Consider the following 55,735-nt stretch of genomic DNA (forward strand, 5'->3'; position numbering starts at 1 on the left):
TGCCAGTCACCGACGGTGCACTCGTTCGCCGGCTCTGCCGCGCTCGTCAAGGCGATCAGGAGGGCGCTCCGGATGCCGCTCGTGGGGGCGGCGGTCGGTTCCCTGCCCCCGTCGCCGTACCGGGCCGGGGACCTGGTCTTCGCGACCCAGCAGGCCGGGCGCCTGCCGACGCTGTACTTCCAGGCCGGCGGGTCGAGCGGTCGCCTCCGCCAGCAGCACCCGAGCGGCCCCTTGGCCCAGGTCCCGAGGCAGGACAAGGTCGACTACTTCGCCCCGGACCCGGGCGTCTTCCACGGTCAGGGCCTGAAGCACACGGTCTTCCTGGGGACGCCTGCCGAGCAGGCACTGAGCCGAGCTCCGGCGATCGGCCTGCACCACCTCGAGCTGACGTACGTGGGCGACGTGGTCTCGGTTCGCCACCTGTCCGCCGGCCGGGTGGTGAGCGTCGGACCCGATCCCGCCCTCTACCCGCAGCAGACGGTCACGCAGGTCTACAAGGCGGCGATCGGCCAGCCCTGACGCGTCCGTGTCGAGGAGCGAGCCGCCCGGGTCGAGTCGTGAGCCGCCGGGGAGGCGCACCACGCGGCGGCTGTTGCCTCCTCCCGAGCCGAGCCGGGACAATCGGCGGCATGTCAGACCGGAGGGCCGACGACGACCCGAGGTACCGGGCGTCCGACGAGAGCGCACCGCTCGGTCCCGACGGAGCGGCGCTCGCCGCGAGCATGCGCAGCGAGTACGAGCTCCTGGTCAAGGTGGTCTCCGACTTCGACACCCGCCTGCTCACGATCAAGGGCTGGTCGGTGACGCTGTCCCTGGCCGCCCTGGTCCTCGGGTTCCAGCACGACCACTACGCACTGTTCGGGCTCGCGGCCGTGAGTGCGCTGGGCTTCTGGACGATCGACGCCCTCACGAAGACCCATCAGGTGCGCTACTACTCGCGCATGCGCGACATCGAGGTCGCGTCCTTCCACCTGAACCGGGTCGCGCTGCCGACGCTGCTCGGGGACTTCTCCTCACCGCGGATCGACGGGTCGTGGTCGTACGCCGGTCGCGCGCCTGACTGGCGTGGGGACCCCCCGTGGCGGCGCGACCCCGCCGCCGTCCGGCGGCTGGTCCGCCGCTCGTGGTCCATGCCGCACGTCGTCCTGCCGCACGTCATCGCCGTCGTCGTCGGCGGTCTCCTGTTCGTCGCGGCGCTGAGCGGCGTCGGCGAGCTCGGCCAGATGCAGCTCTGATCACTCGCCCTGGCGCCCGGACGTGCACCGGGCGACCGCGTCCGACGTGCCCGCTCCGGGTCGGGTGCGGCTCCGACGAGCAGCGGCGGCGACGGTGGTCCACCATCGGAGGCGACGGGAGCAGCCCCGAGACCTGCGACACCGTCGCGACCGACCCCCGGTGAGGAGCGCACGCATGGCACGGACGGACGACGCGGTCGCCGAGGTCTGGGACGACTGGCAGGCCGCGGTCACGATGACGCCCGCGGCTCTCGAGCGGTGGCTCGAGAGCGAGGAGTCGGGGTCGGTCGGTGACGCGGTCGGCGACGGCGAGTCGACGGGCCACCGGTCCGGGCGACGCATCGTCGAGATCCTGCGCACGAACAAGACGGAGCTCACGGCCGACGACGCGGCGCACATGCGCAAGGTCGTCGGGTACGTGCACCGGCACCTCGCGCAGCGGCCCGACGGCGACGTGACGGACACGCCGTGGCGGTGGTCGCTCATGAACTGGGGACACGACCCCCTCGCCTGAGCCGGAGCGCGCGGGCGCACCCCCGGGGGCGTCCGCGCGCCGGACGGCGCGTGCGACCTAGTGCGCGCGGGCCCGGCGTGGAGCAGCGCGCAGGACGGACGACGGCGACGTCCCGCACCGGTTGCACCCGCAGCACCGTCCGACCGGGAGCCACGAGCTCCCGGCCCGCGGTCAGTGCGGGCGGAACTCGCGGTAGCTGATGACGCGCCCCGCGCGTGACAGCGCGCTCATCTGACCCCAGATCCGGCGCATCATGCCCGCGGCACCGGTGCCGAGCGGGCCGGCGATGATGACGTCCGCCTTCGCGATGAGGGTCGCCAGGTGCGCCTCGGAGACCGCGCGGCCGCCGTTCGCGGCCTTGACCGCCCGCAGCAGCTGGCTCTTCTCCGCGGCGGGGGCGACCTTGAACCACTCGACCATGTTGGCGTGCGTCCACGCCTCGCTCGTCTGGATGGCGCCCCCACGGCTGCCCAGCTTCGCCAGGTAGGGCCCTCCCTCGGTCCACTTGCACTCGATCTGCCAGATCTTGAACCTGCCGTCCGGGCCCGTGCCGAAGGCGATGATGTCGATCCCCTGGCCGCTGCGGTGCTGGGCCCGGAAGGCGTACGTGACTCCCTCCATGCCCGCGACCTCGCCCCGCAGCGTGCTGGCGAGGACCGACAGCTCGAACCGGTCGCCCCAGTGGCGCGGCATCGGGCCCGCGTCGATCGCCGCCATCGCCGACTCGGCGGACCGGAGCTGCTGAGGGGTCCGCTGCACGCGCAGCTCGCTCACGGTGACGGGAGGCGTCGCCTCGGCGGGCACGGCGAACGCGATCCCACCGCCGGTGACCTCGAGCGCCGGCTCGACCGGCTCCTCGTCGGCGAGCTCGTGCGCGCCGACCGCCACGCCGGCGCCGGCGACCGCGCCACCGAGGTCGTTGCGGGCGCCCTTCGTCACCGCCATCCGCGCCTGGGCTGCCGCCTCCTGGGCCTCGATCGACCCGTGCAGCTCGGCGCGCGCAGCGCTGCGCGTGGCGCTGCGTGCCTGCTTTATCGCCCCGCCGACCGCCATCGCGTCGAGGAAGACGCCCACGCTCGCCACCACGGCCTCGAGGAGGGCGCCGTCGACGGCCCCCTTCTGCACCAGCTGCAGCTCGTCCTTGATCGCCGCGTTCTCGAGCGGTCGGAGGTTCAGGTACTTGTCCCAGCTCGCTGCGGCCATCCCCGCGCTGATCCCGATGCCCGCCCCGACGAGGACGGCCGCGGAGAGCCCGCCGGTGAAGGGTGCAGCGATGAGCGCGAACGCCGACGCCATCCCCAGCCCGAGGTCCACCCAGAAGTCGCGCGCCTTCTTCTTGTCGAGGTCGTCCCGGGCGAGCGCGGAGTACAGCGGCGTGTCCCAGGCACGCGTGCTCGTCGCGGGCTTCTGCAGCGTGCCGGTGAGCAGCTGCTGCTGGATGGGGACGAGGTCGTACTGCGTGATGCCCGAGCCGAGCGCCTTCTCGGAGTCGCCGATCGCCCGGAGGGTCCCGCGGAGCGTCGCCTCGACCTCCTTGCGGGCCTTGGACGCGTCGGTCGTCGTGCCGAGGTCCTGGAGCCGGCCCTGGGTCATGGCGGCGTGGATCGACGGGTAGGCGCGGGCGTAGGCGGCGATCTGCCCGGCGAGGGCCTGGTGGTGGCCGGCGACCTCGGTGTACGGCGCCATGTCCACCGGGTCCTGACCTGTCGGCGCGTACGACGGCTTCGTCGTCGGGCTGAAGGTGGCGACGGTGCCGTGCTGGACCAGGAGCTCCTTCGGGGGCGCCTGGAGCTCCTTATACGCGCCCGCCTCGTCGCCGGGGTGCCGGTTCCCGACCGCGACCATCAGCGCCTGCGACATGTCGTAGCCGACCGCGACCTCGGCGAGCTCCTTCGACAGCGTCTCGAGCTGCGCGGCGATCTTGGCCGCCTTGAGCATCTCGTCGACGTACGAGTCGACCTCTGCCGCGGGCTTGGCCGCGACCCCGCCACCCAGGTCGAGCCCGACGGAGCCGCCCTCCTCCTGGGTCAGGCGACGGTTCTCCTGGAGGTAGGCGCGGGCCGCGTCCATGATGTCGGTACCGAAGGCGCGGATGTCCTCCGCGAACCGCTCGGTGAGCGGCTCGCACTCGGCCAGGGACAGCTTCCACAGCGCCTTCTGCTCGGCGATCACCGTCCCGAGCCCGCCGCCGAAGCTCAGCCAGAGGTCCGTCACCTGCCGCTCGGCGCCCTTGTCCACGACGGTGTCGAGCATCTCGCGGATCAGCCGGATCCTCATGCCTGCGTCGAGGTCGCCCAGCCTGCCGGCGGCCCGCACGCACAGCGCCTCGGCGACGTCGTCCCGGTCCGACGTCATGAGGGCGTCGAGCACCTGGTGCGCCAACCCGATGTCCTTCCCGGCGAGGAGGCGGTCGGCGAGGTGCCGACCCAGGCCCTCGTCGTCGACCGACAGGTAGGCACGCGGCGACAGGTAGGCGGTGGCGTACCTGCCCATGACGTCAGCGACGCTCGTCAGCTCGGCGGCGTCGCGCTGGAGGAACCCGGTCACCGCAGCGTTGCCCGCCACCGTCTGGAGCGCGAGGACGTGGACCGCGGACGACGGTGCGACGGCCGGCCCCGCCGCTCCCGCCGGCTTCGGGGCCGGGGCCCGCTGCCGCTCCTCCGCTGCGGGGACGGGGCCGGCGTGCGCGGTGTCGTGCGGCGTCATCGCGCGGTCCGTGGGCGCATCGCACGGGGGCCGGCTGGCACGGTCACCCCCTCCGAGGAACGGTGGACGGGTCGACGCTATCCATCGCGAGGAGGCCGTCGCTGCCCTATCGGGACGACCTTCGGGCCGACCGGGCCGACCCGACGACGGCGGTGCGACACCGGCGGCCCAGCGCTGGTGCAGCCGCCGTCACCGGGCGCGCGGCCCTGCCGCGACGAGCACGCCCTCGACCTCCGCGTCCATCAGGACGTCCGCGTCGAGCCCGGTCGGTAACCTGCGCAGCGGGCAGGTCCGCCGGGCCCAGGGCATGCCTCCACGCTCGGCACCCTTGCCGCGACTCCCGAGGCGCTGCCAGCCTGGAGCCCCCGTCCGGCCGGAGGCACTCATGGGCAAGCTCGTCTACGCAGCCAACACCTCGCTCGACGGCTACCTGGAGGACGAGGACGGCTCGTTCGACTGGTCGGAGCCCGACGAGGAGGTGCACGCGTTCTGGAACGACCACGAACGCGGCATCGGCACGTCGCTCTACGGCCGGCGCATGTACGAGACGATGCGCGTCTGGGAGACCGACGACTGGTTGGTGGACGAGCCCGCTGTCGTCCGCGAGTACGCCGGGATCTGGCGCGACGCCGACAAGGTCGTGTACTCCACGACGCTCGACGCCGTCACGACCGCGCGGACGACGATCGAGCGAGGCTTCGACCCGGAGGCCGTGCGGCGACTCAAGGAGGCGTCCGGCTCCGACCTGAGCGTCGGTGGCGCGGCGCTCGCGGCCGAGGCGTTCCGGCACGGGCTCGTCGACGAGTGCGTCCTGCTCGTGTGCCCGGTCCTCGTGGGCGGCGGCAAGCCGGCGCTGCCCCGGAGGGTCCGGCTCGACCTGGAGCTGCTCGACAGCCGGCGGTTCGCGAACGGCGTGGTCTACGTGCGCCACGCCGTCCGACGCGCGCCCTGACGTGGCGCGAGCCCGCGGCGCGGGCGGTCAGGGACGAACCTCCCGCTGACGCTCCCACTCGTCCTTCGTGATCTCGTAGCGGTAGCCACCCAGCTCGGAGCCCTCGACCGCCAGCATGTCGTCGGGCGTCGGCAACGTCCGCGTGACCGTCATCCCGACCTTCTCCATCACGCGCTGCGACGGACGGTTCAGCGCCATCGTGTCTCCCCAGACGGCACGCACGTCGAGCTCCGTGAACGCCTTCGCGAGCAGGGCCGCGGACACCTCGGTGGCGTAACCGCGCCCCCAGGCGGCCCGCCGCAGCCGGTACCCGAGCTCGACCTCGTCCAGCGGGCCGTCCCGCTCGGGTCGGAGGCAGAACCACCCGACGAACGCGCCGCGCGCGTTCTCGTACGCCGCGAAGAGCCCGAAGGCACCGGTCCAGCGGTCGTAGGCGGCGAGGAGGCCGGGCAGGATGCGGTCGCGGACCAGCTCGGGCGCGGTCGGCTCGCCCCCGGACAGGTAGCGCATGACGGCGGGGTCGCTGTCGAGCTCGATCAGCAGGTCGGCGTCGTCGGCGCGGAAGCGGCGCAGCGTCACCCGGTCGGTCCGCAGGTAGGTGTCCACGGCGGCCAGCATGCCCGGCCGGGGGCTCGCGGGAGCACCGAATATCCGCGCGCGAGCCCCCGTGGGCGAGCGGCTCAGGCCGTGCGGAAGCGGTCGTAGAACGCGCGGGGGTCCTCGGCGAGCGAGGCCTTGACCATCGCGCTCCACTCGTCGACGACGACCTCGAGGTCGCCGGCCTCGACCGCGTCGAGCGTCCTGCGCACGACGACAGCCGGGTCGGTCTTGGGTCCCTGGAGGGCCTTGGCCATGTCGGTGTCGGCCAGGCCGAGGTGGACGGAGGTGACCTGCGTGCCCTGCCCGGCCAGCTCGAGGCGCAGCGCGTTGCTCATGTTCCAGTTCGCGGCCTTCGACACCGCGTACGCGCCGGCACCGGGGGCGGCGAACCACGACAGCGCGGAGGCGACGTTGACGATCGCCCCTCCGCCGTTGGCCGCGAGGACGGGGGCGAAGGCGCGGACCATCGCGAGCGATCCCCAGAAGTTGACGTCCAGCTCGGCGCGCACGCCGTCCAGGTCGCCGAGCAGCGGCGCACCGGTGGAGATCCCGGCGTTGTTGATCAGGAGGTCGACGTCGCCGGCGAGGGCGGCTGCCGCGGTGACGGCGTCGGGGTCGGTGATGTCGAGGGCGAGGGGCCGGACGCCGGGCAGGTCGAGGGTGTCCGGGTTGCGGGCGCCGGCGTAGACCGTCGCCCCTCGGGCGAGGAGCTCGAGGGTGAAGTGGCGACCGAGGCCGCGGTTGGCGCCGGTGACGAGTGCTGTTGTCATGGGCGGGACGCTATAACCTGACGTTGACGTCAGAGGCAAGTCCGGGTCGGGAGGTGGGGATCGGGTGCGCATCGGGGAGGTCGCCGCACGAGCGGGCGTCAGCGTGCGGGCGCTGCGGTACTACGAGGAGCAGGGCCTGCTCGTCTCCGAGCGCAGCGCCGGCGGTCAGCGCCACTACGCACCGGAGGCGGTCGACCGGGTCCGGTTCATCCAGCACCTCTACGCCGCCGGGCTCGGCAGCAAGGCCGTCCTGGGGATCCTGCCGTGCATGGAGCGCGGCGTCCTCACCGACGAGATGCACGAGCGGCTGCTCGCCGAGCGCGCACGTGTGCAGGCCCAGCTCGACGAGCTCACCGCGACGCGCGACAAGCTCGACGACGTCATCCGGATCGGGCAGGCCCACCGCGCAGGCCCGAGCCGCGATGCGGGCGGGGCGCCGGCCGCGGACCGGAGCGACTGCGCGAACGCCTCCTGACGTCGGGCGCGCACGGCGATCCTGAGAAGACCATCATCAAATGAATCGATTCATAGCGCGGCTCGCGCGGCGCCCGTCTGGTGGACTTGCCAGTCCGTCGCCGGGCGCACACGCCCCGCACGTCCGCTCACCCGAGAGGCCCCCCGTGTTCTCACTACGCAAGGCGCTCACCGTCGCCGCGGCGGCCGCAGTCGCCGTCGCCGGCTCCGTCGCGGTCACCGCCCCGGCGAGCGCCGCCGCCGGCTGCCGCGTCGACTACGCGGTCACCAACCAGTGGCAGAGCGGCTTCGGCGCGGACGTCCGGGTGACGAACCTCAGCGACCCCGTCACCGGGTGGGAGCTCCGCTTCACGTTCGGTGCGGGCCAGGCCGTCACGCAGCTGTGGAGCGGCTCCGTCACCCAGTCCGGCGCCGCGGTGACCGTGCGCAACGCGGCGTGGAACGGGTCGCTCGCCACGAACGGGACGGCGTCATTCGGCTTCAACGGCACGTTCACCGGCTCGAACCCCGCGCCGAGCGCGTTCACGCTCAACGGCGTCGCGTGCACCGGAGCCCCGGTCACCCCCACCACCTCGCCCACCACGTCGCCGACGAGCACGCCGACCCAGTCACCGAGGCCGACGACCACCCCGTCCCCGACGGTCACGCGGACACCGACCCCCACGGCCACCCCCACCCCCACGCCGTCCGCCGGCACGGTCACGGTCGACGCCGCGCAGCTCGTCGCCGGCATGGGCAAGGGCTGGAACCTGGGCAACCAGCTCGAGGCGAACATCAACGGGACGCCCGACGAGACGGCGTGGGGCAACCCCGTCGTGACGGGCGCCCTCCTCGACCGGGTCAAGGCCGCCGGCTTCAGCACCGTGCGCATCCCGGTCTCCTACCTCAGCAAGATCGGCTCCGCGCCGGGCTACACCGTCGACCCCGCGTGGCTCGACCGGGTCGAGGCGGTCGTGAAGCTCGCGTACGACCGCGGGCTCTACGTCGTCATCAACATGCACGGCGACGGCTACAAGAGCGTCGGCGGCGCCTGGCTCATCTGCGACGCGTCCTCCCAGACGACCATCAAGGAGAAGTACCAGAAGGTCTGGCAGCAGGTCGCGTCGGAGCTCCAGACCTACGGCGGACGCCTCGTGTTCGAGTCCATGAACGAGAACTTCGACGGGCAGTACGGCGCGCCGACCCAGCCGTGCTACTCCAACATCAACGCGTACAACCAGATCTTCGTCGACACGGTGCGCCGCACCGGCGGCAACAACGCGTCCCGGTGGCTGCTCGTCCCGGGCTGGAACACCAACATCGACTACACCGCCGGCAGCTACGGCTTCGTCGTCCCGACGGACCAGTACCGGTCGACCGCCGTCCCCAGCGCCGAGCGGCGGATCATGATCTCCGTCCACTACTACGACCCGTGGGACTTCACCGGGACCGAGAGCGGCGCGACCACGCAGTGGGGCCCGAACGCGACGGACCCGGCGAAGAAGACCACGTGGGGCCAGCAGGACTTCATGGACGCGCAGCTCAAGAAGATGCACGACACGTTCGCCACGAAGGGCTACCCCGTCTTCGTCGGCGAGTACGGGTCGATCGACAAGACCGCGTTCGACCCGTCGAACAACCGGTACCGCGCCGACTACGCCCGCACGCTCGTCGCCACCGCGGCGAAGTACGGCGCCGTCACCGCCTACTGGGACAACGGCCACAACGGCCAGTACGGGTTCGCGCTGTTCGACCGGCGCACCGCGACCGTGACGCAGCAGGGCATCATCGACGCCATCATGGGGCGCTGACGGCGACCTGACGGGGGCGCGGCGCGCGCACCTCACCTCGGCGGGCTGCGGCCGTCGTGGTCCTGACTCCCGGGTCCGGACCACGACGGCCGCGCCGCGTCCGCCCGATCGCGCGGAAGCTGCGCCGCAAGGCCCGGCAGGCTGCGGTCCTGGGCTAGACGTGGTCGCCATGACGACGCTGCGCCACGGGAAGATCTGCCACGTCGAGCTGCCCGCGGTCGACCCGCAGGCGTCCGCGGAGTTCTACGCGCGCGTCTTCGGCTGGAAGGTGCGCTCGGCGCACGGCACCTGGTTCTTCGAGGACCCGACCGACGAGGTCAGCGGGCACTGGGTGCGCCACCGGGAGCCGACACCGCCCGGCGTGCTCGTGTACGTCTGGGTCGACGACCTCGCCGCCGCGGTCGAGCGCGTGACCGCGGAGGGGTGCGAGATCGTCCAGCCCGTCGGCGAGGACCCGGGTGAGCTGACCGCCCGGTTCCGCGACCCCGGCGGCAGCGTCGTGGGGCTGTACCAGGAGCCGCTCGGCTGAGCGGGCCGCCCGCGGACCGGAGAGCACGGGACGCACCGTCGTCGTGGGGGTCGACGAGCCGACGTGCGCCGGCAGCTCGTCGGTGCGAGGGCGTCCCCGATCGCCCGCGCGTCGGCGTCGAGGAGCGACCGTTCGCGCCGGGATGCGTCGGGGACGAGGGGCGTCAGACCGCGGGGGGTGTGCCGACGTCCACCCAGGTCGCCTGCGTGAGCGTCTCGAGCTGCTCGAGCGTGAGCCGGACGGCGCTCGAGCGGCTGCCCGCCGCGGGGTAGACCACGTCGTACGCCCGCAGCGACGCGTCCGCGTACACCGGCAGCTCGCGCGGGTGCCCGAGCGGCCCGACGCCGCCGACCGGCTGACCGGTGAGCTGCTCGGTCTCCTCCGCACCGAGCATCCGCGGCTTGGCGCCGAAGCGGTCGCGGAACTTGCGGTTGTCGAGGCGCGCGTCGCCGCTCATGACCAGCAGGAGGACGCTCTCGCCCGCGCGCACGGCGAGGGTCTTGGCGATCTGGCCCGGGCGCACGCCGAGCGCGGCCGCGGCGGCGGAGACGGTCGAGGTGTCCGCGTCCGGCACGAGGACGCTGACACCGGGTGCGTGCTGGTCGAGGAACTGCTGCGTGCGGGCCACGGCGGGCTGCGGGGTGCGGGACTGGGTGGTCACGGCCCCATCGTGCCGTGCGTGCCGGTCATGCGGGGAGCGTGGCGACCTGGGCGAAGGCGGTCAGCTCCGCGTCCCGGGTGACGAGGGTGACGTTCTCGATGACGGCCTGCGCCGCGAGGAACCGGTCGAACGGGTCGCGGTGGTCCCAGACCAGCGAGCCGGCGAGGACCGCGTGCTGCGCGCTGATCGGCAGCTCGGTCGCGCGCAGGTCACGCACACGCTGCTCCCACGCCTGGACGAGCGCCCCGAACTCGGCGGGGAGCCTGCCGAGCCGCGTCTTCGTCGCGACCTCCATCGCGGACGCCGCCGACACGACCAGGTCGTTCGCCGGGTCGGCGAGCGCTGCGCGGGTCGTCGGGTCGACCGTGTCCGGCTCGGCCAGCAGCCACAGCACGACGTGCGTGTCGAGCAGGTACGTGCGGCTCACTCCCACTCCGCCAGCTCGTTCTCGCTCATCGGCTCGAAGAACGAGTCGGGCACCGGCGGCATGGTCATGATCCCGAACGCACGTGGCACCCGGCCCAGCGGGACGAGCTGGACGGCCGGGGTGCCGGCGCGCGCGATCTTCACGACCTCGCCCGACTCGGCGCGGGCGAGGAGCGCGGACAGGTGCGCCTTGGCGTCCTGGACGTTCACGACGGTGTCCATGACGACAGACTAGACGGACCAGACCACCCGGACCAGGGCTTCCGGCGCCGCTACGCGACGCAGACGACGCCCGTGTTCCCGTCCTGGTCCGCGACCACGGTCAGCGACGGCGCGTCGCTGTCGTCGACGACGGTCCCGCCCGCGGCGACGGCCGCGGCGATGCGCCGCTCGGCCGCCTCGGGCGTCAGGTACACCTCGACGTGGAAGCGCTGACGCGCGGGCTCGTCCGCGTCGGCGTTCGCGAACCACAAGTTCGGCACCCGGCCCGTCGCGTCGCGGACCTCGTCACTCGGGGACCCGCGGCCCTGGGACGCCGCGTCGCCGGTCAGGAGGGCGGCCCACACCGGGGCGATGGTCCCGGGCCGTGCCGTGTCGAGGCCGAGCTCGAGCACGCTGACCGAGGCCGGGTCGGCGGCGAGCCCGTGCTCGGCGGCGACCTCGGTGATCCGCCGCGCGAGGTCGAGGTCCTGCTGGGTGACCCACTCGACGACGTGCTCGGTGCCGGTGCCGTCGCGGTAGACGGCGTCGGCGCTGACCAGCTTGAGGTCGACGTACCCCGGGCCGATCGACACGCCCGGGTGGTGCCCGAGGGCGTCGCCCGCCTCCCCGACCGCCGCCACGAAGCGTGCGGCCGCGCCGAAGTCGTCGACCCGGTAGCGGGCGTGCAGCCCCTGGGCCAGCTTGCGCCAGTCGGTCAGCCCGGCCCCGGCGATCTCCTCGCCCGACAGCATGTCCATCGTCGGGACGTTACGGCTCGACGAGCCGGGGGTCCAGGGTCCACGGAGTCCGCGTCGTCGTGCCCGACCCGCCCCTGTCCGCGGGGGCGGGGCACCGGGAGCGGACCGTCGGTCAGGCCAGCTCGACGCGGTCGGCCTGCGGTCCGCGGTCGCTCTGCCGCACCGAGAACCGGACCCGGTCACCGGCCATCAGCACGTCGGCGCCGCGCACGACCGACACGTGCACGAACAGGTCCGCGCCGCCCGCGTCGGGCGTGATGAAGCCGAACCCGCGGTCGGCGTCGTAGCGGGCGACGACGCCCTCGCCGCCGCGCACCGGGCCCGCGGAGGCCGCCGCGCGCTCGGGCCGACCACGCTCGGGACGGCCACGCTCGGGCCGGCCGCGCTCCGGCGCCGCGGTCGCACCCCGCTGCGTCGTGCCGCGCACGAGCTGCACGTTGCGGGCCTGGGGCCCCTTCTCGTTGGCGGCGATGTCGTAGGAGATCCGGTCCCCCTCGGTGAGCCCGGCCAGGCCCGCGGGCAGCGCCCGGACGTGCACGAACACGTCGTCGCCCCCCGCGTCGGGGGTGGCGAACCCGAAGCCCTTGTCCACGTCGTACCAGGACACGGTGCCGTCGGCGCCGTCGGACGCCACAGCGCGCGGGGCCGCCTCCGGACCGAGCGGCAGCAGGTGGTCCGCCTGCGGCCCCCGCTCCCCCTCGACGATCAGGAACGCCACCCGCTGCCCCTCCACGACCACGCCGCCGCCGCCCACGATCGCGGAGCTGTGGAGGAAGATCTCGGTGCCCCGCGAGTCCGGCGTGACGAAGCCGTAGCCCTTGCCCGGCTCGTACCAGGACACGGTGCCGAGCACGCCCAGCGCCGCGCCGGGATCGTGGTCGCCGGTGACCCGGACGCGCCGGGCCTGCGGACCGCGGTCCCCCTCGCCGAGCTCGAACTCGACGACCTGACCCTCGCGGAGCACCCGCGGGCCGTCCTCGTCGAGGATCTCGGACGCGTGCACGAACAGGTCCTCGGCGTCGTCCCCGAGGTACAGGAAGCCGAACCCACGCTCGGCGTCGAACCAGCGGACGGTTCCTTCGGGCACGGTGAACTCCTTGTCGAGCGGCGGTTGCTGTCACCAGTGTCCCCGACCGTGGCGCCGGCGACGCGCGCGGCTCAGTCGAGCTCGCCCGATCGCTGGTCCGCGCGCCAGAACGTCTCCGCGTCGACCGCCTCGAGGCTGTCGAGGACCGCGAGCGCGTCGGCGTCGTCGAGACCGTCGACCCGCCACTCGACCTCACCGACCTGCACGAACAGGTACGTGACGGCGTTGTCGTGGCGCAGCACGCGGCCGTGGTCGCCGGTGCCGACCTCCACGCACGTCGGGGTGCCGCCCTGCGGGGCGCAGTCGGTCGGCTGCCGGCTGACGGACACGACGTAGTTGTCCTCGGGCTCCGGGTACCGGCCGCGGCGCCACTGGATGTCGAGCGGGAGGTCGTGCTCGGGGTCCCACTCCGCGCGCGGCACCCGCGTGGACAGGTGCCGGTACCCCGGGAGGGGGCTCTCGAAGTCGGTCCCCCCGGCGAGGGGCAGGTCGTCGCCGAAGGCGGCGAGGGCGGCGCGGGTGGTCGCCTCCGCCTGCCGGCCCTCGAGCGCAGCACCGGCCACGCCGACCGCCACGGCCGCGGTCAGCAGAGCCGCGACCCAGCGGGCCCGCAGGTGGCCCGCCGCGACGAGCGGCAGCACGATCGGCAGGGCCAGCAGCACGAGCGCGACGAGACGCCCGGCGCCGGTCCGGTCGCTCAGCACGGTGCCGACGACGAGCGCGGCCACGCCGGCGACGGCCGCGAGCGCCGGGCGCAGCCGCTGCCCGGCCGGCAGCGCCCGGGCGAACGCCACCCGCGCGGTGAGGACCACGGCCACGGTGCCGAGCACCGCGGCGACCCCCAGCCCGACGACCGCGTAGCCGAGCCCCGACCAGCCCTCGGCCCGGTTCGCGACCGCGAACGTGATCCCGAGCGTCACCGCGACGACCGCGGCCGGCACGGCCACGGTCATGACGGCAGCCCGCAGCACGTCCCGACGCGTCCCCTGAGCCACGAGCGGACCGTAGCAGCGACGAGGCCGCTCGGTCCGCGCGACCCTTTGCGCCCGGCCGGTCCTACGCGTCGGCCTCGTAGCCCTCGGCGTGCAGCCGTCCGCGCGGGACCCCGACCCGGGCCAGGTCCTTCAGGAGCGTCCGCGTCATGTCGGGCGGGCCGCACACGTAGACGTCCCTGCTCGTCAGGTCCGGCACGCGGCTGAGCAGGGAGGCCGCGGTGAGCTCGCCCCCACCGGGCCGGGTCAGGTAGTGCAGCCGTGCGCCGGCCCGGTGTGCGAGCCGGTCGAGCTCCGCACCGAGCAGGGCGCGCTCGGGGTCGGCGGTCCGGTACAGCAGGAGCAGGTCGCCGCCGGGCGGGACGGGGAGGGTCTCGAACAGGGTCCGCATCGGCGCGATGCCCACGCCCGCGGCGATCAGCAGGACGTCGCGGCGGGTGCGCCGACCCGCGGTCAGGGTCCCGTACGGGCCCTCGGCGACGACGCGGGCGCCCGGCGAGATCCCCTGGAGGCTGCGGGTCGTGTCGCCCCGCACCCGGACGGTGAGGCGGAGCGCCTCCGGGCCGGGTGGCGCCGACAACGAGAACGGGTGGGCGCTCCGCCAGGTGTCCGGCGTGAGGAACCGCCAGCGGAAGTACTGCCCGGGCCGCGCGCGCAGCTCGTCGAGATCCTCTCCGCGGACGGTGATGGACACCGCGCCGGCACCCTCCTCCACCACCGCGGCGACGCGCAGCCGGTGGCGCAGGGCGGCGCGCACCGGGACGAGGACCCGGTAGTGCACGACGAGCCCGAACGCCCCGGTGTAGAGCAGCGACCAGCCGACCTGCAGCGCCCGGTTCCCCGCCAGGTCCGGACCGGCGAGCTGGTGGACGAACCCGGCGGCCACGGCCAGGTGGCTCAGGAGGTGGATGTCGTGCCAGGTCTCGTACCGCAGCCTGCGCCGGGCGCGCCGCACGGAGGTCGCGGCGACCGCCACGAGCACCAGGGCGGCGGCGAGCGCGGCGGCCACGCCCGGCATCCGCAGCACCTCGACCAGGGCGCTGCCGGGGTCGAGGCCCCGGAGCCGCGCCCACACGGCGACCGCGGCGCCGGCGTGCAGGAGGACGAGCGTCAGCACGAGACGGCCACCGCGCGCGTGCCACCGGACCAGCCCGTCGGCACCGAACGCCTGCTCGAGCACGGGCCACCGCGACATCAGGGCGACGAGGACGACGGCCCCGTACCCGGCGAGCATCCCGGAGACGTGCGCGACGACGACGTCGGCCCCGATCCCGGCGCCCGAGGCGACGACGGACCGCCGGACGGGCCAGACCGCGACCAGCGCGCCGAGCACGAGGACGAGCTTCGGCAGCGCGTCACGCGGCCGGCGCTCGGCGTTCACGGCCCGGGGACGGACGGCGGGGCCGTGCCCGGGACCGGCCGCACGTCCACGCTGATGCTCACGGGCGACGTGCTCGGGGCGGCGAGACCGAGGCCGACGCCGAGGGTCAGGACCGCGCCGACCAGGACGACGGTCGCCCCGTGCCGCGCCCACCACCCGCGCGGCGCCGTCATGCCGGCACGCTCACCGGCTCGACCTCGGCCTCGGTCTGGGCCGGCGACGGCCGGCGGCGGGACCCGTCGAGGTGCCGGAAGAACGCGCCGATGGTGCGCTCCGGACCGTGCTCGCGCACCAGCCACCGGTAGTACAGGAACCCGGCCGGGCCGAACGCCGCCTGCGCCGGGACGATGACGTCGGTCCGCGCGTCGATGAACACGTCCGTGAGGACCGGCAGGAGCGCCGGCACGACCGCGCCGAACAGCACGGAGATGATCGTCGCGCCCCGCGCCGCCCGCGGTCCGTACGCCTTGAGGGCCGCGACCACGAACAGGCTGTAGATGAGCAGGTCGCCGAGCCCGATGGTCGCGTTGTAGATGCCGATCCGGAAACCCACCGAGGGGTCGAACGGCCAGCCGATGAACCGCTGCGCGAGGGTGTTCGTGACGGGCCAGACGAACGTGAAGACGGCGTCGTAGACGGCCAGGACGAGGCCGAACCAGGCGACGTGCCGCAGTCGCATCCCGCCCTGCACGTAGAGGTTCGCGGTCATCGCGGCCGCGCAGATCACGAGCACGTCGTTCTCGAGCCAGAACAGCTGCCAGCCCGCCACGGTGCCGAGCATCGTCCGGCCCATCCAGATGTTCAGGGCGAGCACGGTCCCGACGAGGACCCACGTCGACGTCGGCCCGAGCAGGGGCCGCAGGCCGATCACGAGGGCCGAGGTGAAGGTGAGGCCCAGCACGACGAGCAGCGGCGTGAGCGGCAGGACGAGGTAGAGCAGCGGCAGCGCGACGATGAACCCGAAGACCACGACGATGTCGACGCCACGGAACGTGCCGATCGCCGGCCGGTCCAGCCGGACGTGCCGCAGGTACAGGACCGCGGCAGCGATGGTGACGAGCGTCCCGATGATCGCCACGGTCAGCGAGAGCAGGACGGGGAGCGTGGTGGAGATCGGCGACGGCATCTCAGGCTCCCACCGGCTGAAGGGCGGCGAAGGTCAGCTCTCGCAGGTCGCTGCGCACCCGCCGCAGCCCCGCGGCCTGGTCGTCGTCCAGGACCCGCACGCGTGCGTCGAGTCCCCGCTCGGCGAAGTGGTCGGCCAGCCCGGCGCTGCTCAGGCCGCTCACCGCACGGGCGGGCAGGTCGAGACGCAGCCGGCCGTCGCCGTCGACCTCCGCGTGGAACCGGGCCGGCCACGGCCTGCCGGGCAGGTCCTCGACGGCCTCGACGAGCTCGCGCGGGGTGACGAGCCGCTCCGGGGTGACCTCGACGAGCTGGCTCGCCTTGCCCAGCACGGCGCTCGTGCCGGGGATCCCCGCCAGCTCGCAGGAGGCCGGCCCGGCGGGCGCACGGACGACGTCGCGGGTGTCGTAGCGGAACACCGGCATGCACTCGCGGTAGGGGAAGTACGGCGTGACCACGAGGGTGCCGAGCTCACCCGGCTCGGCCGGGCTGCCCGAGCGGAGCCCCAGGACCTCGACGTGCCCCATGGTCAGGTCGTGGTGGAGGTGCCCCGCCGAGCAGCTCGTGCCCGTCACCGGGATGGTCTCCGTCATCCCGAAGTTGTCCGACACCGGCGCCCCGAACGTCCGCTCGGCCGCACGCCGCACGGCGGGCGAGAGGATCTCGCTCACGCAGTCGACGCGGCGGAGCCGGAAGTCGGCAGGGCCCAGGCCGCGGCGCTCCGCGGCGACGACCAGCTCGGCGAGGTAGCTCGCGTTGACCGACATCGCGGTGGCGTCCCCGGCGAGGGCGTCGAGCGCGTCGTCCGCGGGGACGATGCCCATCACCCGGCAGCGCGCGCCGACCAGACGGCACGTGAGCGACGCGAGCTGCACGGCCGCGGTGGCCCGCGAGCTGACGTGCACCTGCACGAGGTCGTCGGCGTGCAGCTCGTCGTGCAGCACCGCGCTGAGGGCCCCGAGCGCCGCCGCCACCTCGAGCTCGTACCGGGACAGCCAGATCTCCAGCGCACGGCCGGTCGTGCCGGTGGTGCGGGTGGCCAGGTGCGGGTGGCTGCCGTGGCAGACGAAGTCGTGCGGGCGACCCACGACGTCGGACTTCGTGGTCACCGGCAGGTCGAGCAGCGCGGCCGCGCCAGCGGTGCGGGGCACGAAGCCGTGGGCGGCGAAGTGCTCGGCGTAGAAGGGCGAGCGCTCCGCCAGCCGGCGCGCGGTGCGCCGCAGCGAGCGGTCGGCGTGGTCGGCCCGCTCCTCGGCGTCGGCGAAGGGCGTCTCGATGACCTCCCGCGCCTCGAGCCCCAGCTCGCCGAACTCGGTGATCGTGGCGACGGCGTCGGCGACGAGCCGGCTCAGGGAGCCGGTGTCGAACGGTCGACCCCAGATCGTGCTCAGCACCATGCGGAGCTGGCGTACCCCGGTCTCGAACACAGCTCGGTCCTCTCGTGGTGTCAGCGGGGGGTGACTGCGCGCCCGCGGTGACGGCGGGCGCGCAGTCGGGGTGGCGGTCAGAAGCCGTTCCCGGCGCCGACGGCGAACATGACGGCGGACATCGAACCCAGCACGTACTTCGCGTGCTTCGCGGTCTTCAGCAGAGACTTCATGGCTTTCCCTCCTCTCGTCGTGACGAGCCCGGGCAGGGCTGATCGGGTGGTCGGTCGGATCGAGGGGACGCCTCCGTCACGGGAGGACGACCACCTTCGCGTTCATCTCCGGGTGCACCGTGCAGGTGAGGAGGAACGTGCCGGCCGTGGTCCACGGCGGCGTGGTGTAGACGTCGTTCTCCTCGAGCATCTTCAGCGGGGCCATGGCGCCGTGGCCGGGGTGGGTGACGAGCCCGCGGGACCCGGGTCCGATGATGTGCACCCACCGGGAGTCGTTCTGGAAGCTCAGCCGGTCGCCGCGGCTGATCGTGATGACGGGGACGCCGTCGTCGCCGCGCTCGGCGTCGGGCACCCCGGTGATCACGTACCCCTCGTGGCCCATGCCGACCGTCCCGACCGGGCGCGCGTGCAGCGCCGGCGCGGCGGCCGGGATGATCATGGCCGCGACGACCAGGGCGGTGGCGATCGTGAGCCGTGGCGCGCGCATCGGTGTCTCCGTTCGGGGTCCTGTGCCGGGTCCCGGCCGGCCACGGGAGCCGCGCGAGGCCGCGCGCCTCCGCGAGGCGTCGATCCGGTACGCAGGACAGAGCGACGACCGGACCGCCGGATACGTCCCGCTTCGCCGCGATCTGCGCCGGTCGGGGTCCGGTCCGGCTCGGGCGGCCCGACGGGGCTCGCCGCCACGCCCCAGACCGAGCACGATGGAGCGACACCCCGAGCCGACGGAGCACCCTCATGACCGGACCCACCATCGCCGTCACCGGTGCCACCGGCCACGTCGGCGGCCTCGTCGCCCGTCACCTCGACGCCGCGGGTCGCGCACAGCGGCTGCTCGTGCGCGACCCGTCGAGCGCGCGCGTCCCCCGGCTCGCGTCGGTCACCGCGGTGGACCGCATCGACTACGCCGACCACGACCTGTCCCTCGCCGCGCTGCGCGGCGCCGACGTCCTGCTCATGGTCTCGGCGCACGAGAGCCCGACCCGCGCCGCCGACCACGCCACGTTCGTCGACGCGGCGGCCGGTGCCGGGGTGCGGCACGTCGTCTACACCTCGTTCGCCGCGGCGGCGCCCGACGCGACGTTCACGCTCGCCCGCGACCACCACGCCACCGAGGAGCACGTGAGGGCCTCGGGCATGGCGTGGACCTTCCTGCGGGACACCTTCTACATCGACTTCATGGAGGCCCTCGTCGGGCCGGACGGCGTCATCCGCGGACCGGCCGGGGACGGGCGCTGCGCGGTCGTCGCGCGCGCCGACGTCGCCCGCGTCGCGGCCGCGGTGCTCCTCGACCCGGACGCGCACGCGGGGGCGACCTACGACGTCACGGGCCCGGAGCCGCTGTCGATGAGCGACGTGGCCCGGATCGTCGGCGAGGTCCGTGGGCGCAGCGTCACGTTCCACGACGAGACCGTCGAGGAGGCGTACGCCTCCCGCGCCCCCTACGGAGCACCGCGATGGCAGGTCGACGCCTGGGTCAGCACGTACACGGCGATCGCGAGCGGTGTCATGGCCGAGCCGTCCGACGCGGTCGAGCGGGTCACCGGCGTACCCCCGACCGACCTGCGGAGCTTCTTGCAGGGCCGCTGAGCCCACGCGGCACGATTCATCCTCGGCTCTTTCGGGCGGAGCCGACCGGCCGTCCCGCCCGGCCGGTACATTCCCCGTGGCCGGTGCCTCGCCCGGTCGGCGACCCACGGAAGGATCCTGGTGGACCAGCTCACCAAGGGGGCCAACGCCCCGCTGACCGCGTCCCGCGTCACGCTCACCGTCGACGTCCCGGCGCCCGCGGACATCTCGGCCCTGCTCGTCACGGAGAGCGGCAAGGTCCGCTCCGACGCCGACTTCGTCTTCTACAACCAGCCGACCGGGCCGGGCGTCCGGTGCCTGCAGCCCTCGGCCGGGCAGCCGTGGCGCGTCGAGGTGGACCTCGCCGCCGTGCCCGCGGACGTCCACGCGGTCCGGGTCGTCACGAGCCTCGACGACACGACGGCCGCGTTCGGCCGGGTCGGGCAGCCGGTCGCGCGCGTCGCCGACGACGCCGGGACCCCCTTGGTCGAGTTCTCGATGACGGACCTGACCACGGAGAGCATCGTCGTCGCGCTCGAGCTGTACCGGCGCGCCGGGGCGTGGAAGGTGCGCGCCGTCGGGCAGGGGTACGCGGGCGGCCTCGCCGACCTCATCACCGACCACGGCGTGTCCGTCGACGACGAGCCCGCACCGGCGGCCACGCCGGCCGTCGCACCCCCGGCTCCCGCCGCCGCCGTCCCGCCGCCCGCGCCGCCTGCGCCCGCCGAGCGCCCGGCCCGGTCGTGGGGCCCGCCGCCCGCGCAGACCACGCCGCCGCCCCCCGCGCCCCCGGCGCCTCCCGCGCTGGCGCCCGGCCGGGCCGACGCCGCGAGCAGCGGCGAGGTCCAGCTGACCAAGGCGCGCCCCGTGAGCCTCACGAAGGGCCAGAAGGTCACGCTGACCAAGGACGGCGGCGTCGCGCTCACGATGGTCCGCATGGGCCTGGGCTGGGACCCGGTCAAGAAGCGCGGGATGTTCGGCAGCCGCGAGGTCGAGATCGACCTCGACGCCTCCGCGATCCTGTTCGCGGGCTCCGACCCGGTCGACGTCGCGTTCTACAACCAGCTCCGCACGCGCGACGGCTCGGTCCAGCACATGGGCGACAACCGGACCGGGGAGGGCGAGGGCGACGACGAGACGATGCTGATCGACCTCACCCGCGTGCCGGTCCACGTGACGAGCGTGATGCTCGTGGTGACCTCGTACCAGGGCCAGACGTTCGAGCAGGTGCAGAACGCGTTCTGCCGGCTCGTCGACCACACCACGGGGGTCGAGCTCGCCCGCTACACCCTGGCCGGCGGGATGCCGTTCACGGGCATGCTCATGGCGCGCGTGTACCGGCAGGGGTCGGCGTGGAAGCTGCAGGCCGTCGGCGAGGGCCTGCAGGCCCGGACCCCGGCCGACAGCATCCCGTCGCTCGCCCGGTACCTCGGGTGAGCTCACCGCTCGAGCTCGCCCGGGGGCAGAACGTCCCGTGGCCCGACGCCGGTGTGCTGGTCGAGGTCACGGGGGCGGCGGCCGCCGACTGCGACGTCTCGGTGCTGCTCGTCGACGCGCAGCAGCGGGTCGCGTCCTCCGACGACCTCGTGTTCTACAACCAGCCCACGGCGCCGGGCGCGGTGCTCGAGCCCGGCACTCCCGGGCGGGTCCGCCTCGACCTCGCCGGGATCCCCGCGCGCGTCCACGCCGTCCTGTGCGTCGTGAGCGTCGACCCGCACCGCCCGGCGCTCGGCGGGCTGCCGCTGCTCACCGCGGTGCTGCGCGGCGGCGACGGCACGGAGCGGGCGCGGTTCCCGCTGGTCGGGCTCACGAGCGAGCGCGCGGTCGTCGCCGTGGAGGTGTACCGCCGGGGTCCGGCGTGGAAGGTCCGGGCCGTCGGGCAGGGGTACGACGGCGGGCTCGCGCAGGCCGTCACCGCGCACGGGATCGAGGTGGACGACGAGCCACCGGCCCCCGTCGCCCCGACGCCCTCCGCGGCGCACGGTCCGAGCGCCGCCTCGCCGCCCCCGCCCGGGCCCGCTGCGCCCCTGCCGCCCGGCACCAGCGACGGCGAGCGTCTCCTGCGGCAGGCCGCCGCGATCTTCGAGGACGCCGCCCGCTCGACGGCCGCGCTGCGGTCGAGCGTCGGGTACGCCGACGGCCGGCGTGACGCGGCGCTCGGCGAGATCGTCGCCGACCCCCGGCTGCGCGGCGGCGCGGCGCACCAGCAGGCCTCCGCGGCGGCGGAGCGCGAGCACGCGGACCTCGTCGGCCAGGCCCGTGCCCGGCACGACGCCGACCTGCGGCAGCTCGCCGCGGAGCTCGCCGAGCTCGACACCCGGCTCCCGTCCGCGATGGCGCCGTGGACGTCGGCCGGGTGGCGTGGCTGGCGGCCCCCGCCGGTGCTCGCGCCCGCCGTGCGCGTCGGGGAGCTCCACGTCGAGGAGGCGCCCTGGCTGCAGTTCCCGATGCTGCTCGCCCTCCCGCTGACCCGACCCCTGTGGGTCGACACCCGCACCGACCCCGGCGGCGCGGCGGTCCGCACGGTGCGCGCGCTCGTCGCACGGCTGCTCGCGGCCTACCCGGCAGGCGGTCTGGAGGTGCACGTCGTCGACCTCACCGGCGGGCTCGCGCCCTCCCTCGCCGCGCTCGCCCAGCCGGGCAGCCGCGTCATGACGACGCCCGCAGCCACGTCCGTCGCGGCGGCGGGCGAGGTGCTCGACGCCCTCGTGCGCCGCGTCGACCTCGTGCAGATGGCTCGGTCGGCCGGCGCCATGGACGCGCTCGGGGGCGACGCCGCGGACCGGCTCCTCGTGCTGCACGACTTCCCGACGGCGCTCGACGACGCCGCGGTCGGCCGCCTGCGCTACCTCGTCGACGAGGGCCCGTCGGCCGGCGTCCAGGTGCTCCTCACCGGCGAGCACAGCCCGGTCCACGACGGCAGCCCCCTCGTCACCACGCTGTTCCGCCAGTCGATGCGGCTTCCCCTCGAACCGGACGACCACCTCGCGGACGGCTGGACGGGCACCCAGTGGCGGTACACCCCCGACCTCGGCCCGGACGACGCGGGCGTGCTCGACGGCGTCCTGCGCTCGGCGGCCGGCACGGGCTGGAGCTGACGGGGCGGCGGACCGGCCCGGCGGGCGGGAGGATGACGGCATGGACGACGAGGCTCCGGCGCTGCGCCGGATCAGGGCCGACCTCTCCGCGCTCGACGACCCCCGGGGTGCGCAGGCGCACGCCCTGAGCCGGGTCCTCGGGTGGGCCGAGTTCGCCGAGTACAAGGAAGGCGCCCCGTTCCTCGAGGGCCGCGTGCCGTCGCTCGTGGCGCTGGCGGTCCAGCGGTTCGAGAAGGAGGCGACGACGCACGCGGGGCGTGGCGACACGGACGCCGCCGCGGTGGCCCGGGCGAGCGCAGCGGCGCTGACGCCGTACCTCTGACGGCCCGGGCGGCGCCGGGCCCTCCGCGCGCGCGCGGACGGCTACCGTGGTCCGGCCGCGTGCTCAGCGGCGCCCGCAGGTGCCGCTCCAGGAGCGGGGTGGGCAGCGGCACCGTGCTCCACGTCGCGGTGGCCGTCCCGGCGTTGGGGTCGACCGTGACGCGCACGCGGTGCGGGGTCGTGACGACGCGCAGGACGGCGACGAAGGTGTCGCCGTGCCAGGCGCCGGACGCGACGACGGGTCTGCCGAGCGGTGCGCTCTCGCGCCACGCGCCGTGGCCGACGTCGACCGTGAGCGACGGTCCGAGCCGCAGGACCCAGCCGCCGGCCACCGGGTCCACGGCCACGACCGTCCCGTCGGGCAGCGGCGTGTCGGCCGTGCTGCCGCCGAGCACCCCGTCGGCCCGGCGACCCGGGTCCGCGGAGCCCTCGACCGGTGCAGGCGACCCCGGCGCGGGGAACAGGAAACCGCTCAGGCGGCGCGCAGCACCAGCAGGAACTGCCCGCCGCCGGGCTCGACCTGCGTGGCGACCGCCAGGTCGGGGGCGAACCGCGACAGGCGGTCGACGAGCCACGCCGCGGCCTCGTCGGCGTCGGCACGGCTCGGGCAGCGCGCCACGACCTCGCGCCCGCCCTTGCGGCCGAGACGCTCCACCGTCGCGACGATCGGCGCGGGGTCGACGACGAAGAGGTCGGGCGACCACGGCACCACGGGTGTGACCGCTCCCTTGCGGGTGTTGCAGGCCCGGTGCGCGAGCCGCTCGGTGCCGGCCGCAGCCTTCTTGGACCTCGTGACCCCGAGGTCGACGCTCGGGCCCAGGTCGGAGTTCACCGAGGCGTCGGGGTCGACGGGCTCGTCGCACAGCCAGCAGCGCCAGGAGTCACGGTCGCCGACGGCGGTGAGGTTGCTCATGCCCGAACGGTAGTGCGCCCGACAGGTCCCGCGGCCCGGTGAGCGTCCGAGCGCGAGGTCGGACCGCGCCGGCCCCCGCCGCGAACCCGTCGCTCACCGCGGCCACAGGTCGAGCGACCACTCCTCGACGCCGGTGAAGAACGACGTGCTCGACCGGAGCGCAGCGACCTCGGCACGCCCACGGCAGCGCACCCGCACGGCGTACCGGCCCCGCGCGGGCAGCCGGACGTCCTCGCCCCCGGGCACGCCGTTCACCGACGCCAGCCGCACCGTCCCGCTCGTCGCCTCGAACTCGACCGTCGCCACGCGCTCCCAGCTCCCGCCGGGTCCGATGCCGGCCGGACCGTCGTCCGCGGGGCCGTCGTCGGGCTCGCCCGACAGCACCCGCAGCTCGACCGACGGCGCGAAGTCGTTGCCCGCCGAGTGCAGGGCCACGCCGTACGGTGCCGGCGAGACCAGCCGGTCCTCCCCCGGCCCCACCCCGGACCGTTCCAGCGGGCTCTCCGGCGCCAGCACGTCCACGAGCACGTAGACGCCGAACTCGACATCGGGGAACTGCAGGTACCGCGCCACGACCTCAGTCACAGGGTTCCTCTCGCTGCCCGGGCCGCCGCCCCGCCCACCGAGGGTGGCGCTCCCCCCGGAGCGCCACCCCGACCACCGGACCGGGACGCCGACCCGATCCCACCGCAGTCACGGCCTGCTGATCAACACCGTGCCCTCGGTCATGGCCCGGGGGTCCGCGACGTCGACGTCGAAGTCGGCGTCCGGGGCGTTGTCGAACAGCGTCCCCGTCCCCGGCGTCGGGCCCTCCGTGAGCGGCCACACCAGCGTGCGGACCTTGCTGGCACCCGGCTGGCACGGTGCGGGCTCCCGGTCACAGCCCTGGTAGCCGTACATCACGAACCCGTACCCCGGCCGGTTGTCGACGCTCCCGGTGCCCTTGGCGACCGTCTTCCCGTCCGGCGTCACGACGAGCCACTCGAGCTCGCGCGCCTCGAGCCGGAACGACGTCCCGGGGACCCAGAGCGCGGCACGCCCGGTCGGGGTGGCCGAGCCGTTGTAGTACCGCCCCGTGAGGTGGTGCCACGACGGGCCCGTGGCCGACCGCAGCACGGCCGCCGGCGCCGTCCCACCGAGGGCGGACGAGCCGTCGAGGTTCGTCCAGCCCGCAGCCGGGTCGTAGACGATCACCATCGTCTCGTCCTTCGCGCTGCCGCCGTCGTCGTCCGCGACCGTCGCCTCGATCGTGTACATCCCGGGCGCGGTGAACACGTGCGTCCGGTCGCACGTGCCGCCGGCCGCCGCGTACGCGTCCGTCGACCCGTCGTCCCAGGTGACCGAGCACGTCAGGGGGTCGTTCCCGGCGTCGCGGACCGTCGCCCGCAGCTCGACCGGCACCCCGGCCCGGAACAGCGACCACGGCGCCGGCCCGGTGAGCTCGATCGTGGGCGGTGCGTTCTCGAGGGCTACCCGGGCGCTGTCGGAGACGTCACCGTCCGGCGACGCGGCGGTCAGGGTCACGGTGAAGACGCCGTCGTCGGTGCAGGTGAACGACGTGACCGCCCTGGTGTCGCTGCCGAACGAGCACGTCGTGCCGGCGTCGGCCTCGACGGTCGAGTACGTCCAGCGTCCCGACGCACCGCCCGCGGACAGCGAGTGCACCGAGCCGCGCAGCGTCACCGGGGACCCCTCGGTGCCCTGGACGTCCGGCCCGGCGTTGACGCTCGTGTGGTGCGCGGGATCGGCGCCGCCACCGCCCTGGCCGCCGCCGGTGTGGCCGTCGTCCCCACGCACGATGACGACGTAGAACGGGTCGTCGTGCAGGATCCGCTGCGTGCCGTACCAGGCGCCGATCCGCCGGCCGAGGTTCTGGTTGTCCCAGCCGGGCATCACGCGCGCCGAGTAGTTGCCGTCGCCGGTCGCGGCGCCCTGGTACGTCGATGCGAGCGGGTACTCGTCGCAGTCGTTGCCGCCGTCGGCGTAGCTCGCGCCCCAGTACTGCCGGCACGTGGCGCGGGCCGCGTTGCGGTTCGCCGTGTAGAGCGCGTTGTCGTACCCCGGGTACAGGCGGTGCAGCGGGGTCGTGTTCCCCGAGAACGGGTTGCCCGGGACCGACTTGCCGGCCAAGGGCGGGAGCGTGAGCTCGGGCCGGAACTGGGCGTCGTAGACGTGCGCGGCCGCCTGAGGGTAGGCGGGGTTGTCGGTGCTCACCGGGATCTGCTCGGTCACCCGGTCGAACATGCAGCCGCGGCCGCCCTGCAGGTAGCTCGCCGAGTCGCAGCGCCAGCCGTTGCCGTCGATCGTCTCCGAGTCGCGGTCCACGCCCTCGAGCACCAGCTCGGTGTCGAAGTCGAAGTACGCCAGGGTGTCGCGGCCCTGGCCCTCGGTGGGGTCGTGGAGGAACCGGAGGTACGTCCCGCCGTCCGCCATCCACTGCGCGACCGTCTTCGACTGCCCCCGGTCGAGAGGGTGCTGGCGGCAGAACGCGCCCGTCGTCTGCTCCGTGCAGCGCATGCCGACGCTCAGGACCATCGCCGGGCCCGCGAGACCGGTGCGGACGTCGTCGATCAGGGCCACGAACTGGATCTGGTTGTAGCTGGCGTCGACGTACTCGACGTCCGACCGCGGCATCGAGGCGTCCCAGCCGTAGCCGATCGTGGTCAGCCGGAACGTCGCCCACGCGGTCTCCCGCTTGTAGACGCAGCGCAGCGGTCCGATCCGGACGCACACCTCGGTCTTCGCGCGGTAGCGGCCCGTCTGGCACCAGAAGTAGTGGCTGATGACGAAGCCCTCGTCGGCCCGGGCGGCGTCGGAGTCCTGGCAGTCGGTGATGCTGACCTGCTGCAGGGGTGCGAGGGCCTGCGGCGTCAGGCCTTCGGCGGTGGGCCCGTCGGCCGGCGGTGCCGGCGCGTCCTCCGGAACCACGTCGAGCTGCGGGTCGTCCTCGGGCGGGTCGAGGTCCTCCGGCGGCACCTCGGTGCCCTCCGGGACCGGCGGGCGTGCCCGCAGACCGTTCTGCGTGATCCTCAGGCGCTCCTGCGCGGCCGCGGCGGCGAGCGCGTCGCCGTCGGCCGTCGCCTGCGACCGCGCGGTGGACGGGCCCGGGGACCCCGCGTCGTCGAGCCGCTCGATCGTCGTGCTCGTCTCCTCCGCACCGGGGGGTGTGGCTGCCGACGCCGCCGCGGGTGGCGGCTCCGGCGGTGCGGTGGACGCCGCGGCTCCGGGTGCGACCGTGGCCAGCACCGTGGCGGCGCTCACGGCCAGTGCGAGAACGGCTCGTCTCATGAGGGCTCCCTCGTCGAGTGGTCGGCACGTCGCACCACGGTGGAGCTCCTGCCCCCAGTGGTCGGCCGGGAGGCACGTGGCGTGGCGGCGCGAGCATAGGGCGGGCGCCCGCGCCTGCGGGACCCCTCGCGGCCGGGGTTGGCGAGAATCCGCCAACCCCGCGCGCGAGCGTCCGGAGCGGTCGACGGCGAGCCGTGGGAGGGTTCCCAAACCGCCGCAAGTCCGGCAGCCTGGACGCGCCGCGGGGCGGGCACACGGCGGTGCCCGGCCGGCACGCCGGAGGGGGACCGGCCTTGTCCGTTCGAGGGACGACGGGTGTGCCGCAGCGACGCGCGGCGCCGGGTCCCGCCCCTGCCGTGGGCGTCACGGAGCGGCAGCTCACGATCCTGCGGCTGCTCGCCGCCGGCTTGAGCGACCACGACGCCGCCGCGGCGGCGTACGTCGGGGAGCGGACGCTGCAGCGCGACCTCGCGCGGCTGATGCGGATGCTGCGCGTGGACAACCGGTTCCAGCTCGGCTGGGAGGTGGCACGACGCGGCTGGCTCGAGGGACCGCCGCGTCGCCACGACTGACCGGACGGACCGCCCGGCACGGGTCCGAACCGTTTCAACCCCCTGCTCAGGCCCTTCTCCACCGGTGTAGATTCGCCGGACCCTGCGGGCCTCGACCCCGCCGAGAAGGTCCGACGCGACGCTGCGCGGACCCCTGCCCGAGGGAGCGGCACGTGCGAAACACCACCTCGTCCCGAGGCCGGAGAGTCCTCCTCGCCGCTGCGACCGCGGCGCTCGCCGTCGCGGGGCTCACGGCGCCCGCCGCGGGACTGCCCGGGGGCGCCGTCCCGGCGGCCGTCACGGGCGGGTGCGGCCGGCCCGCAGCCCTCGCGACCGGCACCCACACCGTCACGAGCGGCGGCCAGTCCCGCACGTTCCGGCTCGACGTGCCCGCCGGGTACGACCCGGACCGTCCGTACCGCCTCGTCGTCGGGCTGCACTGGTGGCACGGCACCGCTGCCGACGTCGTGAACCAGGGCTTCTACGGCCTGAAGCCGCTCGCCGGCACCAGCACGGTGTTCGTCGCGCCGCAGGGCATCGACAACGCCTGGCCCAACTCGGGCGGGCAGGACGTCGCGTTCGTCGACGAGGTGCTGCGCCGCGTCGAGGGGGCGCTGTGCATCGACACGACGCAGCGGTTCGCGACCGGCTTCAGCTACGGCGGCGGCATGAGCAACGCCCTGGCGTGCACGCGCGCCGACGTGTTCCGCGCGGTCGCCGTGCTCAACGGCGCGCAGCTCTCCGGCTGCGCCGGCGGCACGCAGCCCATCGCGTACCTCGGCTCGCACGGCGTGGTCGACGACGTCCTGAACATCTCCCAGGGCCGCGCGCTGCGGGGCCGCGCGCTGCGGGACCGCGCGCTGCGGACCAACGGCTGCCAGGCCCAGGGGGCGCCCGAGCCCGCCGCGGGCAGCGGGACCCACACCCGCACCGCGTACACGTGCCGCGACGGCTACCCCGTCGTCTGGCTCGCCTCCGACAGCGGCCACCAGTGGGACGCGCGCGACCGCGGGCAGCAGCAGTCGTGGGTCCCCGGGGAGGTCTGGCGGTTCTTCACGTCCCTGCCGTCGACCACGACGACCCCGACGCCCACCCCGTCCGCGACGCCCACTCCCACGCCCACGACGGGCCCGACGCCGACGACGTCGCCCACGCCGACGCCCGAGCCGACGACCCCGGTCCCGGCCGGCGCCTGCACCGCGACGTACCGGACCGTGAACACCTGGTCGGGCGGCTTCCAGGGCGAGGTGACCGTCACGGCCGGGTCGCCGTCGACCTCGTGGAGCGTGACGTGGCGCCCGTCGGGCGAGCGCGTCGACCAGGCGTGGAACGGCACGCTGACGACGCTGGGCGGTCAGGTCGTCGTCCGCAGCGCCGACTGGAACGGCCGCCTTCCCGCGGGGGGCAGCACCACGTTCGGCTTCCTCGGGACCGGCGCGGCGCCGGCGCCCGCGCTCACCTGCACGAGCTCGTGACGCGCGCCGGGACCTGACGCGCGCGAGCCCGGACGGGCCGACGGGCGGTCGCGGCACCGCGGCCGCCCGTCGGGCCGCGCGGGCCACTCGGGCCATGGTGGCTCGTCCGCTCGCGCAGCCGGGACGCCGGGGTCAGTACGCGTAGCGGCTGACGGACTCCGGGTGGAGCACGAGCCGCACCTGGACCTCCGCGAGGATCGCGGCGAGGTCCTGCGCACGCACCGGGTCCGTCAGGTCCCAGTACCGCGCGGCGAGGCGGGACGCCAGGTCGCGCGCCCCGTCCGTCTCCACCGTCACCCGGCCCGCGACCGACACCCAGTGCTCGCGCTCCCCCACCGGCGCGGCGACGACGATCGACGCGCGCGGGTCGCGGCGCAGCCGGCGCACCTTCACGGTGTCCGGGCCCGTGAAGAGCTGGACGTCACCCTCGTCGGTCACCTCGTACCAGACGGGTCGCGGCTGGGGCGGCACGGGCCCGTCCGCCACGGTGAGGAACCCGTGCAGGGGCCGGCGCAGCAGCGCGAGGTCGGCGGCGGTCAGGGACGTGTCGGTGGTCATGGCGTCTCCTCGGTCCAGGGGCGGCTCACGTCGAGGTCAACCGCGTCCCGGCGGTCGTTCATCCCCGCGCACCGTCCGGCGGAGCGTCAGGTCATCGATGGCGGTCAGGGGCGGATCTCCGATGACTTCGGGGCGGTGGCGCGGTCTACTGCTGGAGACCCCGTACGCGCCGGAAGGACCGCCCGTGAGCTCCGACCATCCCGCCGCACCGACCGCCCCGCCGACCGTCGCCCCCGACCCGTCGACCGCGATGCGCACGTTCGGCCACGTGCTCGTCAACACCGCCGTCGCCAACATCACGACGAGCTACCTGTGGTGGGCCCTGACGTTCTGGTCCTACCTCGCGACCCGGTCGGTCCTCGCGACGGGGCTCATCGGCGGCGCGTACATGCTGTTCATCTCGTTCAGCAGCATCTTCTTCGGTGCCGTCGTCGACCACCGCCGCAAGCTCACGGTGATGCGCCTGTCGACGACGGCCACGCTCGTCGCCTTCGCCCTCGCCGGCGGGCTGTTCCTGGCGCTCGGGGAGGAGACCGTCGCCGACCTCGGCACCCCCTGGTTCTGGGTGTTCGCGGTGATCATCCTCGCGGGCGCGGTCGTCGAGCACATGCGCAGCATCGCCCTGTCCACGGTCGTGACGATCCTCGTGCCCGACGAGCGCCGCGCGAACGCCAACGGCCTCGTCGGCACCGTGCAGGGCGCGGCGTTCATCGTCACCGCCGTCGTCTCCGGGCTGTCCGTCGGGTTCCTCGGCATGGGCTGGACGATCGCCGTCGCGCTCGGGCTGACCGCCGTGACGCTCGTGCACCTCATGACGATGAGCTTCCCGGAGGACCGGGTCGCGGCCGCCCCGGCGGAGAGCACCGCCGCCGCGATCGACCTGCGCGGCTCGATCGCCGTGGTGCGCGCCGCCCAGGGCCTGTTCGCGCTCATCATCTTCTCGACGTTCAACAACCTCATCGGCGGCGTCTACATGTCGCTCATGGACCCCTACGGGCTCGAGCTGTTCTCGGTCCAGATGTGGGGAGTGTTCTTCGGCATCGGCTCGACCGGCTTCATCGTCGGCGGGCTCGCGGTCGCCAGGTTCGGGCTCGGCCGCAACCCGATGCGCACGATGCTGGTCCTCGTCATCGCCATGGGCGTGCTCGGGGCGATGTTCACGATCCGTGAGTGGGCGTGGCTCTACATCCTCGGGATCTTCCTGTACCTGTGCCTGATCCCCGCGGTCGAGGCGGCCGAGCAGACGGTCATCCAGCGCGTCGTCCCGCTCGAGCGGCAGGGGCGGGTGTTCGGCTTCGCGATGGCGTTCGAGAGCGCTGCCGCGCCGATCACCGCGTTCGTCATCTCGCCGCTCGCGCAGTTCTGGATCATCCCGTGGGCGGCGTCCGACGAGGGCGCCGCGACGCTGGAGCCCGTGCTCGGCACGGGCGACGCGCGCGGCATCGCGCTGATCTTCCTGGTCAGCGGCCTGGTCATCACCGGGGCGGCGCTCCTCGCGTTCCGCACGCCGGTGTACCGCGCGATCTCCCGGACGTACCTCGCGGCGGCGCCGTCGCCGGAGGAGGACGACGGCGCCACCCCCGCGCCGGACCGCGAGCGCGGCACCGCGGTCACGGTGCCCGACGGACCCACGCACTGAACCGAGGAGCGCACCATGGGACTGATCCACGTCGAGGTGTTCGCCACGCTGGACCTCGTCGCCCAGGCGCCGGGAGGTCCCGACGAGGACCCGGTCGGGTTCCCCTTCGGTGGCTGGCAGGCCCCCTTGCTGGACGACGTGTCCGGCGCGCAGGTCGCCGCGGCCTACGAGGGCACGGACGCGCTGCTGCTCGGCCGGCGCACGTACGACATCTTCGCCGCCTACTGGCCGCACCAGGCCGGCGGGCCCGACGAGTCCATCGCGACGCTGTTCAACCGCGTCCCCAAGTACGTGGCGTCGCGCGGCAGACCCGACCTGTCGTGGGCGGGGTCCACTCTGCTCGGCCCGGACCTGGCGCAGGCCGTCCGGGAGGTCCGCGACCGGCACGAGCACGTGAAGGTCGTGGGGAGCCTCGACCTGCTGCAGACGCTCCTGCGCGAGCAGCTGTTCGACCGCCTGGACCTCTGGGTGCACCCGATCCTCCTCGGGACCGGGAAGACGGTGTTCGCGGGCGGCGCCGTCCCCACGAACCTGTCTCTCCTCGAGCCCCCGGTCGCCGGCCCGCGGGGGACCGTCCTCCTGCGCTACGGACGCGCCGAGGGCGTCCCCGGGACCGGGGACATGAGCGCCCCGGGCCGTGGCGTGGGCTGAGCCGCGCCTCCCGCGAGCACCGGCCGACGGCCGGGGCGGCCAGCCCGGTCCGGCGACGTGTCGATCCGGCGCCCGCCCGTTCGACGCACAGGTGACAGACCCCGACACGAGGAGGCGACGATGCGGTTCATGGTGATCCTGAAGGCGACGGCGGACAGCGAGGCCGGCGTGATGCCCGCCACCGAGGACTTCGACACGATGGGGAGGTTCATCGAGGAGCTGGTCGACGCGGGCGTGCTCCTCGCCGCGGAGGGCCTGCTGCCGAGCAGCGCGGGGGCGCGGATCTTCTTCGACGGCGACGAGACGACGGTGGTGGACGGGCCGTTCACCGAGACCAAGGAGCTCGTCGCGGGCTTCTGGCTGGTCGAGACGTCCTCGCTCGAGGAGTGCGTGGCGTGGTTCCGGCGGTGCCCGGTGACGCGGCCGGGCGACGGGGCGACGAACCTCGAGATCCGGCGGGTGGTCTCCGCCGAGGACTTCGGGGAGAGCTTCACGGCCGAGCAGCAGGAGGCCGTCGAGCGGCGCCGCGCCAAGGCCGCGGGCGTGGTCTGAGCGCAGGGACGCGAGGTGCAGCGGGTGCTCGGGCGGGGCGGCGCGGCCCGCCCGAGCACCGGCGTGCCCGGTCGCGCGCCGCCGGGAACGGGGTCCTCGGTCACCGACACCCCGCGCGCGGTCGAGGCCGTCTGGCGGATCGAGTCACCTCGGCTCGTCGCAGGGCTGACCCGGCTGGTCCGTGACGTCGGCGTCGCCGAGGAGCTCGCGCAGGACGCGCTCGTCGCCGCGCTCGAGCAGTGGCCGGCGGACGGCGTGCCGCGCAGCCCGGGCGCCTGGCTCATGACCACCGCGCGGCGCCGCGGGATCGACCGGATCCGCCGCGACGCGACGTTCCGGCGCAAGGTCGAGGAGGTCGGCCGGGGACTCGAGCAGTCCGCGCCCGACGTGGGCGAGGTCGTCGCGCAGGACGACGGCATCGGTGACGACCTGCTGCGGCTCGTCCTCGTCGCGTGCCACCCGGTGCTGTCCACGCAGGCGCGCGTCGCGCTGACCCTGCGGCTGCTCGGCGGCCTGACCACCGAGGAGATCGCGCGGGCGTTCCTGGTGCCGGAGCCGACCGTCGCGCAGCGGGTCGTCCGCGCCAAGCGGACCCTCGCGAAGGCCCGGGTGCCGTTCGAGGTGCCGCAGGGCGACGAGCTCGTGCGCCGGCTCTCCTCGGTGCTCGAGGTCGTCTACCTGATCTTCAACGAGGGTTACGCCGCCACCGCCGGGGACGACTGGATGCGCCCGGCGCTGTGCGGGGACGCGCTCCGGCTCGGCCGCGTCCTGGCCCGGCTGACCCCGCGCGAGCCCGAGGTGCACGGCCTCGTCGCGCTCCTGGAGATCCAGGCCTCCCGGGTGGCTGCGCGCACCGGGCCGGGCGGCGAACCGGTCCTGCTCGCGGACCAGAACCGGGCCCGCTGGGACCAGCTGCTGATCCGTCGCGGCCTGGCCGCGTGCGAGCGCGCCGAGTCCCTGGCCGGAGGGGCCCCCGGGCCGTACCTGCTGCAGGCGTCGATCGCGGCCTGCCACGCGCGGGCCCGCCGTTTCGAGGACACCGACTGGGAGCGGATCGCGGCGCTCTACGAGCAGCTCGCGGAGCGGACGCCGTCCCCCGTGGTCGAGCTCAACCGCGCGGTGGCGCTGTCCATGGCGTCCGGGCCGGCGGCCGGGCTCGCGCTGCTCGACCAGCTCGTCGCCTTCCCGGTGCTGCAGGGCTACCACCTGCTGCCGAGCGTGCGCGGCGACCTCCTCGCGCGGCTGGGCCGGCACACCGAGGCCCGCGCCGAGCTCGAGCGGGCCGCGTCGCTCACGCGCAACGTGCGCGAGCGGACGCTGCTGCTGGAGCGCGCCGCCGCGCTCTGACGGGCGGGCCGTGCACGGCGGCCCGGGCCGGGACGGGCGCGTGCGTCACGCCGTCAGCCCACCACCGGCGCGGGCTCACTGCCAGACGGTCGCCTGGACCTCCGGCTCGGCCGGCAGCTGCGGCGCCGCGGGCCCGGCGGCGGCCAGGTCGCGCACGTTCTTCTGCACGGCGACCACGGAGAACATGGCCATCGTGTACGCCAGGCCGTAGAAGCCCTTCTCGGAGAGCTCCAGCGCCGCGTTGCTCAGCCCCGTCGCCATGAGCACGAGCGAGACGACCACCATGCTCCACGACAGCCCGAGGAAGATCGAGGTCACGGGCACGCCCTCGGCACGGTCGCGCACGGACTTCTGCAGCGCGATCGCGGAGAACAGGCCGAGCAGGAGCAGCGTGCCGTAGAAGCCCTTCTCCGAGAGCTCCATCGTCGCGTTCCACAGCCCCACCCCGAACGCGGTGAGGGCGATGGCCAGCGCCACCCAGGACGCACCGACGAACGCGGCGGTCGGTCGGGCGGGGACGGGGTGCTGCGACATGGGACGCTCCGGAGGTCGGGCGGCCGGCATCGTGCCGGTCGCGCCCACGATGGTGATGGTCCGGGTGGACCGGCCGCAAGCACAGCTCCCCACATCCACCCGGTGAGCGACCCGTCCGGTGTCGCGTCGCACGCGCGCGCCCCGCCGGGAGGGGGTCGCCGGTCCCCTGCTCCGGGGTCGGCGCGCGCGACCGCAGGGCTCAGTCCTCGATGACGTCGAGCCCCTGCTCCCGCAGCCGTGCGAGGCCGTCGAGCATGCCCTGGAGGACCTCGGGCGCGTGCCCCTCCCAGTCCTCGAGCTCGGCGACCACACGCAGCGGGTGACGGGTCCGGTAGGACTGCGTGGGGTTGCCGGGGAACCGCTTGTCGGTGACGTTCGGGTCGTCCTCGAACGGGCCGAGCGGCTCGACGACGTACACGTGGCCGCGCCCGGCGTCCGCCGCGAGCGCCGTCGCGAGCTCGGCACCCCACACCGCGGTCTCGACCAGCGCGCTGAAGTAGATGTTCCGCGACACCCGGCCCTGCTGGTAGTTCGAGCCGTAACCGGGGACGAGCTCGGCACCGACCGCCACCGTGAACCGTGTGCCGTGGAAGAAGGGTCCGGTGACGTGGTCGCAGCGGTCGTAGGTGACCGGCGTCCGGGTGTCGGGCTGCTCGCTCATGGGTGTCCTCCCGGGTCGGGACCGCCGTCCGCTGGGTGTGGTCGGCGCGTCGACCGGGGCCGACGCCCCATCGTGCAACGGCGTCGGCGCGTGCGAGGAGCGGACCCACGACGAGCGTGCCGGCCCGAGCCGGCGGGTGCGGCTGGGAGGGTGGTGGCATGACCCACGACCCCGTCCGCGCGTCCCTGCACGACGAGCTCCGCTGGATCCGCGCGTCCCTGCTCGGCACGCTCGAGGGGCTGCCGGAGCACGACGTCCGCCGTCCCCTCACCGAGACCGGCACCAACCTGCTGGGGCTCGTCAAGCACCTCGCCCTCACGGAGGCCCGGTACCTCGGGGAGGTCGTCGGGCGCCCCTTCCCCGAGCCGCTGCCCCGGTGGGACGACTCCGCGGCGAACCGCGCGCACTTCTGGGCGACCGAGCACGAGACCCGCGCGGACGTCCTGGACCGCTACGCCCGGGCATGCCGGCACGCGGACGCGACGATCGACGCGCTGCCGCTCGACGCCCCCGGGCACGTGCCGTGGTGGCCGCGGCCCGACGTGCGCCTCGTCGACGTCGTGGTGCACGTGCTCGTCGAGACGAGCCGCCACACGGGCCACGCCGACATCCTCCGTGAGGGGCTCGACGGCGTCGTCGGCACCGGAGCGACCGCGGGCAGCCCGGTGGACGACGCGACCCGCGACGCCCGGGCACGTCACCGGGCGCAGGTCGAGGCCGCAGCGCGGGCTGCCGCCGGGACGGGCGTGACGAAGGACGTGCCGGCGGACACGGTCGTCGCCGGGGTGCCGGCGCGGGTGATCCGCGCGACCGGTTTCACCGCCTGACCGTCCGCCGGCGCCCGGTACGGTCCCGTGGTGACCACCGACGCGCCGTCCCCGGCCCAGCAGCTCCTGCGCGACTTCCTGCGGGAGGCGACGCCGCAGCAGCGCCACACGTTCGTCCGCGGCACGAACTACGACGACGGCGACGCGCTGATCCGGTTCGTGCTCGACGACCCGTCGACCGACCGCGCGACGGCCCTGGCCGCGTACTGGATGCTCGGCGCCGGCTTCCACACGCGATTCGCGACCGCGACCGACGCACACGACTACCAGCGCCGCACGTGGGAGCTGCTGCGCACGATCGAGGACCGGTACGCCGCGGGCTTCTACGCCGACCACGGCCTCGGCTTCGACCCCACCGACGACGACGGGGCGAGCTGGACCACCGAGTACGACGGCCTCGCCCCCGTCGCCCGGCCGGTGCCGGAGCTCATGCTGCGCCCCGCGGCGGGGACGCCCATGGTCGATGACGAGGACACCGAGGACGGGCTGCCGCTCGACGTCTACGAGCGGTACGCGGCGCTGGTCCTCGGCGACTGACGCACCCGCCGGTGACCGCGCCGGCAGGCCGGGGGCAGCGTCGGAGCCTGTGACCGCGTCAGTCCGGTGAGCGGCTCGCGACGCGACCGGCGTCGGGCGTATCTGGGCGCGTCCGGCGCCGTCCTCCGTGCGGACGAGTGCCCGACGGGCCGGCGGCGCCGCCGGTCGTCGCGTCCCGAGCGAGGAGGACAGCCATGCCGTACGAGGGCGACGGTCGCCTGCCGATCATCTACGTCCGAGGTTTCGCCGGGGGTGGCAGCGGCATCGACACCGCGGTCGACGACCCGTTCTACGGCTTCAACGAGGGGTCGGTGCAGGTCCGGGTCGACGGCGCCGACCGGCCCGCGTTCCACCAGTTCGAGAGCCCGCTGCTGCGGCTCATGACCGACCACGGGTACCGCCTGCTCGTGCACGGCAACCAGGAGGCGTACCTGCGCCAGCAGGCGCCGGGCGCGGTGCCGTCCGCGACGGTGTGGGTGCACCGCTTCTACGACGAGTTCGCCTCGACGCTGACGCACGACCCCGCGGGCTTCTCGCTCGAGCGTGCCGCGCAGAGCCTGCTCGACCTCGTGCTGCTCGTGCGCCGGACGACCGGCGCGCCGCGGGTGTTCCTCGTCGCGCACTCGATGGGCGGCCTGATCGTGCGCTCGCTGCTGCAACGGGTGGTGCCCGACGACGAGCGGTTCGGCGGCACGCTCGACGCGGCGACGGCGCTCGTCGACCGCGTGTTCACGTACGCGAGCCCGCACGGCGGCATCGAGTTCGTCGGCTTCGGGCTGCTCGAGAAGGTCCGCGACCTCACGGGCGTGCTCGGCGCCGACATCTTCGGGCCCGACCGGATGTTCGAGTACCTGACGCCGGCCCGCGTGCCGGGTGCCGCCGACCGGGACGAGTTCCGGCCGGCTGCGATCCCCGACGGCGGGTTCCCCGTCGACCGGCTGTTCTGCCTCGTCGGCACGAACTCGGCGGACTACACGACGGCGCTCGGTCTCTCGACGCGCGCCGTCGGGCCGCGCAGCGACGGGCTCGTGCAGGTCGACAACGCGTTCGTCGAGGGTGCGCCGCGCTCGCTCGTGCACCGCAGCCACAGCGGCCGGTACGGGATCGTGAACTCCGAGGAGGGCTACCAGAACCTGCGCCGGTTCCTGTTCGGCGACCTCGCCGTGACCGCGCGCCTCGTGGGGCTCCGGCTGCCCGGCAACGACACCGACGACACGTCGTGGCAGCTCGAGACGGCGCTGTCGATCCGCGGGCTCCCCGTGGTGCTGCACCAGCAGACCGCCGCGCACCTGTGCCCGGTCCAGATCGAGCGGCGCACGGCGCGCGACGGTGTCGACACCCCCGTCCCGCTCGTCACGACGTTCCTGTCGAGCGGCGCGACCCGACCGACCGACGAGCGCACCGGGGACGTGGTGACGGCGATGCGGCACGTCCTGCGGCTGCGGCTCGTGTCGCTGCGCGAGCGCGACGGGCTGCTCTCGTTCCTCGACCACCTCGAGCAGGCGGCCGACTGGTCGGACACGCTCGTCGTCGACATCGGCCCCGACACCGGCGGGCGGTACGGGACGTGGGCGACCTGGAGCTCGCAGATCCCCGGCGCGCTGCGTGACTGGGACCCGACGGCCACCGACCCGCTCACCGACCTCGACGAGCGGCCCGCGAGCTGGCGGGTGCGCGTGCCGGTCCCCGAGGGCTCGCGCGAGCTGCTCGGGCCGGACGCGGCGGTCGAGATCGTCGTCGCCCCGCGGTCGACGCTGGACCGGGCGGCGGTGGTTGCGGCGGTCGGTGCGTCCGTGGGGTGACGGAGGGCCTGGTCCCGGTCAGCCACCTGTCACCGGCACCCCGCCGGCGACCCCGGCGGCCTCGCGCGCGAGCTCCGCGCGGCGGCGCAGCCGGTGCCGGCGCTCGACGTCCGTCGCCGGGCCCGCGAGCGCGTCGTCGAGCGCCCGGACGGCGTCGGTGTGCCGGCCGTCGCGCGCGAGGAGCTCGGCCCGCACGGCGTCCCGGCGCGGCCCGGCGGCCACGTCGTCGAGCAGCGCGAGCCCCGCGGCGGCGCCCCGGGCCTGCGCCGTCGCGACGGCCCGCGCGAGCGCCGCCGCGTCGCTCGGGTCCACGGACAGCAGCAGGTCGTAGAGCCGGACGATCTCCGGCCAGTCCGTCTCGGCCCACCGCGGGGCCCGCGCGTGCACCGCGGCGACGGCGGCCTGGAGCTGGTAGACGTCGGCCTGCCCGCGCGTCCGGCGCAGCGACGCGCCGAGCAGCGCGGTCCCCCGGGTGATCATCGCCGCGTCCCACAGCCCGCGGTCCTGCGCCTCGAGCGGCACCACGTCACCGGCGCCGTCGAGCCGGGCCGGTCGCCGCGCCTCGGTGAGCAGCAGCAGCGCGAGCACGCCCGCGGGCATCGGCTCGCCGGGCAGGAGCCCGTGCAGCAGCTCGGCGAGCCGCAGCGCCTCGGCGCACGCGTCCACGTCGTAGGCCGCAGGCCCGTCGACCGGTGCGTGACCCGCGGTGTAGAGCGCGTGGACGACCGCGCAGACCGCGGGCAGCCGGTCCGGGAGCTCGTGCGCGGCGGGCACGCGGTACGGGATGCCGGCGGTGGCGATCTTCTGCCGCGCACGCGTGAGGCGCTTGCTCGTGGCCGCCTCGGTGCTCAGCGTGACCGCCGCGACCTGCGCCGGCGACAGCCCGCACAGGGTCCGCAGCGCGAGGGCCACGCGCGCGTCCGGTGCGAGCGTCGGGTGGCAGCACGTGAACACGAGGCGCAGGAGGTCGTCGCGCACGACGTCGTCGGGCGGCACGTCGGGCCGCTCGAGCTCGACGAGCAGCGCCGCGTCCCGCTCCTTGAGGGGGCGGACGCGCTCGCGCCGCAGCACGTCGACGGCCTTGCGCCGGGCGGTCACGGTCAGCCACGCGCGCGGCTCGGGCGGGACCCCCGTCACCGGCCACGCGCCGAGCGCCGCGACGACGGCCTCCTGCACGGCGTCCTCGGCGAGCCGCACGTCGCCGACGGTCCGGACGAGGGTCGCCAGGATGCGCGCCCCCTCCGCCCGGACCGTCCGCGCGAGCGCGTCGTGCTCGGTCGGCACCGGTCTCACCGGGCGGCGATCACCGGGCGGACCTCGACGGCGCCGTTGCGGGCCGCGGGGATCTCCGCAGCGATCGCCACGGCCTCGTCGAGGTCGGCCGCCTCGATCAGGTAGTACCCGGTCAGCGCCTCCTTGGTCTCGGCGTACGGGCCGTCGGTCGTGACGACGTGCCCGCCGCGCGCACCCTCGACGCGCACGACGGTCGCGGTGCTCGTCGGGTGCAGGACCACGCTCGACCGGATCGCGCCCGCGTGCTCGACGGCGAACTCCCGGTACTCGGCGAGCTCGTCGGCCTGCTCGGGCGCCCACCAGTCGACGTCCGGGGTGTAGGTCAGTGCCAGGTAGTGCGGCATCGGTCTCTCCTCCGCTCGGGTCGGGACCACGGTGGCCCTCACCTCAGGAACGAACGGGGCATGCCGGGAAGGACACCCGCTCACGCGCGCGACGCGGCCTCGATCGTGTCGAGGTCGCGCACGGCGAAGCGGTGGTGCTCCCACTCCTCCTCCAGGATCGTGTGCAGGCACGAGAGGGTCGTCTCCGGGTGCTCGGGCGACCACGGGTTCGCGCGCGCGACGGCGAGGTCGTCCGCGGTGACGCCTCCGAGGTGGTCGCGCACCATCGCGACGCGGTCCGCGCGTGCCTCGAGCACCTCGGCGTAGGTCGGGTTCGCGGTCGTGAACACCGTCGGGTCGATGCCCGCCGACGCGGCCCCCGCGTCCGCCTGACCCAGCGGGTGGAACGGCTGCTCGACCCCGAGCACCGCCCGGCGCAGCCACACGTCCGTCGCGAGGACCAGGTGGCGCAGCGTCTGCGCGAACGACCACTCGCCGTCGACCTGCACGTCCGTCGTCCCGTCCGGCATCCCGGCGACGCGCGCGAGGGTCGCGTCCCACGCGCGCTCGAGCACCGCCCAGGCCGCCCGGAGGCCGTCGGGGTCCTGCGCGTACCGCTGGCTGCGGCCCGGGAAGCGGCGGTCGAGCTCCGCCTCGACGAACGGCGTCACGTCGACCCCGTTGACGAGCAGGCCACCGTCGCCGCCGGCCAGCCAGGGGGCGTCGATGTCGAGGCCCCGCACCTCGACACCGCGCATGACGACACCGGTGAGGTCGGACTCGACGAACCGGGCGCCGCGCAGGTCCGCGCCCACGAACCTCGTGCCGCTCAGGTCGCCGGACCGGGTCGTGTCCGCCACGTCGCCTCCTCGCTCGGGGAGCTCCGGTCTACCGCCGACCGCCCACACCGGCAAGGACCCGCCGGCCCTCGTCGTGGAGACGGCGCGCGACACCGGGCACGCAACGGCCCGGGGCGTGGTGCGATCGACCCATGCGTCCCGACCCGACCGCCCCCGGCAGCCCGACGACGCGCCTCGTGGAGAGCACCGGCGCCCCCGGCCGGACCGTCGCGCTGACCTTCGACGACGGCCCGCACCCCGTGAGCACCCCGGCGCTGCTCGACGTGCTGGCGCGGCACGGCGTCCGCGCGGTGTTCTGCCTGTGGGGCGACCACGTCCGTGAGCACCCCGAGCTGGTCCGCCGGATCGTCTCCGAGGGGCACGTGCTGGGCAACCACTCGGCGCACCACGACGACCTGAGCGCGTGGGACCCCGACCGGGTGCGCGCCGACCTGCTCGAGACCGCCGCGGCGATCGAGAGCGCCGCACCGGGGACGCCCGTGCCGTACTTCCGCGCACCGTTCGGCGCGTGGGGTGCCACACCCGGCGTGGCCGTCGGGCTCGGGATGCAGCCGCTGGGCTGGAGCCTCGCGGTCGGCGACTGGGACCCGCCGCCGCCCGCCGACGAGCTCCTGCGCCGCCTCGAGGACGGTGTGACGCCGGGCGGGGTCGTGCTGCTGCACGACGGCGGTGGGGACCGCAGCGCGACCGTCGAGGCGGTCGACCGGCTGGTCCCCCGGCTGCTCGCCCGCGGGTGGTCCTCCGGGCTCCCGGCGCTCCGGGGATGACGTCGGCTCACCCGATCCGGGCAAAATGGGCCAAGTGGTCGACATGTGCCCGGTCAGCCAGCGCGCACCGGCGCCCGTCGCTAGGGTCCTGCACGCCGCCGGAGTCCCCCGGCGGCGTGTCGAACAAGGGACGATCATGAAGATCTCGGTCAAGACCAAGGTTGCTGCCGCGCTGGTCACCGCGGGCGTGGCGGCCACGACGATCCTGAGCGCCACCTCCAGCGCCGCCTCGTCCGCCCCGCTGAGCCTGTACGAGCACAAGGGCTTCGGCGGCGTGCACGTCAGCCTCTACAGCAGCGACAGCAACCTCTGGTGGAACAAGGGCTTCGGCGACACCGCGAGCTCCGTGAAGAACCACAGCACCGTCGCGTGGGTCCTCTACGACGACACGGGCTACAGCGACCGCCGCTTCTGCATCCTCCCGGGGCAGACGATCTCCAACCTCGGCGCCGACGCGTGGAAGTTCAACGACAAGATCTCCTCGGTCAAGGAGCTCGGCACGGCCAGCTGCGCGGGCTACCCGACCTTCTGACCGGCCGCCTCACCCCGGGGCCCGGTGCCCGCTCCGACGGAGGAGCGCGCGCCGGGCACCGGGCACCGGCCCGCCCCGTCGGTCCGCTCGCCGGGTCCGCCCGGTCGGTGCGGCTCGGCCGGTGCCCCCGGCCGGCGCCGCCCGGCCGGTGCGCTCAGTCGGTCGGCTCGACCGCCGCCGGGTCCTCCTCGAGCTCGCCAGGCACCGGCGCCCCGGCGTCCTCGGTGGACCCGGCGTCCTCGGTGGACCCGGCGCCGACGTCCAGCGCGTCGCCCGAGCCCTCCGCCTCCGCACCGCCCGCCAGCACCTCCGGGGTGACCTCCTGCTCGAGGGTCGGGTACCCGTAGCCGCCGTCCTGCGCCCCGGCGTCCGGCTCCTGCGGTGCGTCGCTCATGGTCGTCCTCCCTGCCGTGCCCGGGCCGTCGCGGACCAGGTCCATCCCATCGTCGGCGCCCGTGCAGCGCTGTGCATCCGGACGGCCCCGGCTCGCCGCCCGGGCGCACGACGAACCACCGACAGAGGCCGCGAGCGTCTCGTGACCCCGCGGGTCGGAGCGCCCGCGGGCCGGAGCACCGTAGGCCGGAGCGCCCGCCGCCCGAAAGCGCCGTCGCGGTGCCGCGACGTCCCCGACGCCGGCGTCCGGCGATACCGTCGAACGGGTGACCGCGTCGACCGAAGGAGGTCGCCATGGCGAGCGTCGAGGACTTCCTCAGCTCCTACCCCGAGTACGCGGCGGACGACGGGACGGACACCTCGACCGGCGACATCCGGCTCGACGTGACCCTGCTCGGCATCACCGCCGCACAGGTCAGGTTCACGCACCTCGGCACCGACTACAGCGTGGACCGCGCGGACGTCGTGTCGATCGAGCCGGCGGGCGAGCGCCCCGCGGACCGGCGGGTCGTGCTCACGCTCACCCGCGACGCCGCGCTCGCGGCCGTGCACGCGGTCGCCGCGGAGTCGCTCACCGGCTCGGTGCCCTTCGGGATGCGCAAGCCACTCCGGCCGCGCGCCGTCGTGGTGTCGGACCAGGAGCTCGCGTGGCGCGTGTCCTCGGGGTACACGAGCCGCTACCCGTCGCTGGAGACCTACCTGAGCGCGTTCGCGACGTACACGCGCTGCGACTCGCACTCGGCCGGGATCCTGGACGACACCCTCGGCGACGACGAGCGCGAGGACTACTGACGGCGGTGTCCGCGCACCCGATCGCGGTGATCGCCGCGCAGCCCGGCGACGTCCACGCGCACGGGGTGCAGGCCGCGCTCGAGTCGCTGGGCGCCGAGGCGCTCCTCCTCGACGTCGCGCAGCTCACGACGCAGTTCCACCTGTCCAGCGCGTTCGCCGCGTCGGGCTGCCGGCTCGAGCTCACGGACCCGGACGGCGAGCGGATCGTCGCGCTCGACGACATCGTCGGCCTGTGGTGGCGCCGGCCCTACGGCTACGCCGGGAACCCGCGCGCCGAGGAGCCCGGCACCGTGCTCGAGGACGCGGTGCGCGCGGAACGGCGGGCGGCCCTGATCGGCTCGCTCGACGCGCTGGTCGGGAATGCGTTCAACGACCTCGCCGCGAGCCGCCGGGCGGCCCGCAAGCCGCGGCAGCTCGTCCGGGCGATGGACCTCGGGCTGACGGTTCCCCGGACCGTCGTCACGAACGACCCGCGCACCGTCCGGGAGTTCCACCGCAGCACCGGCGGACGCACCGTCTGCAAGATGTTCCACGGCTCACCGCTGGGCCTGTACGGGACCCGGCGGCTCGACCAGGCGGACCTGGACCACCTCGACGAGCTCGTCGGCTGCCCCGCGATCTTCCAGGAGCACGTCGACGGCCTGTTCGACGTGCGCGCGGTCGTCGTCGGCGACCGGCTCTTCGCGGCGCGGATCGACTTCGACCGGCGCGACGACGTCGTCGACTCACGGTTCGTCGACACGCGGGTCACGCCGCACGTCCTCCCCGAGCCGGTCGCGGGTGCGCTGATCCGGCTCGTGCGCGAGGCGGGTCTCGTCTACAGCGCGATCGACCTGCGCTGCACCGACGGGGGTGGGTACGTCTTCTTCGAGTCGAACCCCGAGGGCCAGTACCTGTGGATCGAGATCGAGGCCGGGCTCCCGATCAGCCGCGCGATCGCGGACCGCCTGCTGGCCGGCGCAGCGGACCGACGCCCTCACCCGCCGCCCGGCACCACGAGGCCCGACTCGTAGGCGAGCACCACGAGCTGCCCCCGGTCGCGCGCGTGCAGCTTCGTCATGGCCCGGTTGACGTGGGTCTTCGCGGTCAGCGGGCTGATGACCATGCGGGCCGCGACCTCGTCGTTCGACAGCCCGTGCGCGACGAGCGCGACGGCCTCCCGTTCCCGGTCGGTGAGCGAGGTCAGCGCCGCCGTCCCCGCGGAGGCCCGACCGGGCGCCGGCCCGCGCACGTACCGGTCGATGAGCCGGCGCGTGATCGCCGGGGCCAGCAGCGCGTCGCCGCGCGCCGCGACCCGCACCGCGTGCAGCAGGTCCTCGGGGACGACGTCCTTGACCAGGAACCCGGCGGCCCCGGCGCGCAGCGCGTCGAGCACGTACTCGTCGAAGCCGTAGCTCGTGAGGATGACGACGTGCACGCCCGCGAGCGCCGGGTCGGCCGCGATGCGCCGGGTCGCCTCGATCCCGTCGACCCCCGGCATCTGCACGTCGACGAGCGCGACGTCCGGGAGGTGCTCGCGGGCGAGCGCGACCGCCTGCGCGCCGTCGCCCGCCTCGGCGACGACCTCGAGGTCGTCCTCCAGGTCGAGGAGCGCGCGGAACGCGCTGCGCAGGAGCGGCTGGTCGTCGACGAGCAGGACCCGGATCACGGCGCGGTGCTCACGGTCACGGCGCCGTGTCCACGGGCAGCTCGACCCGCACCCGGAAGCCGCCCTCGGTGCGCGGCAGCGCGCGCAGCCGGCCACCGAGCGCGCCGACCCGCTCCTGCATCCCGAGCAGCCCGACGCCGGGCACCGGAGCCGCACCGGGTCGCGCGCCGCCGTCGTCGTCGACCTGGATCGCGACCCGGTCGGGGTGGAGCTCGAGCAGCACCGTCGCCGTCGTCGCGCCCGCGTGCCGGGCGACGTTCGTGAGCGACTCCTGGACGACCCGGTAGGCGGTCCGGCCGACCGCCGCGGGGACGTGGCGACCGTCGCCGTCGATCGTCAGGGTCGCGTCGAGCCCGATGCCGCGGGCCCGGTCGACGAGCTCGGCGACGTGGTCGAGGCCGCGCGGCGGGGCGGTGTCGTCGTCCCGCAGCGCCGCGAGGGTCGCGCGGAGCTCGCGGGACGCCTCGCGGCCGGCCTGCTGGATCGCGAGGAGCGCGTCGGGGACGTCCTCGCCGCGGCGCCGGGCGACGTGCACCGCGACGTCGGCCTGTACCGTGACGATCGCGATCTGGTGCGTGAGCGAGTCGTGCAGCTCGCGGGCGATGCGGACCCGCTCCTCGTCGGCCCGGCGCCGTGCGGCCTCCTCGCGGGTGCGCTCGGCCTCGTCGGCGCGCTGCTCGGCCTGGCGCAGCGCCTCCCCCGCGGCGGCGGCCGCGACGAGCCACGCGAGCTCGAGCGCGTCCCGCCCCTGCGCGAGAGCCGCACCGGCGTCGCTCCCGGACAGGACCCCGGTGAGCGGCAGCGCCACGAGCATCCCGACGCTCGCGGCGAGCGTCGCGGCACGGTGCCCGGCGCGCACGGCGGCGTAGACCGCGAACAGGAACGCGACGGCGGGCACGTCGTAGCCGGCGGCCTGGTACCCCACGGCGCACAGCCCGGTGACCACGAGCACCGCGACGGGGGCGCGCCGGCCGCCCGCGAGCGCGAGCCCGCCCGCGGCGAGCAGCCCGGCACCGAGCACGCCGGGGCCGCCGCCCGGGTGCTCGCCCGACAGCCCCGTGACGACGAGCGCCGCGGCCACGCCGACCGCGACGAGCGCGTCCCGGGCATGCGGCGGGACGCCGAACCGTCCTGCGCTCATGCGGGCACCGTAGCCCCGCGCGCACGCCGGGCGGGACCCTCCCGGGGAGGACTGCCGGCTGCTGCGGACGCGGTAGCCGGGCGGGTCCCTGCTGCGCCCGCGGCAGGAGCGCACGGCGACCGCGGCAGCCCGGAACGTCCACGGCGGGACGACGACGGCGCAGGCGCGCCGGGCGGACGCTGGCGTCGACCCCGGACCCGGGGTGCACGGAGCGCACGGAGCGCACGGAGGAGAGCGACATGAGCACACGCACACGCACACGCCGGACGGCGGCCCGACGCGTCCTCACCAGGACCACCGCGTCGGCCACGGCAGTCCTCACCGGGTGGGCGCTCGCGGCACCCGCCTCGGCGCACGCCCTGACCGCCTCGACGCCCGTGTACGGCATGACCTCGGGGCGCCTGGCGTCGTCGAGCGTGGCGGTCCTCGCGCTGGTCGCCGCGGTCGTCGGCGGCCTCGCGCTCGCCCGGGCCCGGAGGGGCGGCGCCGCGGGCTCGGCCCCGGGCGGGCGGGGCGGCGTCGTCGCGGTCGTGCTCGGGGTGCTCGGGGCGGGCGCGGGTGCGGTCCTCGCGGCCACGGCCGACGGCGGGCTGGGCTCGGGCAGCGGGATCGGCGGCGCGGTCGTCGCCGTGGTGCTCGGGCTGGTCGCCGTGGCGCTCGGCGGGCTCGCGGCGGGGGGCCCCCCAGCGCGCGCCGCACGCGTGTGACGCCGCCGCCCGTCATCGGGGCGGCCCGCGGTTCACCGACCCCAGGAACCACCCGCGATCCCGCTTGACGAACGCCCGGTCGAAACGATTCGATGGAGGCGAGCGACCGGCACGACCGACCACCGCGACCCCACCAGCCCCATCTCGCGGAGGACCTGCCGTGCCCCGATCCCTGACGTCCGGAAGCCCCTGGCGCGTCATCTGCCTGTTCACCGTGCCGCTGTTCCTCGGCAACGTCGTCCAGCAGCTCTACCAGGTGACCGACGCGATCGTCGTCGGGCGGGTGCTCGGCGTCGAGGCCCTCGCCGCGGTCGGCGCCACGGGCAGCTTCCTGTTCCTGCTGCTGGGCTTCGCGTGGGGCATGACGACGGGCTTCGCGATCCCGACGGCGCAGGCGTTCGGCGCGGGCGACGCGCGGGCGGTGCGCCGGTCGGTCGCCGCGGGCACGATCCTCAGCGCAGCCGTGAGCGTGCTCGTCACCGCCGGCGCGCCGCTCCTCGCCGAGCCCGCGCTGCGCCTGCTGCGCACGCCGCCCGAGCTGCTGCCGCAGGCCACGACGTTCGCCGTGGTCACGTTCCTGGGCGGCTCGGCGATCATGTTCTTCAACTACCTCTCGGCGGTGCTGCGCGCGATCGGCGACTCGCGGACACCGCTGATCTACCTCGTCGCGAGCTGCGTGCTCAACATCGCGCTCGTCCTGGGGGCCGTGCCGGGGCTCGGGCTGGGCGTCGGGGGTGCGGCGCTCGCGACCGTGCTGTCGCAGGGCGTGTCCGTGGCGCTGTGCCTCGCGCACGTGCGGCGGAGGGTGCCCGCGCTGCACGTGCGGCGCGAGGACTGGCGCGTCACGCGGGACGAGCTGCGCCACCAGCTCCGGCTCGGGCTGCCCATGGGGTTCCAGGCGTCGATCATCGCGATCGGCATCCTCGCGGTGCAGGTCCGGCTCAACGAGCTGGGCGCCGACGCCGTCGCCGCGTACACGACGGCCTCGCGCGTCGACCAGTTCGCGATGGCGCTGCTCGGCTCCGCGGGGCTCGCGGTGTCGATGTTCGCGGCGCAGAACCTCGGCGCCGGGCGCGCGGACCGCATCCGCACCGGCGTCGTGCAGGCGCTGTGGCTCACGGTCGGCGGCTCCGCGGTCCTCGGCGCCGGGATCGCGCTGGGCGGGGCGACGCTCGTGCGCGTCTTCGTCGGCCCCGGCGAAGAGGCCGTCGTGTCGATGGCCACGTACTTCCTGCACGTCAACGGCGCGCTCTACGGGATCCTCGGCGCGCTGTTCGTGCTGCGCGGCGCCCTGCAAGGGCTCGGCCACACGTGGGTCCCGACCCTCACCGGGGTGCTCGAGCTGGTCTGCCGGGTCGGCGCGGCCGTCGTGCTCGGGGCGTCCTGGGGCTACGAGGGCGTCGTGTGGGGCAACCCGCTCGCGTGGCTCGCGGCCCTCGCGCTCCTCGTGCCGGCGTACGTGCACGCGCACCGGACGCTCCCGGAGCAGGTCGCCGCGCGGACCCGGGGACGGCGCGACCCCGTCGTGCTCGGCGAGCTCGCGTCGGGCGGCGACGTGCTCGACGCGGTCGCGACCGACGGCGACCCGGACGGGCGCACGGATGCCGGCACGGACGCAGGGGCGGGCTCGGGAACGCGCGCGCCTGCCCGCCTGACGTTCGGGTGAGGTTCGTCGCGCCCCTTGCCTGTCCACATTGAGAACGATAGATTCCTATCGTTCTTCGATAGGTCGACGGGAAGGTGCCTCACATGGGACGCATGGCCGTTCTCGCGCTCCGGGTGGTGATCGTGCTGATGTTCGCGGCGATGCTCGCGCTCCAGGCGGCGATGCTCCCGCTCCTCGCGGTCGACCCGGACGGCGAGGTCGGCGAGCTCACGCACCTGCGCTGGCCGATCGTCGTGATCTGCTTCCTGGCCGTCGCCGCGGTCGAGGTCGCGCTCGTGTGCCTCTGGCGGCTGCTCACGATGGTGCGGCGCGACACCGTGTTCAGCACCGCGGCCTTCCGGTACGTCGACGTCGTGATCGGCGCCGCGGTGGCGGGCTCCGTGCTGGCCCTCGCGCTCGGCACCGTCCTGGCGCCCGGCGAGGCCGTGGCGCCCGGCGTCGTCCTCCTCATCGGCGTCGGGGCGATCGGCGGGATCGGGATCGCGCTGCTCGTGCTCGTCATGCGGGCGCTGCTCGCCAAGGCGGTCGCGCTCGACTCGACCGCGACGACGCTGCGCGCCGAGCTCGACGAGGTGATCTGATGCCCATCGTCGTCGACATCGACGTCATGCTCGCGCGCCGGAAGATGTCGGTCGGCGAGCTCGCGGAGCGCGTCGGCATCACGCCGGCGAACCTCGCGGTCCTGAAGAACGGCCGCGCCAAGGCCGTCCGGTTCACGACGCTCGAGGCCCTGTGCGAGGCGCTCGACTGCCAGCCCGGCGACCTCCTGCGCCAGGAGCCGGCGCGTGACGGTGACCCGGCGCGCGTCGGCGGCGAGGCGTAGCGCACGTCCGGCCGGTCGCCGGCCCGAGGGAGGTGCGGGCCGCGGGCCCGCCACACACCGCGCCGAGACGGGGGGTGCAATTCCGGCCCGGAGTGCCTACGCTGCAATCGAAGCGCTTCGACACGGACCGATCCGCCGCGGCCCGCGTCGCACCGCGCCCCGGGGCAACGAGGCCCCCCGCGTAGAAGGGCAACCCGTGAGACGACCCGCCTGGACGAGCCTGACCGCTCTGGCCGCCGCACTCGCACTGACCACCACCGTCGTCGCTCCCGCGAGCGCCGGCACAGCACCGCAGGCGGGCCCGCGCCCCGCCGCCGTCGACCCCGCGTCCGAGGTCGTCGCCGAGATGCAGCCGGGCTGGAACCTCGGCAACACGCTCGACGCCGTCGGGGCCGACGAGACGGCGTGGGGCAACCCGCGCGTGACCGAGGACCTCCTCCGCGCGGTCGAGGACGCCGGGTTCCAGAGCGTCCGCATCCCCGTGACGCTCGGCCAGCACTCCGGCCCCGCGCCGACCTTCACGATCGACCCGGCCGTGCTCGACCGCGTCGAGGAGGTCGTCGACTGGGCGCTCGACGCCGACCTCACCGTGCTGCTCGACCTGCACCACGACTCGTGGATGTGGACGAACCAGATGCCGACCCGGCACGACGAGGTCCTCGCGCAGTTCACCGCGACGTGGGAGCAGCTCGCCGAGCGGTTCCGCGACCACCCCCGCACGCTGCTGTTCGAGAGCATCAACGAGCCGCAGTTCGCCGGGGCGTCGGGCGACGAGCAGAGCTACGCGCTGCTGCACGAGCTCAACGTGGCGTTCCACGACGTCGTGCGCTCGTCGGGCGGCCGCAACGCCGACCGCGTGCTCGTGCTGCCGACGCTGCACACCAACGCGGACCAGGGTCGCCTGGACGCGCTCGTCGCGACGTTCGAGGAGCTCGACGACCCGAACCTCGCGGCGACGTTCCACTACTACGGGTACTGGCCGTTCAGCGTGAACGTCGCGGGCGGCACGCGGTTCGACGCCGCGGCGCAGACGGACCTGACCGGGACGTTCACGCGCGTGCGCGAGACGTTCGTCGCGCGCGGCATCCCCGTGATCCTCGGCGAGTACGGGCTGCTCGGCTTCGACCGCCACACGGGCACGATCGAGCAGGGCGAGAAGCTCAAGTTCTTCGAGGCCCTCGGCCACCAGGCGCGCACGACCGGCGTCACCACGATGCTCTGGGACAACGGCCAGCACCTGAGCCGCACGGCGTTCACGTGGAGCGACCCGGCGCTGTACGCGCAGCTCCGGTCGAGCTGGACGCGCCGCTCCGGCACCGCGTCGACCGACCAGGTGTTCGTCCGCCCCGGCGCCGTCGCCGCGCAGACGGTCACGCTGAACCCCCACGGCCAGACCTTCACGGGCCTCTACCTCGACGGCAAGAAGCTCAAGGCCGGCAAGGACTTCACGCTCGCGGGCGACGCGCTGACGCTGCCGGCGGCGCTGCTGACCCGGCTCGTCGGCTCCGGCGAGCACGGCACGCGCGCGGTGCTCGAGGTCCGGTTCTCGAAGGGCGTCCCGTGGCGGCTCGAGGTCGTCAGCGCCGAGACCCCGGTGCTCTCCGGTGCGACCGGGACCACGGACGCGTTCGCGGTGCCGACCGCGTTCCGGGGTGACCGCCTGGCCACGATGGAGGCGCGCTACCTCGACGGGTCCAACGCCGGACCGCACAGCTGGACGTCCTTCAAGGAGTACGACGTGACGTTCGCGCCCGACACCGCGGCGGGCTCGATCGTGCTGCGGCCGGCGTTCTTCGCCGAGGTGACGGACGGCGCCCCCGTCGAGCTGACGTTCCACTTCTGGAGCGGCGAGACGGTCGCGTACACGGTCGTCCGGAACGGCACGACGGTCACCGGCACGGTCGGCTGACGCCGGGCCGTCCGCCGGCCCGGTCTACGGACGGCCGCAGCGCACGCGACGGCGCGCACGGCACGGGGCACTGTCCCGCGCGGTGCGCGCCGTCGTCGGTTCCGCCGCGAACCGCACCGGTCGGCGGGCTCGGAGCCGCGCACCGCCGGCGGCCCACGCGAGCCGGCAGCCGGTATCTCGGCCCGCGCCCGGGTCTCCCCTCGCCGAAGGGTGGAGACGACTCCCGGCGAGGAAGGCCATGTCCGAGCACGGCACGACGACGCGGAGCACCCCGGCCGAGGGTGGCCGGCGCGGCGCGGGCCACCGCGGCGCCCCGGCGGACGCGGTCGACCCGCGCCCGTCGCCCGCGCACCGGGTCCGTGCCGCGCTGGGCAGGGCCGACCGCGACCGGCCGGGCGCGCCCGACGACTGCCCCTCGGCGGGCGTCCCGTACGTGCTGCCCGCCGACCCGGACGCCTCCGCGCCCACGAGCCGCAGGACGCTGGTCGTGGCGCTCGTCGTCGGGACGGTCCTCACGCTCGCTGCCCTCGTGCTCCTGCCGCAGGTCCTCTACCCGCCGCTGACCGCAGCGGAGCTGGCCGAGGCCCACGTCACCGGCAAGGACCGGATCGCGGCCGAGACCGCCCGGCTCACCGTGCAGAGCGCCGCGCGGGCGCCGATCGCCCAAGCGCTCGCCGCCGTCATCGCGCTGTCCGGAGCCGCCCTGGCCTGGCGTCAGTTCGCCGCCCAGCGGCACGACCGGACGGTCGACGAGCGCGCCGCTCGCTTCGCCGACGCGATGGAGCGCCTGCGTGACGGGCACCTCGAGACCCGCGTCGGCGCGCTCCACCTGCTCGACCGCCTCGCGGACAGCGCGACCCACAGCGTCGTGTGCGCACGCGTCCTCGAGACCGTGGTGCGCGAGCTGTGCGTCGTCCAGCGAGGCGACGCCGTGGACCTCCCCCTCGACGCCCAGACCGCGCTGACCCTCCTGGTGAGCCGACCGGCGTCGGCGTACGGCGTCGAGCTCTTCCGGCTCGGTGGCCTCGACCTGAGCCGCGCGGACCTCCGGGGCGCCCACCTCGAAGGGGCGTACCTGGGCCGCACGCACCTCGACCGCGCGGCGCTCGACGGCGCTCGGCTCGACGGGGCCGACCTCACCCGCACCGTCCTGGTCGACGCGACGCTGAGCTGCGCGGTGCTCGACGGCGCGCGGCTCGACCGCACCGACCTCGAGAAGGCCGACCTCACGGGGGTCCACCCGCGCGGGATCACGTACCGCGAGGTCGCGTGGCCGAGGGAGTATCCGGGCGCGCACGAGGCCGAGAGGCTGGGGACCCCGATCGACGTCGAGGAGGACCTCACCCCGGCGAGCGCGGCTCCGGGGATGAGCGGGGCGGCCGGGTTCGTCGGGCGCGACGACCTGGTGCAGCGGGTCCTGCGGGCCGGCGACGCGCGGCCGCTCGCGGAGCTGCACGGCGAGCTGGGGTCGGGCCGCACGAGCGTCCTGCGCCAGATCGCCGCCACGTGCCGGCGGCCGACGTACCTCGTCGACCTGGAGCGGTACGACCCGGGTCACACCGGCGAGGCGACCACGACGTCCGTCGGCGGGGCGCACGCGAGCTACGCGCTGTGGGTCGAGCTGCTCTCGGACGTCGCCCGCGCCCTGCTGGTCGACGGGGACCTCAGCGAGATCGAACGTGCGGCGGCGGAGGCGCGCGAGCACCTGCTGACCGAGGGTGAGGCCGACCTGGCGGCCAGCATGAAGCGGCTCCGCAGGCCGGTCGAGCCGGACGAGCAGGTGCGGGCGGTCGGCAGGGCGGCCGAGCACGTGGCGGCGAGGTTCGCCGAGTGCTGGCGGCGCCGCGCGGACGGTCCCGACGGTCCACCGCTCCTCCTCCTGGACGACGTCGACAAGGTGCTCGACGAGCCCATCGGGACCTGGCTCACCGAGCTGCTGCACCAGCTCGCGGCGACGGGTGGCGCGGGCGGTGCGGGTGCTGCGGGTGACGGCCGGCTGGTCGCCGTCCTCGGCCTCACCGCGCCGCCCGGTGCCGGGGGTGCGCCGGACCGGGCCGTGCGCAGGCTCGGCGCCGACCAGGCCTCCGTGCACGTGCTGTCCGACCTCGACGAGCCGGCGATGCGGGCGTTCGTCCGCCGGTTCCGGGCCGAGCGGTCCCCCGACGGCCGCGGGGCGTCGCTCGACCAGCTGACGGCCGCTCGCCTGCTCGCGCTGACCCACGGGCACCCTGCGACGCTGCGGCTCGTCGCCGAGATCCTGTGGGGACCGGCGGCTCCCGAGCCCGGAAGCCTCGACGCCGTGCTGCTCGGCCTCCCGCGCCCGGGCCCGCAGCAGTTCGCCCTCCTCGTCACGGAGCTGCTCGAACGCTCGGGCCGCAAGGACCTGCTCCGCGCCGTGCAGGCGGCTGCCGTCCCGCGCGTCGTCACGGCCGACCTCCTGCGCGCGCTCCTCGCGTCGGGGGGCCACCGGGGTGGCGTCCCGCGGCTCTTCGACCAGCTCGCCACCCTGTCGTTCGTCGACACCGTCGACGGCGACGGCACGGTGCTGCGGATCCAGGAGCACGTACGCGCGAGCTTCCTCGCTCGCCTGCAGGCGAGCGACCAGGCTCGGGGGGCCTCGCTGTCCCGGGCGGCGGCGGCGTACTTCCGGTCGCGGACGGACGGCGGGGCGCAGGGTGCGGACGGCGCCGGCGGGTCGTTCGTCGCCCAGTTCCGGTACGAGGACCCCGACTGGCAGGCATCCGCCCGCGAGTGGCTCTACCACTCCGGCGCGCTGACCGAGCCCGCCGAGCAGCGCCGGTTCGTCCTCGAGGCCGCGGCGCTGTTCCTCGACGCGTTCCACTGGTGGGGCAACTACGTCCACTTCGACTTCTGCGACAAGCTGGTCACGGACCTGCACCAGCTCGTCACGCGACGCCGGACGAACGACAACCCGTCGAGCGTCGCCGCGCTGGTCGGGCGGCGGGCGTGGCCCGAGCTCGCCGAGCTGCACCGCGCGCTCGCCGACATCGCCGACCTGTACCCGCCCTGGTCGACCAAGTCGGAGAAGGTGGACTGGCTGCGCATCCAGGAGGCGCTGCAGACGCTCCAGGAGATCCGCGGTGCCGGCGACGAGGACGCCGCGACGGAGCGTCGCGTCACGGCGACCGCGCAGCTCTTCGTCGCACGGGCCTGGACGTACGCGCCGTGGACCGTCCGGTCGTTCCGGCTGGCCGACGCCGCGTACGAGCGCTCGGCGGACATCGTGGCGGACGCCGGTCACGAGCAGTGGGTCGCCCCGTGGCTCGCCTACGAGCGGGCGCAGCTGCTCTTCATCGCCCACGAGAACGCGCGGTCGTCGGCCGACGCCGCGGTGACGGCCGCCTTGCCGCCGCTCTCGCGCGTGCAGGACCTGTGGGACGCCGCCGCGCACGCCGCCCAGCCGGACCGGTCCGCGGGCGGCACGTCCGCGGACCCGCCGGAGCCGGACCACGAGCTCATGAGTCACCTGCACCGGCTGCGGGCCGACATGCTGCGCGCGCGGGGAGACGTCCACGCCGCCGCCTGGAGCTATCAGCGTGCCGTCATGCACGCGTACCTCTACCACAACGTCGGCGGACCACCGGACCCGTACACGAGGCAGCTGTACGTGGACGTCCGGGCGCGGGCCCTGCGGTTCCTCGTGAAGGACGTGGTCCGTCGCAGCGAGCAGGAGCTGACGCGCGAGGTGCTGCGGCTGCTGGCGTTCCCCGTCGAGGACGCGGTCCCGGGGGTGGACGACGGTCCGCGCTGCACGCGCGCGGTCCTGGCCGCGGCGGCCGGCAGGCCCCGGACCCTGGCTCACCTGCTGTGGCCGCAGGGCCCGCACGCCGAGGACCTGGGCAACTCGTCCGGCCCCTGCGCGAGGGCCGTCCGGCGCGCCCGCCTGCGCCTCGTCTGCGAGGACCGCGACCTGCTCCACGACCTGCGCACGGACCCGGGCACCCGCGCTCCGCAGCGGGCCTGAGCGGCGCGCGCGAGGCTCGGGCCGCGCGGGCTACGGTGCGCGCACGTCCGGCCAGCGGTCGACCGGCCACAGCGCACGCCCGTCGGTGAGGGCCCGAGCGCCGGCCACCAGCCCGGCCATGTCCGGGTCGTCGAGCGCCGCGGCGCCCTCGCACGCCACGACGTTCTCCTCGAGGAACGCGGCGATCCGCTTCCCCGGCGCATCCGTGCCGCGGTCGAGGCGGAGCAGCAGCATGCCGTCGACGCGGCCCGATCCCGGGCGCAGGGCAGGCTGGACGTACCGCAGCGGGACGAGGCGGGCACCGAGCCGTCCGTAGAACCGCAGCCGCGCGACGGGGTCCCCCTGGCCGGCGTCGCTCGGCCAGCACGCGGGGTCGTCCACCTCCGCGAGCACCAGAGCGTGCCCCCGCTCCGCCGCCCACCGCGGGAGCACCTCGCCCACGAGGTGCGCCCCCAGCCGGCGACCCCGCATCGACGCCGCGACGGCGAGGTACGCCAGCAGCAGCACCTGGTGGTCGACGTGCCACGAGGCGAGCATCACGGCCACCGGCGCGCCGCCCGCCAGCACGACGACCGAGGGCTGCGGGGCCACCCCGCGGTACCCGGCCAGCAGGTCCGTCGGGGAGCCGAGCTCGTCGGCGCGGAACGTGGCCCGGAGCAGCGCGTGGACCGCGTCGACCTGCGCGGCGTCGAGCCCGGTGAGCGGCACCTCGACCAGCGCGTCGCCGGTCTCGCCGTCGGCCACGGGTCCGGGGGTCATGTCCCATGGTCGGCCT

57 protein-coding genes (1 of these 57 only partly in view) are annotated in these 55,735 nt (G+C 75.0%); 30 read left to right on the plus strand and 27 right to left on the minus strand.

Features of this window, described 5'->3' with window-relative positions; translation table 11 throughout:
- The 3 genes from ACWFNE_RS00575 to ACWFNE_RS00585 form a co-directional block, all read left to right on the plus strand.
- A protein-coding gene (locus ACWFNE_RS00575; RefSeq protein ID WP_452120507.1) for a hypothetical protein crosses the window boundary here: on the plus strand, positions 1-519 show its 3' portion. It extends 102 nt beyond the left edge of the window; 519 of the gene's 621 nt are visible here — the last part of the coding sequence; the start codon falls outside the window, past its left edge; its stop codon occupies positions 517-519.
- A gap of 110 nt (positions 520-629) precedes the next feature.
- Complete coding sequence (locus ACWFNE_RS00580) at positions 630-1,235, plus strand: hypothetical protein (RefSeq protein ID WP_452120508.1); 606 nt, start codon at positions 630-632, stop codon at positions 1,233-1,235.
- A gap of 175 nt (positions 1,236-1,410) precedes the next feature.
- Positions 1,411-1,749 (plus strand): DUF3140 domain-containing protein, encoded by a 339-nt coding sequence (locus ACWFNE_RS00585; protein ID WP_452120509.1) that lies wholly within the window; start codon positions 1,411-1,413, stop codon positions 1,747-1,749.
- 171 nt (positions 1,750-1,920) lie between these two features.
- On the opposite strand, the gene ACWFNE_RS00590 is transcribed toward ACWFNE_RS00585, so the two are convergent.
- Positions 1,921-4,455 (minus strand): hypothetical protein, encoded by a 2,535-nt coding sequence (locus ACWFNE_RS00590; RefSeq protein ID WP_452120510.1) that lies wholly within the window; start codon positions 4,453-4,455, stop codon positions 1,921-1,923.
- Between the two features lie 385 nt (positions 4,456-4,840).
- Here ACWFNE_RS00590 and ACWFNE_RS00595 point away from each other — a divergent pair, with 385 nt between their 5' ends.
- Complete coding sequence (locus ACWFNE_RS00595; RefSeq protein WP_452120511.1) at positions 4,841-5,407, plus strand: dihydrofolate reductase family protein; 567 nt, start codon at positions 4,841-4,843, stop codon at positions 5,405-5,407.
- 27 nt (positions 5,408-5,434) lie between these two features.
- Here the strand turns inward: ACWFNE_RS00595 and ACWFNE_RS00600 are convergent, their stop codons facing one another.
- Both ACWFNE_RS00600 and ACWFNE_RS00605 read right to left on the minus strand, forming a co-directional pair.
- The gene (locus ACWFNE_RS00600) at positions 5,435-6,013 is read right to left on the minus strand and encodes a GNAT family N-acetyltransferase (RefSeq protein ID WP_452120512.1); all 579 of its coding nucleotides are present in this window, start codon (positions 6,011-6,013) and stop codon (positions 5,435-5,437) included.
- Positions 6,014-6,087: 74 nt separating this feature from the next.
- Positions 6,088-6,777 carry an SDR family oxidoreductase gene (locus ACWFNE_RS00605; RefSeq protein WP_452120513.1) on the minus strand — a complete coding sequence of 230 codons (690 nt, stop codon included), beginning with the start codon at positions 6,775-6,777 and terminating at the stop codon, positions 6,088-6,090.
- Positions 6,778-6,841: 64 nt separating this feature from the next.
- Here ACWFNE_RS00605 and ACWFNE_RS00610 point away from each other — a divergent pair, with 64 nt between their 5' ends.
- From ACWFNE_RS00610 to ACWFNE_RS00620, 3 genes are all read left to right on the plus strand, one after another.
- Positions 6,842-7,252, plus strand: coding sequence for a MerR family transcriptional regulator (locus tag ACWFNE_RS00610; RefSeq protein WP_452120514.1), 411 nt, complete (start codon positions 6,842-6,844; stop codon positions 7,250-7,252).
- 145 nt (positions 7,253-7,397) lie between these two features.
- On the plus strand, positions 7,398-9,041 hold the full coding sequence (locus ACWFNE_RS00615) for a cellulase family glycosylhydrolase (protein WP_452120515.1): 1,644 nt from the start codon (positions 7,398-7,400) through the stop codon (positions 9,039-9,041).
- A gap of 169 nt (positions 9,042-9,210) precedes the next feature.
- Positions 9,211-9,570 (plus strand): VOC family protein, encoded by a 360-nt coding sequence (locus ACWFNE_RS00620; protein ID WP_452120516.1) that lies wholly within the window; start codon positions 9,211-9,213, stop codon positions 9,568-9,570.
- A 163-nt stretch (positions 9,571-9,733) separates the two neighbouring features.
- Here ACWFNE_RS00620 and ACWFNE_RS00625 read toward each other — a convergent pair whose 3' ends face one another.
- The 11 genes from ACWFNE_RS00625 to ACWFNE_RS00675 form a co-directional block, all read right to left on the minus strand.
- Entirely contained in the window at positions 9,734-10,231 is a 498-nt protein-coding gene (locus ACWFNE_RS00625; protein ID WP_452120517.1) for a YbaK/EbsC family protein, read from the minus strand.
- 25 nt (positions 10,232-10,256) lie between these two features.
- Complete coding sequence (locus ACWFNE_RS00630; RefSeq protein ID WP_452120518.1) at positions 10,257-10,658, minus strand: type II toxin-antitoxin system VapC family toxin; 402 nt, start codon at positions 10,656-10,658, stop codon at positions 10,257-10,259.
- Entirely contained in the window at positions 10,655-10,879 is a 225-nt protein-coding gene (locus ACWFNE_RS00635; protein ID WP_452120519.1) for a type II toxin-antitoxin system Phd/YefM family antitoxin, read from the minus strand. Before ACWFNE_RS00635 ends, ACWFNE_RS00630 begins: the two co-directional genes overlap by 4 nt.
- A gap of 50 nt (positions 10,880-10,929) precedes the next feature.
- On the minus strand, positions 10,930-11,616 hold the full coding sequence (locus ACWFNE_RS00640) for a VOC family protein (RefSeq protein WP_452120520.1): 687 nt from the start codon (positions 11,614-11,616) through the stop codon (positions 10,930-10,932).
- Between the two features lie 112 nt (positions 11,617-11,728).
- Positions 11,729-12,703, minus strand: coding sequence for a cold-shock protein (locus ACWFNE_RS00645; RefSeq protein WP_452120521.1), 975 nt, complete (start codon positions 12,701-12,703; stop codon positions 11,729-11,731).
- Between the two features lie 71 nt (positions 12,704-12,774).
- Positions 12,775-13,698, minus strand: a complete 924-nt coding sequence (locus ACWFNE_RS00650; protein ID WP_452120522.1) for a hypothetical protein — start codon at positions 13,696-13,698, stop codon at positions 12,775-12,777.
- 61 nt (positions 13,699-13,759) lie between these two features.
- The gene (locus tag ACWFNE_RS00655; protein ID WP_452120523.1) at positions 13,760-15,076 is read right to left on the minus strand and encodes a ferredoxin reductase family protein; all 1,317 of its coding nucleotides are present in this window, start codon (positions 15,074-15,076) and stop codon (positions 13,760-13,762) included.
- Positions 15,073-15,249: a hypothetical protein gene (locus ACWFNE_RS00660; RefSeq protein ID WP_452120524.1), complete on the minus strand. Its 177-nt coding sequence runs from the start codon at positions 15,247-15,249 to the stop codon at positions 15,073-15,075. Before ACWFNE_RS00660 ends, ACWFNE_RS00655 begins: the two co-directional genes overlap by 4 nt.
- A complete protein-coding gene (locus ACWFNE_RS00665; RefSeq protein WP_452120525.1) occupies positions 15,246-16,202 on the minus strand; it encodes a hypothetical protein in 957 nt (318 codons plus the stop codon). The genes ACWFNE_RS00660 and ACWFNE_RS00665 overlap by 4 nt, the downstream gene beginning before the upstream one ends.
- A gap of 1 nt (position 16,203) precedes the next feature.
- Entirely contained in the window at positions 16,204-17,628 is a 1,425-nt protein-coding gene (locus tag ACWFNE_RS00670; protein WP_452120526.1) for a phenylacetate--CoA ligase family protein, read from the minus strand.
- 249 nt (positions 17,629-17,877) lie between these two features.
- On the minus strand, positions 17,878-18,288 hold the full coding sequence (locus tag ACWFNE_RS00675) for a cupredoxin domain-containing protein (protein WP_452120527.1): 411 nt from the start codon (positions 18,286-18,288) through the stop codon (positions 17,878-17,880).
- A gap of 248 nt (positions 18,289-18,536) precedes the next feature.
- Between ACWFNE_RS00675 and ACWFNE_RS00680 the strand changes: the two genes are divergently transcribed.
- The 4 genes from ACWFNE_RS00680 to ACWFNE_RS00695 all read left to right on the plus strand — a co-directional run bounded on the left by ACWFNE_RS00680 (position 18,537) and on the right by ACWFNE_RS00695 (position 22,787).
- Positions 18,537-19,388, plus strand: a complete 852-nt coding sequence (locus ACWFNE_RS00680) for an SDR family oxidoreductase (RefSeq protein WP_452120528.1) — start codon at positions 18,537-18,539, stop codon at positions 19,386-19,388.
- Between the two features lie 120 nt (positions 19,389-19,508).
- Entirely contained in the window at positions 19,509-20,804 is a 1,296-nt protein-coding gene (locus ACWFNE_RS00685; protein WP_452120529.1) for a TerD family protein, read from the plus strand.
- Positions 20,801-22,465, plus strand: coding sequence for a TerD family protein (locus ACWFNE_RS00690; RefSeq protein ID WP_452120530.1), 1,665 nt, complete (start codon positions 20,801-20,803; stop codon positions 22,463-22,465). The genes ACWFNE_RS00685 and ACWFNE_RS00690 overlap by 4 nt, the downstream gene beginning before the upstream one ends.
- Before the next feature lie 40 nt (positions 22,466-22,505).
- On the plus strand, positions 22,506-22,787 hold the full coding sequence (locus ACWFNE_RS00695) for a hypothetical protein (RefSeq protein ID WP_452120531.1): 282 nt from the start codon (positions 22,506-22,508) through the stop codon (positions 22,785-22,787).
- Between the two features lie 471 nt (positions 22,788-23,258).
- Here the strand turns inward: ACWFNE_RS00695 and ACWFNE_RS00700 are convergent, their stop codons facing one another.
- From ACWFNE_RS00700 to ACWFNE_RS00710, 3 genes are all read right to left on the minus strand, one after another.
- Positions 23,259-23,699, minus strand: a complete 441-nt coding sequence (locus ACWFNE_RS00700) for a hypothetical protein (RefSeq protein WP_452120532.1) — start codon at positions 23,697-23,699, stop codon at positions 23,259-23,261.
- A gap of 93 nt (positions 23,700-23,792) precedes the next feature.
- Entirely contained in the window at positions 23,793-24,284 is a 492-nt protein-coding gene (locus ACWFNE_RS00705) for a hypothetical protein (RefSeq protein WP_452120533.1), read from the minus strand.
- A gap of 108 nt (positions 24,285-24,392) precedes the next feature.
- Entirely contained in the window at positions 24,393-26,987 is a 2,595-nt protein-coding gene (locus tag ACWFNE_RS00710) for a PKD domain-containing protein (protein ID WP_452120534.1), read from the minus strand.
- 317 nt (positions 26,988-27,304) lie between these two features.
- Between ACWFNE_RS00710 and ACWFNE_RS00715 the strand changes: the two genes are divergently transcribed.
- A complete protein-coding gene (locus ACWFNE_RS00715) occupies positions 27,305-27,559 on the plus strand; it encodes a LuxR C-terminal-related transcriptional regulator (RefSeq protein WP_452120535.1) in 255 nt (84 codons plus the stop codon).
- A gap of 152 nt (positions 27,560-27,711) precedes the next feature.
- Positions 27,712-29,013: a cellulose binding domain-containing protein gene (locus tag ACWFNE_RS00720; protein ID WP_452120536.1), complete on the plus strand. Its 1,302-nt coding sequence runs from the start codon at positions 27,712-27,714 to the stop codon at positions 29,011-29,013.
- A gap of 132 nt (positions 29,014-29,145) precedes the next feature.
- On the opposite strand, the gene ACWFNE_RS00725 is transcribed toward ACWFNE_RS00720, so the two are convergent.
- Positions 29,146-29,571, minus strand: a complete 426-nt coding sequence (locus ACWFNE_RS00725; protein ID WP_452120537.1) for a pyridoxamine 5'-phosphate oxidase family protein — start codon at positions 29,569-29,571, stop codon at positions 29,146-29,148.
- 184 nt (positions 29,572-29,755) lie between these two features.
- Between ACWFNE_RS00725 and ACWFNE_RS00730 the strand changes: the two genes are divergently transcribed.
- The 4 genes from ACWFNE_RS00730 (at position 29,756) to ACWFNE_RS00745 (ending at position 33,760) form a co-directional block, all read left to right on the plus strand.
- A complete protein-coding gene (locus ACWFNE_RS00730) occupies positions 29,756-31,210 on the plus strand; it encodes an MFS transporter (RefSeq protein ID WP_452120538.1) in 1,455 nt (484 codons plus the stop codon).
- 15 nt (positions 31,211-31,225) lie between these two features.
- The gene (locus tag ACWFNE_RS00735) at positions 31,226-31,861 is read left to right on the plus strand and encodes a dihydrofolate reductase family protein (RefSeq protein WP_452120539.1); all 636 of its coding nucleotides are present in this window, start codon (positions 31,226-31,228) and stop codon (positions 31,859-31,861) included.
- Positions 31,862-31,990: 129 nt separating this feature from the next.
- Positions 31,991-32,413, plus strand: a complete 423-nt coding sequence (locus ACWFNE_RS00740) for a YciI family protein (protein ID WP_452120540.1) — start codon at positions 31,991-31,993, stop codon at positions 32,411-32,413.
- A gap of 63 nt (positions 32,414-32,476) precedes the next feature.
- Positions 32,477-33,760 (plus strand): RNA polymerase sigma factor, encoded by a 1,284-nt coding sequence (locus tag ACWFNE_RS00745; RefSeq protein WP_452121122.1) that lies wholly within the window; start codon positions 32,477-32,479, stop codon positions 33,758-33,760.
- Positions 33,761-33,835: 75 nt separating this feature from the next.
- Here the strand turns inward: ACWFNE_RS00745 and yiaA are convergent, their stop codons facing one another.
- Entirely contained in the window at positions 33,836-34,294 is a 459-nt protein-coding gene (yiaA, locus tag ACWFNE_RS00750; protein WP_452120541.1) for an inner membrane protein YiaA, read from the minus strand.
- 199 nt (positions 34,295-34,493) lie between these two features.
- A complete protein-coding gene (gene arr / locus ACWFNE_RS00755) occupies positions 34,494-34,955 on the minus strand; it encodes an NAD(+)--rifampin ADP-ribosyltransferase (RefSeq protein ID WP_452120542.1) in 462 nt (153 codons plus the stop codon).
- Between the two features lie 158 nt (positions 34,956-35,113).
- Here arr and ACWFNE_RS00760 point away from each other — a divergent pair, with 158 nt between their 5' ends.
- From ACWFNE_RS00760 to ACWFNE_RS00770, 3 genes are all read left to right on the plus strand, one after another.
- Complete coding sequence (locus ACWFNE_RS00760; protein ID WP_452120543.1) at positions 35,114-35,782, plus strand: mycothiol transferase; 669 nt, start codon at positions 35,114-35,116, stop codon at positions 35,780-35,782.
- 30 nt (positions 35,783-35,812) lie between these two features.
- Complete coding sequence (locus tag ACWFNE_RS00765; protein ID WP_452120544.1) at positions 35,813-36,319, plus strand: DUF4274 domain-containing protein; 507 nt, start codon at positions 35,813-35,815, stop codon at positions 36,317-36,319.
- Positions 36,320-36,513: 194 nt separating this feature from the next.
- Complete coding sequence (locus tag ACWFNE_RS00770; RefSeq protein WP_452120545.1) at positions 36,514-38,121, plus strand: esterase/lipase family protein; 1,608 nt, start codon at positions 36,514-36,516, stop codon at positions 38,119-38,121.
- 18 nt (positions 38,122-38,139) lie between these two features.
- Here ACWFNE_RS00770 and ACWFNE_RS00775 read toward each other — a convergent pair whose 3' ends face one another.
- The 3 genes from ACWFNE_RS00775 to ACWFNE_RS00785 all read right to left on the minus strand — a co-directional run bounded on the left by ACWFNE_RS00775 (position 38,140) and on the right by ACWFNE_RS00785 (position 40,597).
- Positions 38,140-39,405, minus strand: coding sequence for an RNA polymerase sigma factor (locus tag ACWFNE_RS00775; protein ID WP_452120546.1), 1,266 nt, complete (start codon positions 39,403-39,405; stop codon positions 38,140-38,142).
- Positions 39,406-39,410: 5 nt separating this feature from the next.
- A complete protein-coding gene (locus ACWFNE_RS00780; protein ID WP_452120547.1) occupies positions 39,411-39,758 on the minus strand; it encodes a YciI family protein in 348 nt (115 codons plus the stop codon).
- Between the two features lie 80 nt (positions 39,759-39,838).
- Positions 39,839-40,597, minus strand: a complete 759-nt coding sequence (locus ACWFNE_RS00785; protein WP_452120548.1) for a DinB family protein — start codon at positions 40,595-40,597, stop codon at positions 39,839-39,841.
- 131 nt (positions 40,598-40,728) lie between these two features.
- Between ACWFNE_RS00785 and ACWFNE_RS00790 the strand changes: the two genes are divergently transcribed.
- Together ACWFNE_RS00790 and ACWFNE_RS00795 are read left to right on the plus strand one after the other, a co-directional pair.
- Positions 40,729-41,364 (plus strand): polysaccharide deacetylase family protein, encoded by a 636-nt coding sequence (locus ACWFNE_RS00790; RefSeq protein ID WP_452120549.1) that lies wholly within the window; start codon positions 40,729-40,731, stop codon positions 41,362-41,364.
- A gap of 136 nt (positions 41,365-41,500) precedes the next feature.
- A complete protein-coding gene (locus tag ACWFNE_RS00795; RefSeq protein ID WP_452120550.1) occupies positions 41,501-41,896 on the plus strand; it encodes a peptidase inhibitor family I36 protein in 396 nt (131 codons plus the stop codon).
- 154 nt (positions 41,897-42,050) lie between these two features.
- Here the strand turns inward: ACWFNE_RS00795 and ACWFNE_RS00800 are convergent, their stop codons facing one another.
- Entirely contained in the window at positions 42,051-42,290 is a 240-nt protein-coding gene (locus ACWFNE_RS00800) for a hypothetical protein (protein ID WP_452120551.1), read from the minus strand.
- Positions 42,291-42,583: 293 nt separating this feature from the next.
- On the opposite strand from ACWFNE_RS00800, the gene ACWFNE_RS00805 reads away from it, so the two are divergent.
- The gene (locus ACWFNE_RS00805) at positions 42,584-43,081 is read left to right on the plus strand and encodes a hypothetical protein (protein WP_452120552.1); all 498 of its coding nucleotides are present in this window, start codon (positions 42,584-42,586) and stop codon (positions 43,079-43,081) included.
- A gap of 5 nt (positions 43,082-43,086) precedes the next feature.
- Entirely contained in the window at positions 43,087-44,094 is a 1,008-nt protein-coding gene (locus ACWFNE_RS00810) for a hypothetical protein (RefSeq protein ID WP_452120553.1), read from the plus strand.
- On the opposite strand, the gene ACWFNE_RS00815 is transcribed toward ACWFNE_RS00810, so the two are convergent.
- Together ACWFNE_RS00815 and ACWFNE_RS00820 are read right to left on the minus strand one after the other, a co-directional pair.
- Positions 44,058-44,729, minus strand: a complete 672-nt coding sequence (locus ACWFNE_RS00815) for a response regulator (protein WP_452120554.1) — start codon at positions 44,727-44,729, stop codon at positions 44,058-44,060. The genes ACWFNE_RS00810 and ACWFNE_RS00815 overlap by 37 nt on opposite strands.
- A gap of 16 nt (positions 44,730-44,745) precedes the next feature.
- Positions 44,746-45,870 carry a sensor histidine kinase gene (locus ACWFNE_RS00820; protein WP_452120555.1) on the minus strand — a complete coding sequence of 375 codons (1,125 nt, stop codon included), beginning with the start codon at positions 45,868-45,870 and terminating at the stop codon, positions 44,746-44,748.
- A gap of 239 nt (positions 45,871-46,109) precedes the next feature.
- On the opposite strand from ACWFNE_RS00820, the gene ACWFNE_RS00825 reads away from it, so the two are divergent.
- From ACWFNE_RS00825 to ACWFNE_RS00850, 6 genes are all read left to right on the plus strand, one after another.
- The gene (locus tag ACWFNE_RS00825) at positions 46,110-46,577 is read left to right on the plus strand and encodes a DUF6223 family protein (RefSeq protein ID WP_452120556.1); all 468 of its coding nucleotides are present in this window, start codon (positions 46,110-46,112) and stop codon (positions 46,575-46,577) included.
- Between the two features lie 160 nt (positions 46,578-46,737).
- Positions 46,738-48,243, plus strand: a complete 1,506-nt coding sequence (locus ACWFNE_RS00830; protein WP_452120557.1) for an MATE family efflux transporter — start codon at positions 46,738-46,740, stop codon at positions 48,241-48,243.
- Between the two features lie 83 nt (positions 48,244-48,326).
- Positions 48,327-48,824, plus strand: coding sequence for a DUF2975 domain-containing protein (locus tag ACWFNE_RS00835; protein ID WP_452120558.1), 498 nt, complete (start codon positions 48,327-48,329; stop codon positions 48,822-48,824).
- Positions 48,824-49,066: a helix-turn-helix domain-containing protein gene (locus ACWFNE_RS00840; protein WP_452120559.1), complete on the plus strand. Its 243-nt coding sequence runs from the start codon at positions 48,824-48,826 to the stop codon at positions 49,064-49,066. The genes ACWFNE_RS00835 and ACWFNE_RS00840 overlap by 1 nt, the downstream gene beginning before the upstream one ends.
- 196 nt (positions 49,067-49,262) lie before the next feature.
- Positions 49,263-50,975, plus strand: coding sequence for a cellulase family glycosylhydrolase (locus tag ACWFNE_RS00845; RefSeq protein WP_452120560.1), 1,713 nt, complete (start codon positions 49,263-49,265; stop codon positions 50,973-50,975).
- 238 nt (positions 50,976-51,213) lie between these two features.
- On the plus strand, positions 51,214-54,960 hold the full coding sequence (locus ACWFNE_RS00850) for a pentapeptide repeat-containing protein (RefSeq protein WP_452120561.1): 3,747 nt from the start codon (positions 51,214-51,216) through the stop codon (positions 54,958-54,960).
- A gap of 30 nt (positions 54,961-54,990) precedes the next feature.
- Here ACWFNE_RS00850 and ACWFNE_RS00855 read toward each other — a convergent pair whose 3' ends face one another.
- Positions 54,991-55,719 (minus strand): GNAT family N-acetyltransferase, encoded by a 729-nt coding sequence (locus ACWFNE_RS00855; protein WP_452120562.1) that lies wholly within the window; start codon positions 55,717-55,719, stop codon positions 54,991-54,993.
- Positions 55,720-55,735: the final 16 nt, after the last annotated feature.

Source organism: Cellulomonas sp. NPDC055163 (genome assembly GCF_053607065.1).

Bases quoted from the DNA above. Each gene is read 5' to 3' on its own strand.
- ACWFNE_RS00835 (WP_452120558.1), top strand. From the start codon at position 48,327: ATGGGACGCATGGCCGTTCTCGCGCTCCGGGTGGTGATCGTGCTGATG.
- ACWFNE_RS00605 (WP_452120513.1), bottom strand. From the start codon at position 6,777: ATGACAACAGCACTCGTCACCGGCGCCAACCGCGGCCTCGGTCGCCAC.
- ACWFNE_RS00590 (WP_452120510.1), bottom strand. From the start codon at position 4,455: ATGACGCCGCACGACACCGCGCACGCCGGCCCCGTCCCCGCAGCGGAG.
- ACWFNE_RS00735 (WP_452120539.1), top strand. From the start codon at position 31,226: ATGGGACTGATCCACGTCGAGGTGTTCGCCACGCTGGACCTCGTCGCC.
- ACWFNE_RS00710 (WP_452120534.1), bottom strand. From the start codon at position 26,987: ATGAGACGAGCCGTTCTCGCACTGGCCGTGAGCGCCGCCACGGTGCTG.
- ACWFNE_RS00760 (WP_452120543.1), top strand. From the start codon at position 35,114: ATGACCCACGACCCCGTCCGCGCGTCCCTGCACGACGAGCTCCGCTGG.
- ACWFNE_RS00640 (WP_452120520.1), bottom strand. From the start codon at position 11,616: ATGGACATGCTGTCGGGCGAGGAGATCGCCGGGGCCGGGCTGACCGAC.
- ACWFNE_RS00850 (WP_452120561.1), top strand. From the start codon at position 51,214: ATGTCCGAGCACGGCACGACGACGCGGAGCACCCCGGCCGAGGGTGGC.
- ACWFNE_RS00770 (WP_452120545.1), top strand. From the start codon at position 36,514: ATGCCGTACGAGGGCGACGGTCGCCTGCCGATCATCTACGTCCGAGGT.
- ACWFNE_RS00675 (WP_452120527.1), bottom strand. From the start codon at position 18,288: ATGCGCGCGCCACGGCTCACGATCGCCACCGCCCTGGTCGTCGCGGCC.
- ACWFNE_RS00635 (WP_452120519.1), bottom strand. From the start codon at position 10,879: ATGGACACCGTCGTGAACGTCCAGGACGCCAAGGCGCACCTGTCCGCG.
- ACWFNE_RS00855 (WP_452120562.1), bottom strand. From the start codon at position 55,719: ATGACCCCCGGACCCGTGGCCGACGGCGAGACCGGCGACGCGCTGGTC.
- ACWFNE_RS00660 (WP_452120524.1), bottom strand. From the start codon at position 15,249: ATGACGGCGCCGCGCGGGTGGTGGGCGCGGCACGGGGCGACCGTCGTC.
- arr (WP_452120542.1), bottom strand. From the start codon at position 34,955: ATGAGCGAGCAGCCCGACACCCGGACGCCGGTCACCTACGACCGCTGC.
- ACWFNE_RS00800 (WP_452120551.1), bottom strand. From the start codon at position 42,290: ATGAGCGACGCACCGCAGGAGCCGGACGCCGGGGCGCAGGACGGCGGC.
- ACWFNE_RS00595 (WP_452120511.1), top strand. From the start codon at position 4,841: ATGGGCAAGCTCGTCTACGCAGCCAACACCTCGCTCGACGGCTACCTG.
- ACWFNE_RS00585 (WP_452120509.1), top strand. From the start codon at position 1,411: ATGGCACGGACGGACGACGCGGTCGCCGAGGTCTGGGACGACTGGCAG.
- ACWFNE_RS00825 (WP_452120556.1), top strand. From the start codon at position 46,110: ATGAGCACACGCACACGCACACGCCGGACGGCGGCCCGACGCGTCCTC.
- ACWFNE_RS00665 (WP_452120525.1), bottom strand. From the start codon at position 16,202: ATGCCGTCGCCGATCTCCACCACGCTCCCCGTCCTGCTCTCGCTGACC.
- ACWFNE_RS00805 (WP_452120552.1), top strand. From the start codon at position 42,584: ATGGCGAGCGTCGAGGACTTCCTCAGCTCCTACCCCGAGTACGCGGCG.
- ACWFNE_RS00820 (WP_452120555.1), bottom strand. From the start codon at position 45,870: ATGAGCGCAGGACGGTTCGGCGTCCCGCCGCATGCCCGGGACGCGCTC.
- ACWFNE_RS00725 (WP_452120537.1), bottom strand. From the start codon at position 29,571: ATGACCACCGACACGTCCCTGACCGCCGCCGACCTCGCGCTGCTGCGC.
- ACWFNE_RS00695 (WP_452120531.1), top strand. From the start codon at position 22,506: ATGGACGACGAGGCTCCGGCGCTGCGCCGGATCAGGGCCGACCTCTCC.
- ACWFNE_RS00580 (WP_452120508.1), top strand. From the start codon at position 630: ATGTCAGACCGGAGGGCCGACGACGACCCGAGGTACCGGGCGTCCGAC.
- yiaA (WP_452120541.1), bottom strand. From the start codon at position 34,294: ATGTCGCAGCACCCCGTCCCCGCCCGACCGACCGCCGCGTTCGTCGGT.
- ACWFNE_RS00780 (WP_452120547.1), bottom strand. From the start codon at position 39,758: ATGCCGCACTACCTGGCACTGACCTACACCCCGGACGTCGACTGGTGG.
- ACWFNE_RS00795 (WP_452120550.1), top strand. From the start codon at position 41,501: ATGAAGATCTCGGTCAAGACCAAGGTTGCTGCCGCGCTGGTCACCGCG.
- ACWFNE_RS00620 (WP_452120516.1), top strand. From the start codon at position 9,211: ATGACGACGCTGCGCCACGGGAAGATCTGCCACGTCGAGCTGCCCGCG.
- ACWFNE_RS00700 (WP_452120532.1), bottom strand. From the start codon at position 23,699: ATGAGCAACCTCACCGCCGTCGGCGACCGTGACTCCTGGCGCTGCTGG.
- ACWFNE_RS00680 (WP_452120528.1), top strand. From the start codon at position 18,537: ATGACCGGACCCACCATCGCCGTCACCGGTGCCACCGGCCACGTCGGC.
- ACWFNE_RS00790 (WP_452120549.1), top strand. From the start codon at position 40,729: ATGCGTCCCGACCCGACCGCCCCCGGCAGCCCGACGACGCGCCTCGTG.
- ACWFNE_RS00740 (WP_452120540.1), top strand. From the start codon at position 31,991: ATGGTGATCCTGAAGGCGACGGCGGACAGCGAGGCCGGCGTGATGCCC.
- ACWFNE_RS00840 (WP_452120559.1), top strand. From the start codon at position 48,824: ATGCCCATCGTCGTCGACATCGACGTCATGCTCGCGCGCCGGAAGATG.